Origin of the sequence: Pleomorphochaeta sp. (genome assembly GCF_050031695.1) — a bacterium.
In the GTDB taxonomy this organism is placed as follows: Bacteria; Spirochaetota; Spirochaetia; order Sphaerochaetales; family Sphaerochaetaceae; genus Pleomorphochaeta.
Genome location: NZ_JBNAIC010000015.1, coordinates 1 through 57671 on the forward strand (window position 1 = coordinate 1; position 57671 = coordinate 57671).

The following is a 57671-nucleotide window of genomic DNA, read 5'->3' on the forward strand; positions in this document are numbered from 1 at the left end:
ATATTACCTTTAGTGTTTGCTTTATAACTTAAATATCCTACAAATGAAGAAATTAAGAAAAGAGATAACATTTTAACTAAAGGTAGTTTTATTTTCATTTTACATCTAATCCAACACATTCTAACAATAGCTGTTGTTAAAAAGCCGCTTAAATTTGCAACTCCAGCACCAATAAGACCAAATCTTGCTATTAATGGATCTATTAATAGTAGATAAAATATAGCACCTATTCCAATTGAAAGCATTATTGGTTTACTATTTGCAGAATTTCCTATTGTGCTAGCTAGCATTAAACTGAGCATATCAATACTGAGAGAACCTGTAGTTAAAAACAAAATACTTAATAATTCTTTATATGCATCACCTAAATAATAAGGGACAATTAATGTAGCAGCTGGAACAAAAAGCATATAAACTAAACTTAATATTACAACTATATTAATTATAGAGTTTTTAAAGAATTTGTTTTTTTCTTCAATTATTTCTTTATTAGAATATGCAACTTCTTGCCAAGCAATAATTAATCCAAAAGATAAAGTAGGTATAGTTCTAGATACATTTAAGGCGAGTGCATAAATTCCATTTTCATAACTTCCCATGGCATGTAATAATTTAATATTAGTATAGTGTTGAAGAATCCAATTACCTAATGCTGCAAAAGCTAAAGGGAGTGCAAAACGCATTATATTTTTAAGTAAGCTAAATTTGATGAACTTAAATTTAAAATTCCTTAATAGTTTAATTTTTTTTTCTAAATAAATTATTTGTATTCCATAACCTATGCACATAGACCAAAGTATTGCTGGTGAATTAAATTTTAAGATTAATATTAAGATAAAAATAGATATAAGGTAAAATGTATGATAAAGGGAGAATCCGATGGTATAACTGATTTCTTTATCTTGACCTCTAGCAACATTTAAGTAGAATAAACTTGTAGAGTAGAATATACCATATATTAATCCAGATTTATAAAAAGGGATATGCATGAAATAATTTATTATTGCAACAGTTATAAATAATGTCAAAGTACAAATAAATTGGATTAAGAAAGAAGAATATATAGCATTCCTTTTATAATCTTGGTCTTCTTGATCAATTCCGTACATAAATCTAAGCATTGCATTAGGAATGTCAAGAAAACCGAATGTGGAAATTAAAAACATAATTGAAATAGTATATTCATAATTTCCAAAATCTTCTGGTGTAATATAATTTGTAATTATAGGAGCGGCTAATAGAGCTGCTAACACCGAAGCGATAGTTCCAAAAGAATATATTAAAGTTTTTTTTGATAAATCACGTTTTTTGGGAATTCTTTTTGGTAATATCTTTTTTTTTGCACTTTCCATAAATAATATTAACCCTCATTAAATAAATATTTAAATCAATGAAATTATTTTTATACTACTAATAGATAAGCAATTTATTTAAAGATTAGTTACATGTGTAAAGAATAATCGTATAATTTAGTTAAATTATTTCTTTAAAAATATTATTTAAAATTTTATTTTTATCTTCTCCAACATAATTTAATACATTAATACCAATGGCCGCGGCACTTGCCACATTTTCAGCCATATCATCAATAAAATAAGTATTTTCAGCTTTCATGTTCTCACATCTCAATATATATCTAAAGAAAGATGGATTAGGTTTGTAATGATGCATTTCATTACTTACATATATTTCATCAAAAAGATCAAATAATCCCATTTCCTTCATTTTTTTAGTATGAGGTGCATATGTATTAGATCCTAATACAACGCGCTTTCCTTTCTTTCTTAAGCTTTTAATTAGATTAACAATTACTTCATTAAATTCAGGTTTAAAGTAATCATAGAAGGGATCTCCCTCTATATTTAGATCCATTGTTTCATTTATATGATTAATATAAAAATCAGTAGTAATATTACCATCCATTAACGGTGCGTTATAATTAGCATAATCATTAATAAATTCATTTCTCTGAATTGAATCTAAATTATAATGATCAAAAATATCATTAAATATATGAATATTATTGATAACAACATTTCCAGCATCAAAAATAAATAATTCACAATTATCACTTTCATCATATAAATCTCTATATAATCCTCTATAACATAAAGAATCTTCTAAAGTTTTTACTTGACGATTTGCTATTTTATTAGAATAAGTAAAGGTTGTATTACTAAAATCAATATTAACTGCAATAGAATACATTCCACAATTATTAGCAGCTTCTATGCCACTAATGGCATCTTCATAAACTACACAGTCACTAGGTTTTACACAAAGGGCTGAAGCAGCATCTAAGAATATTGCTGGATTAGGTTTTCCTTTACCAATTGTTTTAACATCTACAACATAATCAAAATAATGATCAATGCCAGTTAATCTTATAACATATTTGGCATTAGAAGATGCACTAGCTAAAGCTAATTTAACATTCTTATCTTTTAAGCGTTTTAGAAGTTGTTTAGCTCCAGGTTTAAGAAGAGAGTCTTTATTTTTTTCTATAGTTTTTAAATATAATTCATTTTTTAAAGATGAAACATATTTAATGTTTTCTTCATTAGGTTCAATATTAACAGCCTTACAAAATGTAATAGCTCCTTCATATCTTAATACACCTTTTAATTTATCATTAATAGATTTATCTAATTTAATACCATAATAGTCTTTTGCTATATCATTATAACAAGATTGATGATATTTTTGAGTATCAACTAATACTCCATCCATATCAAAGAGAGCAGCTTTCAAAACAATTCCTCCAATTAGTTTTTATTTAGCATATAATAGTAATTTTTATAAAACAAGTTATAACATGAAACGTGTAAATTAATTACACTTTTTGTAAAAATTGTTAACTTTTTTCTTCTTGTTTTTTTGCTTTGTTCATCAGTTTATATTCTTTTTTATTTTTAGGTGGTTTTGAATACGATTTTTTACTAGGGGTAAGAAGTTGATCTGGCTTATTTATTAAATCTTGTAAAATATTTAAAGACTTAATGAAATAATAACCATCAGAAATTCTCTCATCTATTGTAAAACCTACTTCTAGTTTATTCTCACGTCTAACTAATCCTTCTTCTGAAATAATTCTTTTTCTTTTTAAAGAGCCAATTGTCATAAAGATACTAGTTGTACCCCATTGATATAGGTGATGTTGAACTTTCCCGTTTCTAAGTCCAATGCTTCCTAAGTTACTTAAATATGCACTACAGTGAAGTCCATCTTCTTCTGTTATAGATAATGGAGCAATACCTTTTATATCTAAGAATTTAATTATTGAAACAAAAAAGGATGTAATAAATGGTGGAAAAGAAGTAAAAAAGTCAATTAGTTTATCAGCTTTATTATTATTATCATCATCTGTAATAGATCTAGTTTCTTCAATTTTTTTATCTACATAGTTAGCAATTTCATCAAGAGTCATATTAGGATCAAATTTTAATATAACACTGTGCTCAGGGGAATCATCACTATAGTCTCTCTTAACTACAAAGTTTAATGAAATATCATTTCGTTGCCATAACTTTTTATTCATCAAAAATCTATTTAATTCAGGTCTTAATACAAAAAGTCTAATTAATGCCGCTATCATTATTTCAAAAACTCTATATTTTCTATTTAAGGTAGGGGACGGATTATTCTTAATAAATAATAAAGTTTCTGATAAATCTAGATCACAATTTAAGTAAACTAAAGAATCACATTTTCTAGGCATTAAATAAGGGAATATCTTTTTAAATGGCTGAATATCGTATACATAAGTTGCATCATTTCTTTTTGGCATATTACCACCTTATATCTGTTTTGTTATTATTTTATATCTAGTTGTTATAATTTGTATATCTTTTTTTAAAATTAATAGAAAAATATGTATTTTTATTATCAAATTAGAAGAAAAATAGATATATATTACAAAAAAGTTAGCATAATCTAATTTTTGTGAAAAAATATTACTATGTGCAATAAATAATTAAATACTTGTAATACAAGAAAATGGTTTCCGAATTATGTCATAATTGAATAAAATATTAAAAAAAAAAGTTCATTTAGTGAGTGACAAAATGGAAAATATTGTATATATTATAGTTATGAATAAATCAGGTGAAGACTATTTAGAAGCTGTTCTCAATATTGAGAATGAAAAAGGCGTTGTAAGAACAACAGATATTGCTACAAAACTTAATGTTTCTAAACCTAGCGTAAATAGAGCTATGAAAGTATTAAGTTCAGAAGGATATATTAACCATGAAACTTATGGTAAAATCTCTTTAACAGAGAAGGGTAAAGTATATGCTTCAATGGTTTATAAACGACACACTACTTTAGTAAGATTTTTACGCGATATTTTAAATGTTAGTGAAGAAGTTAGTAATAGAGATGCATGTTTAATTGAACATGATGTATCAAGCGAAACTATGGAAAAAATCGCAAGTTATTTAGATGGTCACATGGCATCAATAACAAAAAAAGAAGAAGTTTAATTTTAATTAAACTGTTTAGAGAGACCTAATTTTTTATTATCCTCCTCCTGAGAAAGCATTGCTTTTGATGGAGGGCTTTTTTATTTTATTTTTTATTATAATTAATATAAGAATCTCTATATTTATTAGGGGTAACTTTTAACAAATTTTTAAATATTTTAGAATAATAACTTGGATTATGTATACCAACAGCATTACATATTTGATTAATACTTAAAGAGGAATCATGCATTAAGTGAATACTTTCATTAATTCTAAATGAATTTAAGTATTTTACAAAATTTATTTTTGTATCATTTTTAAAAACTCTAGATAAATGTGCTTCACTAACTCCTAAAAACGCAGCAGTTTCCTGTAGTCCAATATTTTTCGAATAATTTTGTTCAATGAAGTTAATAGCAGAATTAGTTAATTGATTATCAGTTGATGTTTTTAGTTGAATTACGGTATTTTTTGTTGAACATTCAGATTCAATTAAATTCTGTTTATCCTTTGCAATTCTTTTTTTCATATCAAATAATAGATAGTTTATTTTTTGATAAATAATTGGTTTTTGGTGATACTGAAAAACACCTAGTCCGAAAGCTTTGTGTGTACTGTTCATTTCTTTTTCACTATTTCCAAATATAATAGTATGGTAGATTGGACAAGATTGTAACATGGAATAAATTCCTCTTACTGAAAATTCTGTTATTACAATATCGGGTTTTAATATTTCTATAACTTTTTGAGCAATAATACCTTCACTCAATGATGCTATTAACTCAATTCCTAATTGTTTCCAATCTATACTAGTCATTAAATCTAACCTAGTATGATTATCCTTAATGACAATAATTAATGAATAATTCAAAATACTTCCTTAAAATAATTATAAATTTATAATACAAATATATTATAAAAAATATATTATAATAGCTTTACACTATTATTCAATATGTAGACTAAAAAAAACAGATAACAAAATGTTTTATTTTTATATACAAAATTTAATATATTTATTAAATCATCATAACAACCTTAAACATAACTATACACAATAAGTGCGACTTTGTGAATAACTGTTTATAAAAAACGTTATAATATCTTTAAATAATATAAGGTTGTAACAAAAAATATTAGTTATATTAAATTACTAACAAATATATTAATAAAAAAACTTTTTTGTTTTATTTTAATATGTTATATTACAAATGTATTTTATTTTTAGGGAGCTTATTATCTATTTTTAATAGAAATTGTAGTGAAATAGCTCAGAATATCTTATATTTTATGTTTTTTATATATTTGTGTATAAAACAAGTATATATATGCAAAAAAATGTATAAAATTTTTTGATTTTCTATTGACCTATTTCTTTAAATAAAATAGATTATAGCTATTAAAACTTAAAGCATAAGGAATATTTTAAGATGAAAAATTATTTTTCTTTATTATTAGATGTCATCTTAGTCCACATTATTGATGTGCTCTTATTACCTGTCGCTTTATTAGTTCTTATTTTAACAAGCCTACTTATTATTATGTAGCCACGGCGCTTATACAGCTTAAGCATATGACCGTGGTAAAGACCTCCCAAAGTAAAAATATATAGGGAGTGATTTACTATACCCATTTTGGAAAGGAGTAAACATTATGGAAGGAATAAAAGAGATGAGATTTACATTATCATTATTGGTAAAAAACCATTCAGGTGTCTTGCAAAGAGTAGTGGGCCTTTTCTCAAGGAGAGGCTATAACATAGATAGTTTAAGTGTTGGAAGAACAAATGATAATGGCATTAGTAGAATTACTATAGTTATATTAGGTGATATTTCAATTGTTAAACAAATAAAAAATCAAGTTGAAAAACTAGTTGATGTTTATAGAGTTGCAATTATAACAGATGATAATGGAATTCAAAGTGAATTAATTCTTGTTAAAATTTCTACTGAAAATGGAAATAGATCTAATGTAATTGAACTTAGCGAATTATTTAAAGCTAAAGTTGTTGATGTTACACATTCAACTATAACTTTACAATTAACAGGTAGTAATAAAAAGATAAAATCTTTCTTAGATTTAGCTAATCCATACGGAGTAGTTGAATTAACTAGAACAGGTATTACAGCAATTGGTCGTGGAGAACTTGCTTTAAAAGATGCTCCATATGAAGTGCTATAAAACAAAAAACATAAAAATAAATTAATTATATCGGCGAAGCCAAAGGATGAAGAAAAATGAGTAAAATGTATTATGACAGTGATGCAGATTTTAAGTACCTAGAAGGTAAAACAGTAGCAATTATTGGTTATGGTAGCCAAGGACATGCACATGCACTTAACTTAAAAGAAAGTGGTGTTGATGTTGTTGTAGGTCTTTATAAAGGCTCTAAGAGTTGGAGCATAGCTGAAGAAGCTGGTTTGAAAGTAATGGAAGCTAGTGAAGCTGCTAAAGCTGCTCAAGTTATTATGATGCTTGTACCAGATGAAAAACAATCATCTCTTTATGATAGTGCAATTAAAGATGGACTTGAAAAAGGTGACTATTTAGCATTTGCTCATGGTTTTAATATTCATTTTGGTCAAATTACTCCTCCAAGTGATGTTAATGTAATTATGATTGCTCCAAAAGGACCTGGTCACACAGTTAGATCACAATTTGAAGAAGGAAAAGGTGTACCATCTTTAGTTTGTGTAAACCAAGACCCAAGCGGAGACAGTATGGAAGTTGCTAAAGCTTATGCTAAAGGTTTAGGAGCAGGTAGAGCTGGTATTTTTGAAACAACTTTCAAAGAAGAAACAGAAACTGATCTTTTCGGTGAACAAGCTGTTCTTTGTGGTGGTGTTTCAGCTCTTATCAAAGCAGGTTTCGATACACTTGTAGAAGCTGGTTATCAACCAGAAATGGCATATTTCGAATGTTGTCATGAAATGAAATTAATTGTTGACTTAATTAACCAAGGTGGACTTTCTTACATGAGATATTCAATCTCTGATACTGCTGAATATGGAGATTATATCACAGGAGATAAGATTATCACTGATGAATCAAAGCAAGCTATGAAAAATGTACTAAAAGATATCCAAGAAGGTGAATTTGCTCGTAACTGGTTATTAGAAAACCAAGTAAAAAGACCTTATTTCAATGCTAAGAGAAGAATTGAAAGTGAAAGTCTTTTAGAAAAAACAGGTAAAAAGCTTAGATCATTAATGAGCTGGTTAAAAAAATAGTATTTTATTTTTCCCTCTATTCATATTTTTGGATAGAGGGAATAAAAATACTTACTTTAAGTAAATTAGTTAAAAGATATAACTAATTTTCTCGAACTAATTATTTTTGGAGGCAAGAATGCAAGATCAAATTATTATTTTTGATACTACATTGAGAGACGGAGAACAAGCTCCTGGCTATAGTATGAATTTAGAAGAAAAATTAAAGATGGCTAATAGACTTGAAAAACTCGGCGTTAACGTAATTGAAGCTGGGTTTGCAATTGCAAGTCCTGGGGATTTTGAAGCAGTAAAAGAAATCGCGGATAATGCTGGTGATTTAATAATTGCATCTCTCTCTAGAGCCCTGGAAAAAGATATTGATGCTAGTTATAACGCAATTAAAAATGCAAGAAGACCTAGAATTCACACTTTTTTAGCGACAAGTGATTTGCATTTAGAATATAAATTGAAAATGAGTAGAGAAGAAGCATTAGAGAGATCAATTAAGATGGTTAAATATGCTAGAAATCTTTGTGAAGATGTTGAATTTTCCCTTGAAGATGCAACACGCACCGATTTAGATTATATGTGTCAAGTTGTTGAAGCTGTTATTGAAGCTGGAGCTACTACAATTAATCTTCCTGATACTGTTGGTTATTCTACTCCTATTGATATTGAAACCATGTTTAGCACAGTTGTAAATAAAGTTCCTAATGTTGATAAAGCTATTTTAAGTGCTCACTGTCATAATGACTTAGGACTAGGACTTGCAAATTCATTAGCAGCTGTAAGAGCAGGGGCAAGACAAGTAGAAGGAACAGTTTGTGGAATTGGAGAGAGAGCTGGCAATACTGCCCTTGAAGAATTTGCTATGACTCTTAAAACAAGAGGGGATATATATCCATATTCAATAGATTTAAATACAAAAGAAATCTATAAAACAGCAAGAACTTTATCTTCAATAACAAATATTAAGCCTTTCCCTTCAAAAGCTATTGTAGGTGCAAATGCTTTTGCACATGAATCAGGGATACATCAACATGGAATTATGGCTAATGCAAAAACTTATGAAATAATGACACCAGAAAGTGTTGGTATGGTAAAAACTGAATTTGTATTAGGTAAGCACTCAGGACAACATGCTTTTGTAAAGAGAATGGAAGATTTAGGTTATATCTTAGATAAAGATGAAGCTAAGAGACTATTTAAAGAATTTAAAGCTCTATGTGATAGAAAGAAAACAATTAGTAATAGAGACTTACTTGCATTAGTTGAATCTAGTGAAAAATGGGGTGAAAACGACTGGACTCTTGATAGATTTGTTGTTAACAGTGGAAATATGATGACTAGTACTGCATGTGTAACACTTCTTCACAAAGGTAAAAAATATGAAGAGGTTGCTGTTGGATCTGGTCCTGTTTATGCTGCAATTAGAGCTGTAGAAAAAATAGTTAAACATCCATTTGGTCTTTGTGATTATAGTTTACAAGCTGTAACAGAACATAGAGATGCACAAGGTGAAGTTGTTGTTAAAATTACAGATGGAAAAGAGTTCTATAGAGGTCGTGGTATATCAACAGACGTTATAGAAGCATCTATTCTTTCAACCCTAGCAGCAGTTAATCATATGTTAAATACAAGTGAATTAGCTCTTGGCTCCTCTATTCCAGCTCAACAGCTAGATTTAAATGATGATATGTTGGTAGGTCACAGCGATAAATAAAAGGTAGGAAATATGGGAAAAGTTGAAATATTCGATTCAACTCTTAGAGATGGATCTCAAGCTGAAGGCATAAGTTTTTCAGTAGCTGATAAACTAAAACTAGTTAATTTATTAGATGAACTACATATAGATTATATTGAAGCTGGAAATCCAGGTTCAAATCCTAAAGATATTTTACTTTTTAATGAATTGAAAAAGATTGAGTTAAAAAACTCAAAACTTGTAGCTTTTGGTTCTACTAGAAGATATGACACAAAAAGTGAAGATGATATCAATCTAAAAGCATTAATAGATTGTGGAGTTGATACTATTTGCATATTTGGTAAATCTTGGGATTTTCATGTTACAGATATTATTCATACAACTCTTGATGCTAATTTAGAGATGATAAGAGATACTATTAGTTTTTTATCAAAAAATAATAAAGAAGTATTTTTTGATGCAGAACATTTCTTTGATGGATATAAGTCTAATAAAGAATATGCACTTAAAACTTTAGATGCTGCAATAGAAGGTGGAGCAACAAAATTAATTTTATGTGAAACTAGAGGTGGAGCTCTTCCAAGTGAGATTAAAACTATTACAGAAGATGTAGTAAATAGATATGGTGATATTACTATTGGTATACATACTCACAATGATGGAGGAGTTGCAGTTGCCTCTTCTCTTTTAGCATATGAAGCTGGAGCTAGACAAATTCAAGGTACAATGCTCGGCTTTGGAGAGAGATGTGGTAATGCTAATTTGGTTGAGACAGTTTGTAATTTGAAATTCAAAATGGGTGTTGATTGTTTAGAAGATTCAGTTTTTGAAAACTTAACAACAATAGCACATGAAATTTCAGAAATTTCAAATGTGAGAATCCCAAAATTATCTCCTTTTGTTGGAAGAAGTGCTTTCGCTCATAAAGGCGGAATGCACATAGATGGGGTTAAAAAGAATCCAATCTCTTTTGAACATATGGAACCTACATTGATAGGAAATAGTAGAAGATTGTTAACAAGTGAAGTTGCAGGAAAGGCTTTATTACTTCAAAAGATTAAAAAACATTATCCAAATTTTGATAGTAAAGATAAAAGAGTATATGATCTTGTTAACAAGTTAAAAGAATTAGAAGCTTGTGGTTATCAATTTGAAGGAGCTGAAGCCTCCTTTGATTTACTAATAAAAAGATGTATAGAAAGCAAAAAATCATATTTTGAGCTTGCTCATTATCAAACTATTGGTAAAGAATATAATGAAGTTGAACCACATGCAGCTATGATAAAAGTTGAAGTTGCAGGAGAAAGTGCAATAACAGCTGCTGAAGGAGCAGGTCCTGTTAATGCTTTGGACAAAGCACTTAGAAAAGTATTAGATCCTTTTTATCCAATATTAAAGGATGTATATTTAAGTGATTATAAAGTTCGGGTATTAGATTCACTTGATCAAGCTACAGCTTCAGTTGTAAGGGTATTAATAGAATCTACTGATGGGAAAAAAACATGGTCCACAGTAGGTGTCGATCACGATATAATCGCAGCAAGCTGGCAAGCTTTAAGCGATAGTATAGCATGGTACTTAGAAGAATCTGGTGTTGAGCCAGCAAAATAGGAGATAAAAGTTATGGGAATGACAATGTCACAAAAGTTACTAGCAAAAAAAGCAGGATTAGATTCTGTTAGAGCTGGTCAATTAATTATGGCTGATTTGGACTTAGTATTAGGTAATGATATTACTGCTCCAGTAGCTATAAATGAATTTGATAAATTTGGTAAGAAAGATGTATTTGATAAAGATAAAATTGCATTAGTACCTGACCATTTTGCACCAAATAAAGACATTAAAGCAGCAGAACAATGTAATTGCATGAGACAATTTGCAAAGAAAAACGAAATTACTAATTATTTCGAAGTAGGGCAGATGGGTGTTGAACATGCACTTCTTCCAGAACAAGGTTTAGTAACTGCAGGGGACTTAGTTATTGGAGCTGATTCTCATACTTGTACTTATGGAGCTTTAGGAGCTTTCTCAACTGGTGTTGGTTCTACTGATATGGCTTGTGGTATGGCAACAGGACAAGCTTGGTTTAAAGTTCCTTCAGCAATTAAATTTAACTTAACTGGTAAATTTAATAAAAATGTTGGTGGTAAAGATTTAATCTTACATATTATTGGAATGATTGGTGTTGATGGGGCATTATATCAAAGTATGGAATTCAGTGGTGACGGTGTAAAAAACTTAACTATTGATGATAGATTTACAGTTGCAAATATGGCAATTGAAGCAGGTGGTAAAAATGGTATTTTCCCTGTTGATGAAATTACTCTTAAATATTTAATTGATCATAATGCACAAGTACCTACAATTTTTGAAGCTGATAGTGATGCTGAATATGTAAAAACATATGATATTGATTTATCAACAATAAAATGTACTGTAGCTTATCCTCATCTACCTGAAAATACAAAAACTTTTGATGAAATTGAAGAAGTAAGAATTGATCAAGTAGTAATTGGTTCATGTACAAATGGCCGTTTATCAGACTTACAAAAAGCTGCAAAGATACTAAAAGGTCATAAAATTAGTGATCATGTTAGATGTATAGTTCTCCCTGCAACTCAACAAATTTGGAAAGATGCAATGCACGATGGTTTATTTGATATCTTTATTGATAGTGGTTGTGCTGTATCAACCCCTACTTGTGGACCTTGTTTAGGTGGTCATATGGGTATATTAGCAGAAGGAGAGAGAGCTGTATCAACAACAAATAGAAACTTTGTTGGTAGAATGGGACATGTAAAATCTGAAGTATATTTAGCAGGACCAGAGGTTGCAGCAGCATCAGCAATCACAGGATTTATAACAGATCCTAACACAATTGAGGAGAAATAATAATTATGGAAAGTAAAGGTAAAGTTTTTAGATATGGTGATAATGTAGATACAGATGTAATAATCCCAGCAAGATACTTAAATACATCAGTTCATAGTGAACTTGCAAAGCACTGTATGGAAGATATAGATGCTGATTTCGCATCAAATGTACAAGATGGAGATATAATTGTAGGAGATAAGAACTTTGGTTGTGGATCTTCTAGAGAACATGCTCCTATTGCTATTAAAGCAAGTGGCATATCTTGTGTTATTGCAAAGTCATTTGCAAGGATTTTCTATAGAAATTCATTAAATATTGGTCTTCCTATTCTAGAATGTGCTGAGGCATGTGAAAATATTGAAAAAGGTGATGAAGTAGAAGTTAACTTTGATACTGGTAAAATTAAAAATATTACAAAAAACAAAGAATTCCAAGCAGAACCATTCCCTCCTTTTATGCAAGAATTGATTAAAGCAGGTGGACTTGCTGCATATATAAAAAATAGAGAGGAGAATAAATAAATTATGGATATGAAAATTGCTCTAGTTAAAGGTGATGGTATTGGACCTGATATTATAGATGAAGCTGTAAAAGTTTTAGATAAAGTAGCAGAAAAATTTAATCATAAAGTAGAATATAAAGATGCTATAGCAGGTGGTGCTGCAATTGATAAAGTTGGACATCCTTTACCTCAAGAAAGCTTAGATATTTGTAATTCTTGTGATTCAGTTCTTCTAGGTGCTGTTGGTGGCCCAAAATGGGATAATGTCGCATCTGAATTAAGACCTGAAAAAGCTCTTTTAGGGCTTAGAAGTGGAATGAATTTATTCTGTAATTTAAGACCTGCTGTAATGTATCCACAATTAAAAGATGCATGTCCATTAAAAGATGAAATTATCGGTGATGGATTAGATATCATGGTAGTTAGAGAATTAACAGGTGGTATTTATTTTGGAGAAAGAGGTAGTGATGAAAACAGTGCTTTTGATACTTTAAGTTATAGAAGAGATGAAATTGAAAGAATTGTTAAAAAAGCTTTTGAAATTTCAATGATTAGAAATAAAAAATTAACAAGTATTGATAAAGCTAATATATTAAATTCATCACAACTTTGGAGAAGCATCGTTGAAGATATGGCTAAAGATTACCCTGAGGTTGAAGTAAATCATCAATATGTTGATAATGCTGCAATGCAATTAGTTAGAAATCCAAAGCAATTTGATACTATTGTTACAACTAATATGTTTGGTGATATATTAAGTGATGAAGCTTCTCAAATTACAGGTAGTATTGGAATGCTTCCAAGTGCATCTCTTGGATACGGTACTTTAGGTATGTATGAACCAATTCATGGTAGTGCTCCTGATATTGCTGGTATGGATATTGCAAATCCAATTGCAACTATTTTATCAGTTGCAATGATGTTAAGATATTCATTTAAATTAGAAGATGAAGCAAAAGCAATAGAAGATGGTGTTTTTGACGTATTAGAAAAAGGTTATAGAACCGCAGATATTTACAGTGATGGTACAACTAAAGTTGGTACTAAAGAAATGGGTAATTTAATCTGTGATGCTATCTAATCTTTGTAAACAATGTTATTCTAAATAACAATAAAACTAACAAAGAGAAGGTAAAAAGATGAGTAAAGATATTAAAAGTAGATCAAGTCAAATGACTGAAGGCTTAGATAGAGCTCCACATAGATCATTAATGAAAGCAATGGGTTGGAGTGATAGTGAAATTCATTCTCCAATTATTGGTATTGTTAATGCTAAGAATGAAATAATTCCAGGTCATGTGCATTTAGATAGAGTAGTTGATGCAGTAAAAGCTGGGGTTAGAGAAGCAGGTGGTACTCCTGTAGTTTTTCCAACAATTGGCGTCTGTGATGGTATTGCAATGGGACATACAGGAATGAAATATTCCCTAGCATCTAGAGAATTAATTGCTGATTCTATTGAAGTTATGGCAATGGCACATCCTTTTGATGCAATAGTATTTGTTCCAAACTGTGATAAGATTGTACCAGGTATGATGATGGCAGCTTTACGTCTTAATGTTCCATCTATTATAGTATCAGGTGGTGCAATGTTAGCTGGTAGAGTCCCAGGGGTTAAAGAAGGTAAAGATTTAGCTTCTATGTTTGAAGCAATTGGTAGCTATAATAATAATACAATGGATGATGAAACTTTCTTAAATTATGAAAATAATGTTTGTCCAACTTGTGGTTCTTGCTCAGGAATGTTTACAGCTAATTCAATGAACTGTTTAACGGAAGTTTTAGGTTTAGCTCTTCCTGGAAATGGAACAATCCCTGCAGTTTATGCTGATAGAGATAGAATAGCTAAAGCTAGTGGTAGAAAAATAATGGAACTATTAGCTAAAGATATAAGACCTCAAGATATTGTTAATGAAGATTCATTTAGAAATGCTTTAACAGTTGATATGGCTTTAGGTTGTAGTACAAATACCATGTTACACTTACCTGCAATTGCTCATAATGCAAATATTGATTTTGATATCTTTAGTGCTAATGATATATCTCAAAATGTACCAAATTTATGTCATTTAGCTCCAGCTGGTCCTCATCATATTGAAGATTTATATTTTGCTGGTGGAATAATGGCTGTAATGAAAGAACTTGATAAAAAAGGTTTAATTAAAAAAGATTTAATGACAGTAAGTGGTAAAACTATAGGTGAATCTTTCAAAAATGCTGTAAATTTCGATAATTCAGTAATTAGAGAAATTGATAATCCTTATTCACCAACTGGTGGTATTGCCGTACTAAGTGGTAATTTAGCACCTATGGGATCTGTTGTTAAGAGAAGTGCAGTTGATGAAAAAATGCTAGTACATAAAGGACCTGCAAGAGTTTTTGAAAGTGAAGAAGAATGTATTAATGCAATCTATAATTCAAAAATTAAATCAGGTGATGTTATTGTAATAAGATATGAAGGACCAAAAGGTGGCCCTGGAATGAGAGAAATGTTATCTCCTACTAGTGCTATTGCCGGTATGGGTCTTGATAAAGAAGTTGCTTTATTAACTGATGGTAGATTCAGTGGTGCTACCCGTGGTGCTTCAATTGGACATGTTTGTCCTGAAGCAGCTCAAGGTGGAATTATTGGATTAGTAGAAGATGGTGATATTATTTCAATTGATATTCCAAATTATAAACTTGAATTATTAGTTGATGATGAAACCCTTAGTAAAAGACGTGATAGTTGGGTTATGAAAGAACCTACTATCAAGAGCGGTTACTTAGCCCGATATGCAAGCTTAGTAAGTGATGCATCGAAAGGCGCAGTATACAAAGAATAGGAGAAATTATGGAATTAACAGGTGCAAAAATTATAGTTGAATGTTTATTAGAGCAGAGTGTTGATACTGTCTTTGGTTATCCTGGTGGCGCAGTTCTTCCCCTTTATGATGCTTTGTATGATAAGAGTGACGAAATTACTCATGTATTAACAGCGCATGAACAAGGTGCATCTCATGCTGCAGATGGATATGCTAGATCAACTGGAAAAGTTGGTGTTTGTATTGCAACTAGTGGTCCTGGAGCTACAAATTTAGTAACAGGTATTGCAACAGCTCAAATGGATAGTGTGCCTTTAGTTGCAATTACAGGTAATGTTCCTGTATCACTTTTAGGTAAAGATAGCTTCCAAGAAGTTGATATCTCTGGGGTTACTATGCCAATTACTAAGCATAATTATATTGTAAAAGATGTAAGAGAATTAGCATATATTATTAGAGAAGCTTTTGAAATTGCACAAAGTGGAAGACCTGGTCCTGTTTTAATAGATATCCCAAAAGATGTTCAAACTAATATTTGTGAATATCAAAAATATGTTCCAAAAAATTGTGAATATGTTTGTGAAAGACTTTCTCAAGAAAGTATGGATGAAGCAATTTCATTATTAGAAAAAAGTGAAAATCCAATGTGTTATGTTGGTGGTGGTGTAATCATTGCTGATGCAAGTGAGAAAGTTAGACAATTTATTGATAAAATTGATGCTCCATCTTGTGTATCATTAATGGGTTGTGGTGCAATTCGCTCTGATAGCCATAGATATACAGGCCTTGTTGGTATGCATGGATCAAAAGTTTCTAATGTTAGTGTAAACAACTGTGACTTACTTATAGTAATTGGAGCAAGATTCTCTGATAGAGTAGTAAGTAAAGCTAGCAGTTTTGCAAGAAATGCTAAAATTATTCAAATTGATGTAGATCCTGCTGAAATTGATAAGAATATAGCAACTACTTGTCACTTATTAGGTGATATAAATGTAGTACTTGATCAATTAATGGCAAAAATTAAAAAACCATTAGTTCATAAAGATTGGATGGATACCGTAGCTCAATATAAGAAGCGATTCCCATTGTTAACTAATCAAGAAAGTAAAAGAGCTAGTGAAGTTATTCATTTAATGAGTGATATTTTGGGTGAAGATGATATTGTAACAACAGAAGTTGGACAACATCAAATTTGGGCAGCTCAATTTGTAAATCATAAAAAACCAAGAAGATTTTTAACTTCAGGTGGTTTAGGAACTATGGGTTATGGAACAGGAGCATCCATAGGTGCTCAAATGGGAAATAAAAATTCAAGAGTTGTTAATATTGCTGGTGATGGTTGTTTTAGAATGAATAGTAATGAATTAACTACTATAAAAAGATACAATTTACCAATTATTATTTTAGTTATGAATAATCATACTTTAGGTATGGTTAGACAATGGCAAACTCTTTTTTATAAGGGGCATTATAGCCAAACTACACTTGATACACCTATTGATTGGCTATTATTAGCACAGGCTTATGGAATTGAGGGTAGACGCATCTTGCCACAAGACGATGCAAAAGCTATACTAGAAGAAGCATTCAGTCTAAATAAACCTGTTGTGATTGATTTAGAGATTCCAATTGACGATAAGGTATTCCCTATTGTCCCTCCTGGAAATTCTATTAAAGATATGCAAGGTGTTGTTGAAGTAACTGATGTAATTTAGTATTTATATTTCTAATAAATACTTCTTCTGTCTTTCCTCTTTGGTTTGGGGAAAGACATTTTTGTTTAAATAAATTAATTTGAAGAAGTGTTTTCATCTAAAGAAGGAACAATTACTTCATTATCTCTAATATATAAATATCTAACATATATCATTAATGCTACACAAATAAGAATAATTACTGAGATAAAATATAAAGATTCTTTATAGCTAAAATAATCTAAAAGGATACCACCAACTAAAGGTCCTAGTGCAAAACCTGCACCTTGTAAAATAGAGATAACAGTTGAAAATCTAGCTCTATGTCCTAATGGTGTATGATTTGCAATAAAATAATCATTATTAGTAGCATTTACAGATTCACCTAAACTAAATACTATAACTCCAAGAGCAAATAAAAAGACATAAGTACCTATAGCTAAAATATTAAATCCAAGTAGATAAATTAAAAATGAAATGATAATTACTGTTAAAGTGTTTTTCTTTTTAGTAAGTTTAACAATAAAAGGCGTTGCAATAACTACAGTTATAGCATTAGAACTCATTAAAAAGCCATAAATAGTTGGGCCTTTTTCTCCAAAAGTTGAAGAGGAAAAAAGAGGTAAGATGAATAAAACTGCACTAACACATAAAAAGAAAAAGCCATTAATGCCAATATATGATATAAGTTTTGGTCTTGAAAATAATGCTTTAAATACACTCCCTTCAACGGCTTTATCAGTTTGATTATTTTTAATACTATCTTCAATCATTTTATCATCAGGCATTTTATCTTCAATAGTTAAAGCAACTATTAATGTTGCAAATAAACTAATAATACCAGAACCTAAAAACATTAATCTAGGATAAGAATTAAATAATAACCCTGCAATAGCTGGACCAAAGCCAAACCCAATATTATATGCTAAATAAAATAGAGAAAATGATTCTTGTCTATTATCAAAATTAGTATGATCTGTGTGTAGAGCTTGTCTTGCAGGATCAGTTGCACCATCAAAAAATAATCCAACAAGTAATATATATGGAATTAATTCTTTAGATTCGTAAATTAGCCCACAAATCAAAAATGATAAAGAAAAAAAGGTTTGAGTAATTAGCATTATTTTTTTTCTTGAATATTTATCAGCTAGCTTGCTAGTAATTAAAGATCCTGGAACGTACATTGTCATACAAACCATCATATATCTTCCAGCCTCAGAAGCTGTATATCCTAATTTCAAAGTTAAAAATAATGTTAAAAAAAGGAAAACAAAGTTTCCAAATCCATTAATAAAATTTACAATTGCTAAAGAGTATATACTCTTTGGTAAGTTTCTATACATATTTGTAACTTATAGTGTTTTATTCTTTATAGCAAGAACTTTATTTATATAGTTTTTGATTACATTAAAAAATTAGATTATAATTATTTATACAATGATAAAAATAGGAGAACAAATTGGATACTATATATGATTATTTATATTGGAGAGGTGATTTAAGTTTTAAACAAGCTAAAATTAATGAAATAGATTTAGGCCTTTTTGCAACTCTGTCTTATTTAGATTTTTTACCAGAATTAGAATTAAAAAAAGACTTTGAGAGTTATTTATTAGGAGATTTGTTAAATCTAATGATTGAAAAAGGGTTGTTAACACCTGATAATAATTGTCCCTTTTTTAAAAAACAATGTTTTGAAATATTACCAATAATTGCAAGTAAAAAAAGATTCAGTGATATAAAAGTCTTTGCTTTTTCTTGTAATTTTGAAAAAGATAATGATTTACAATTTGCTGCTATATCTTTTGAGTTACCAACAGGTGAAGTAGTTGTCTCTTTTAGAGGAACTGACTCAACTCTATTAGGTTGGAAAGAAGATTTTATGATGAGTTTTAAAAAAAGTGTAGCAGCTCAAGAATATAGTTTAGAATATTTATTAAATATATTAGAAATTTGTAATAATGATTTAATTATTGTAGGGCATTCTAAAGGTGGTAACTTAGCTCTTTATTCTGCACTAAAAGCTCCACAAATATATCATGATAGAATTTTAAGTGTTTATAGTTTTGATGGTCCAGGTTTTAATGAAAAAACATTAAGTGATATAGAGCATTCAGATATAAAAACAAAGATGAAAACTTTAGTACCTCAAGGATCTGTTATTGGTATTTTAATGCAACATGAAGAGCCTATTGAAATTGTTTATTCTAATAAGGGTAATGGGGCAACACAGCATATGATATTCTCTTGGGAAGTAGAAATTGATAGATTTAAAAAAATGGATCAAAGAAATGCCACATCATTAATGTTTGATAAAAGTGTAAGAAACTGGTTAGAAAAATTAGATGAAGAAGATATAGAAAAATTTATTGAATCAATTTTTGATACAACAGATTCTATTGGAATAGAACACGTTACTGATTTGAAGATAAGACCACTTAAGACTATATATACTTTATTAAATACTTATGCAATAAATAATGTTGAGAATAGAAAATTGATGGAAAAAATAATTGGATCATTAATGTCTTCGATGAAAGAAGTTACTAGTGAAGAGTATAAAAATAAAAAAGATTCACTATTAGCTCAAATAAAAAGACCACGAAAAAAATAAAAAAAATGGAGTGGTTTAAACCACTCCAAGTGTCGAAATAAGAGGTACTAATTGTTTTCATTCCATTTTCTACCGTAGAAACAATCAAGATATAGTTGCTTGATTTGACTAATTAATGGGTAGCGTGGATTAGCACTAGTACATTGGTCATCAAAAGCGTTTATAGCAAGTTCATCGACAGCACTTAAGAATTCTTCTTCTTCGATTCCCCAATCCTTAATAGATGCAGGTACACCTAATTCAGTTTTTAGAGATTCAATTGCTTCGATTAATGCTTCAACTTTTTCTTCTTGAGTTGCATTTGGTTTAATATGTAGGTATTCAGTGTTAGCTTGTTGGTTAGCCTCCATATTAATATAATCTGCAAGTCTTGCATAACGGCTTATTGCTGTAGGGTGTGTATATTGAGGGAAAGCCGCTTGCTTAGTTGGGTTATCAGTTGCATTGAAACGGATAACGTTAGTTAAAAGTAGAGCATTAGCCATACCGTGTGGGATATGGAACTTTGCACCAAGTTTGTGAGCCATTGAGTGACAAATACCTAAGAATGCATTTGCAAAAGCCATACCAGCAATAGCAGAAGCATTGTGTACTTTTTCTCTTGCGTGGATATTATCACCATGATGATAAGCTGTAGGTAAGTACTTAAAGATTATTCTAGAAGCTTCTAAAGATAAGCTATTTGTATAATCAGTACTCATACAAGATACTAAAGATTCAATTGCGTGAGTTAATACATCAATACCACATGAAGCTGTTAAACCTTTTGGCATGCCTACTGCTAATCTACTATCAACAATAGCCATTGTAGGAGTTAATGCATAGTCTGCAATTGCATATTTAGAACCTGTGTTTTCATCTGTGATAATAGCAAAAGGAGTTACTTCAGCACCTGTACCACTAGTTGTTGAAACACAAACTAGGTCTGCTTTTTTACCCATATTAGGGAACGCATATATTCTCTTTTCGATGTCCATAAATCTTAGAGCTAAGCCTTCAAATTGTACATCTGGATTTTCATATAATAACCACATGATTTTAGCAGCATCCATTGGTGAACCACCACCTAGAGCAATAATTACATCTGGTTGGAAATGTTTAATTTTTTCCATTGCTATTGTAATAGTACCTAGAGTTGGATCTGGTTTTACTTGATGGAAGATTTCACAATCTACGCCCATTTGGTTTAATTCATCAGTAATAGTATCAGTCATACCACTGTTGTAAAGATAACTATCTGTTACAATAAAAGCTCTCTTCTTATCTTTTAATTCTTGTAAAGCTACTGGTAAACAACCATATTTGAAGTAAATTTTAGATGGAACTTTGAACCATAACATGTTTTCTCTCCTTGCTGCTACTGTTTTAACATTAAGTAAATGTTTAGGACCTACATTTTCACTTACACTGTTATTACCCCATGATCCACAACCAAGTGTTAATGAAGGTTCTAGTTTAAAGTTGTAGATATCACCAATAGCACCTTGAGATGTTGGCATATTAACTAATACACGACTAGTTTTTAATACTTGACCAAAATGATCAATTTTAGCTTGGTCTTTTTCACTTACATATAATACACTTGTATGACCAAATCCACCTAAAGCAACTAATTCTTCAGCCATGTCAGCACCTTCTTCAAAAGTGTTACATTTGAACATACCAAGAATTGGAGATAACTTTTCGTGTGCGAAAGGTTCTTTAATATCTATTTTTGAGCATTCACCAACTAATACTTTAGTTTTAGGATCTACACTGAAACCAGCGATTTCAGCAATTTTAGCAGCAGGTTGACCAACAATTAGAGGGTTAACTGTACCACGTTTAGGGTCTAAAATTACTTTTCTAATTTTATCTGTTTCTTCTTTCTTTAAGAAATAAGCACCACGGCTTAACATTTCATCTTTAAAAGCTTTATAAACATCTTTATGACAAACAATAGCTTGTTCTGATGCACAAACAACACCGTTATCAAATGTTTTACTCATTAAGATTGAGCTTACAGCCATTTTGATATCTGCAGTATTGTCAATTAATGCAGGAGTGTTACCAGCTCCAACACCAATAGCAGGTTTACCTGAAGAATAAGCAGCTTTTACCATTCCAGGGCCACCAGTTGCAAGGATAATATTGATTAAATCATTTTTCATTAAATAATCTGTTTTTTCAATGCTAGGTTCTTCAATATAAGCAATAATTCCTTCAGGAGCTCCTGCAGCAACAGCAGCATCTAAAATAATTTTTGCAGCATGGTTAGTACAATTTTTTGCTCTTGGGTGTGGACTAAAGATAATAGCATTACGAGTTTTTAATGATATTAAACTTTTGAAAATAGCAGTACTTGTTGGGTTAGTTGTTGGAATGATACCACAAACAACGCCGATTGGTTCAGCAACTTTTTGAACACCAAAACCACCATCTCTTTCAATAATACCACATGTGATATCATCTTTGTATTTATTAAAAATGTATTCAGAAGCAAAGTGATTTTTAATTACTTTATCTTCTACGATACCCATCTTTGTTTCTTCAACAGCTTCTGAAGCTAGAGATATACGAGCATTATTAGCAGCAATAGCAGCAGCTCTAAATATTTTATCAACTTGTTCTTGTGAATAAGTTGCAAATTTCTCTTGAGCTTTTGCAGTTTTCTCAATTAAGCTTTGTAGCTCAAGTTGACCATCGAAAAGTTCTTTAATTTCTTTTTCTTTTGTTGCCATTTTGTTTCTCCAATGTATTATTTGTCTTTATCTTTAAGACAATTGCAATATATAAATATTTATCGATTGGGTCAATGGGAAATTTAAAAAAGTGAAAAATATATTGAATTTTGTTAAAAATTTATAAAAATGCTTAATTTAATATGATTATAATGTATATAAAAATACAATAATGGCCTATATTTAAAGAATAATATTCTAATTAGCATATTAACTGAGATTTATAAAAATTAATTTTGACTGTTTAGAAGGGCATTATCGATTCTAGTTATAAAAGATCCTGAAGTTTTAGAAAAGTTGTTTAGAAATCTAGAAGATAGGTAAAACACTTTTTGAACCCAATCAAACTTAAACAATGAAGTTGAAACTAGAGACTGGGATACAGCTATAAAAATTAAAATTCTAAGAGCTTTTGTTAAATAAATTATTAAAGAATCTTCTGTAATAATTATAGAATAGAAACTAAATAGTACTTTTCCTTGTTTATCGAATAAAGATAGTAACAGCATTGAAAAAAGTAGAACTATAGGATATATGAATTTTATTTTTCTTTTACTATATTTTTGTAGTATGTAACTTAAAATTAGTAACAAAGTTAAATATATTAAATTATCTAAAAATAGAGTAAGAATTATAAATAGAAAAGAAAAACTGCTAATTATTATATTTTTCATTTTACTTTGAGAATCAATATTTTTATCATAATTAATCTCATCGAAATCGAGATTTTTAGCTTTTTGAATAAATATACTTTTCTCATCAAGAATATTAGCAAAAACTCCTAAAACAATAGAAGTTATTATACCTAGAGATAAAATAAGAGGTAAAGCAATAAAGATTGAAGAGCCATAAATAAAAAGTGCTGAAAGTGATATTTGAACAAGATTGTTAATAATAGCACCTATTACTGATATTCCAATAAATGTGGCTCTTTTTATAAGTTTATAAGAAATAAACATAAAAATAGATGCACTTAGAGTAGATAACAATGTAATAATAAAGAAGGGGGAGAGAATAGTACCACTTATTATATTTTGTACTATAGATTTTGATAGTGATAAAATTATTATTTCATGAAAAGGTAAAAAACTAGCTCCTAATAGAAGAGGTAAATTAGCTAAACCAATTTTCAAGAATGGAAGTGGTTTAGGTATTAGATATTCTATACTACTTAAAAGGAGAGCAAAAGCGGTTAGATAAATAAGTCTATTTTTACTATTTTGCGATATCATCTACTACTACCTCATCTATAGCTTCAACAGTTATTAATATTTCATTAGGAATACATGCTATAAAACCACCATTCTTATCAATGGGATTCATTTTCAAACATACTTTATTTTCACAAGCACTTTCTTCCATCCAAACTTTAGAATTTTTAATAATAATATGGGATTCACCAATTGCACCTGTTAAATAAATATCTCTATCTGTATCTAAATCATATAAGTATTCATCATCCATACATTGAATTTTTACAGTGTTATTATTTGAAGAGTTTGTTTGAGTATATAAAAATATAAGTAATAGGATAGCTATTACTATAATTAATATATCTGTTAAACTTATCTTTTTGTTCAAAGCGTACTCCTAAGATAAAATAACAATATAATAAAATAGATAGTAAGTAAATAACTGAAAAAACTTAAGAAAGAGCTAAAGTATATCCAATTGATAACTCTTCGGTTTTAGGGTTGTAATTTGCTTTAAGTTTTAATGCTCTCTTTAATCTTGCATTATATATTGTCGGATAAAGTAATGCATCAATTGCTTGAATACAATGTGTAACAGCTAATGCTTCTAAACAATATAAAGAAATAGGTAATGCTATATTCGATTGTCCTAAAGTAAGTATTGCTTCAGGAAGGGCCAAAACAAGAGAAACTATTCCTGTAGTTACAATTGCACCATCAATTATACTAAAAGCAACAGCTGTTCTAGGCTTTCCTTGGTCTTCAGATCCAAGACCAAAACCGAGAACTAAGTTTTTTAATAAAGGCATTAACGTTGGAATTTTATTCTCTTTATAAAAAAGATTTAAATCAACTTCATTCGGATCTATTTCATTTATAGTTAGTTTTAATTTTCTAAAGCTAGGATATTTTGGATTTTCTATGGATTCTGTAGCTTCATGAACTCCTTCTACAACTCCAATAGTTAAATTAGCAATATCTACTAAATCCGATGACATAATTATATTAGAGACAAATATAAGTGAAACAATTAAAATAAGTAATTTTTTCATAAGAGACCTCAAATAGTTATTATAACATATACTTTTTATAAGTAAATAATTGTATACTAATTTTTATTTATGAAATATTGTGTGTTTTGTGTGAGACTAATTGTAATTGTTTTGTATTTTCGTATGATATATAATATAATTTATTAAACAATAGTTTAGAAAAGGGTTTATTAATGGAAACTAATAAGAAAAAATTGATTTATGTTATAGAAGATCAACAAGTTATTGCAAATGGTGTTAAACAATATTTAGAATTCAGCGATTTTGATTGCCAAGTTTTTTATAATTTAGAATCAGCAAAAAAAGTGTTTAAAGATAAACTTCCTGATTTATTAATTCAAGATGTAATGCTACCTGATGGTGATGGTTTTGATTTTATAAAGAAAATTAGAGAAGAGTATACTTTCCCAGTAATTTTCATGACTGCGAGAGCTGAAGAATCTGATAGAATATTAGGTTTTGAAATTGGTGCTGATGATTATATTACAAAACCTTTTTCTCCAAAAGAATTAGTATTAAGAGTTAAAGCCGTTTTAAGAAGAACTTTACCAAATGAAGGTGACGCTTCTAATGAAATTAATGTTTATAATAAAGAAGATGCAACCCTTAACATTGATAGAAATGCACATAGTTTAAAAGTTAATGACACTGAAGTTATACTAACAGCAGCAGAATGGCGTGTTTTATTATGTTTAATTGATAATGCACACTTATTAGTTTCAAGAGGCAAGATTCTAGATGAATGTTTTAATTATTCTAGCGAATCATACGAGAGAATTGTTGATACCCATATAAAAAATATTAGATCTAAATTATTTAAAGGTAATTGGATTGAAACTGTCAGAGGTTATGGATATCGTTTTGTAGGAGTTGAAGAAGTATAAAAATATACTTTGAGAATTAGATTATATGAATAAATTATTTACTAGATTATTTCTTTCTTTTTTAAGCATATCAATATTTATATTGTTTTTTGTACTGTTTTTTATATCAGTATTTTTTATGCGTTCTTCGAGAGACTGGTCAAATATCGCATTTGAGGAATATTGTAATCGACTTTCTTCAGTTTTATCTAATGAAATAGATCAAGTTGAAATTCAAGATTTAGTACATATTTCATTAATGACTGCAACTGAAGATAATCGAATTAGTGGTCTTATATTCCGTGATGAAGAGGGGAAAGTAATTTATTCTTTTGGAAAAACTCCTTTAGGCGAGGAATTAACTCAAAGAAAAAGTGTTAATGAATTTAATATAGGTCCTCCTCCGATGATGCTAGAAGAAGGAATAATTGATGATTCTTCATATAAAAATATTAAAACAAATAGTCCAATTAATTTAATAGAAGTAAGTTCTTTAGATAATAAAACTCTAGTTGATTTAATAGTAATCAATGAAGGTAATGGCCTTTTTGATAAAAGAGAAATTGAAGTACCATTAGGTGTAAATAAAGATGCTCTTACAGGTTCTATTATAGTTAAAGATGATTGCGGTTTAGTTTATGGTATAGATGTTTTAGTTTTCTCTCCAACTAATTATAAATATAGTAAAGATATATTTAGACAAGGTTATATTTGGATTATTTCTGCATTATTAATTGCAATAATAATTTCATTAATACTAAGTTTTTATTTTTCAAAGCAATTAGAAAATTATGCTAAAGGCTTAAAAAAAGCATTAAATAAACTTTCTAATGGGGAAGAAAATGTAACTTTACCTTATTATAATGTTGAAGAATATAATGAAATAAATAAATCTGTAAAACTTCTTGATGATAATCTAAGTCAAAACCGAAAGAACAGAAAAGCTTGGCTTAGAAATATAACGCACGATTTAAATACACCAATTGCTTCTATGCAAATATTATTAGATGGAATAAAGGATAAAATATTTCCTTTAAATGATGATACTATTTCACTAATAAAGAAAGAACAAACTAATTTGTCTAATAGAGTAAATAGGGTTGTGTTATTCGCATCTCTTCAATCTCCTGATAAAGAAATATATATATCTCATTGTAATACTGAGGATATTATTAGCTCTCTAAATAAAACAAAAATGGATTTTGAAAGAGTTAAATTTGTTGAGAATGATAAAGAAATTATTGCTGATTTCACAACTATTGTATTAGCTTTAAAATGTTTAATTGAAAATGCACTTGCCTATAGTAAAGATGAAATTATAGTTGAATTATCTAAAAATGAAATTAAAGTAATAAATACAGGTTCTATTGAAAGCAATGATTCTATATTTGAACCATGGGAACGTGGGGACAGTAGCAGAACAGATGGTGGAAATGGTTTAGGCCTTCCAATAGTATATGAAGTTATGAAATTGCATAATGGTTCTATAAATTTAATTAGTGAGAACTATAAAGTTTATGCCATAATGAAATGGAATAGAGATGTAGATTAAATATTACATAATTGTAATTTAGTTATAAAAAAAATATAAATATAGTTAGCTTATCTCAAGATAGGCTAATTTTTTTTACCTGTAGTAAATATTTTATAATACATTTTATTTGACAACTAACTTTAAGATTAATATACTAAGAGTAATTATTGATTTAAAGCAATTATTTATTATTGGAGGTTAGTTGTGATTAAAAGAAAAAAAATATTGTTTTATAGTTTATTATCAAGTCTTTTGATAATAAGTTTATTTAGTTGTAGTAATAACTCTTTACCAAATAGTTCAATCCATAGATATGTAACTGTTGGAGATTCTTCTTTACCTACTTTTGATACGGATGGTTATACTTCAGGGATAACAGATGATTTTGATGCTGAAGATTTTATTGATAAAAATTATGGTGTTTATATTGAAACATTTATATCTTCATATCTTACTTTGGCTCAAACTATAAAAAGTTTAGATACTGAAGGTTATACTATTTCTTCATCAAAAGATATCAGTGCAGAACTATTTTTCCAAATAGAAGATGATAATATTACTATAACAGATGATAGTGATGATACAATTTTAGTTGATTTAGATATAGATTGGTTAGATTTATATCTTTCTGGTGCTTCTACTGATTCTTTAGTTGATATTTATTGTGATAATCCCTTTGAAACAGATTTAGATTTTGATTTAATTTTATCAGCAGAGTTTAGTGAAACTCTAAGTGAAAATATTGATTTGATTTCTAGTACATTTATAAGATTACAATTTGAAGATAATTCTTCAGTTAGTGGAGAAATTGATTTAAGTTATGCTTTTAGATTATTAAATGTTTCTGATAATGTATATTATAATTTATCAGGTGAATTATTAGTTGATGAATTTAACGATTTAGATGAAGATGATTTTGACTCGATTGAAGATATATTAAATTCATCAGAAAGTGATGCAGATAAAGCAAGTGATATACAAAATGTAATTTGGGGTGATGATGAAGAGCATATTTCTTGTACTTTATATGTTGGTGATAACAGTGGTATAGATGGTAGTGTTACATATTATTTTGAAGATATACTTCCTGTCTTAATCATATTATTATCCTAAGATTTATACTTTAGAAATTAAAAAAGATAGCCTAACTTCTTGTTGTACAAGATTTGTTAGGCTGTTTTTTTTTTATAGGGTTTAGACTCTTATAGAGTGTTTAAACTTGATTGTTATTTTATTTAATAGATATTTCTAATATCTTAAAATTACTTAAGTTTCTTAAAAAGTAAAGAACAATGATGTTACCCATAATTAAATAGGATGGCATCATTTTTTTTATTATAGAGTTTTAGTTAATATAATATTTTGATCAAAATCTACAACTTTAAATTGGTTGTTTTCATAAATCATATAACTATTATTAAACCCACCTTTAGCTAAAGAGACTGAGCCTGGATTAAAATGATGGACATTGTTATTTAATTTTTCGTACAGTGGAATATGTGTATGTCCAGTTAATAGTATATCATTATTAGTTAAAGTTGGATAAGGATGATGTCCATGAGCTAAAATAAAGAGATGATTATCTATATATAGTTTTGCACTTTCATTTAGGATTTCAAAGTTTAAAACCATTTGATCAACTTCAGCATCACAATTACCTCTAACTGCGATAATTTCTGAAGATAAGTTATTTAATAAAGTAATAACTTTTTTTGGATTATAGTCTTTCGGTAAATCGTTTCTAGGTCCATGATATAAAATATCACCTAATATAAGGATTTTATTAAAATCATTTTGTTCATAAATGTCAATAAGTTTTTTAGCCCAGTAATAACTACCGTGTATATCTGATGCGATTAATATTTTCATACCCTCAGTTTATATCAATTAATACTCATTCTTTCAAGTAATTTTTACTAGTGTATTGAACTTTATTTAGCTTTGTGGTATAAAATCATACGTTCTTAATAACGAAAAAATGGGGCCGTAACTCAGTGGGAGAGTATCACGTTGACATCGTGGGAGTCGTTGGTTCAAATCCAATCGGCCCCAAATTTTTTTCTTTTCACGTTTTTGAATAAAAATCTAAAATAAAACATCATATTTTTGTATATATAGTGAAAAAATGTATAAATATTTAATTTATATTCTTCACAAAAGTTCAAATAATCTTTATCTTTATAACAGTAAAAAAGTTTTGGAGGAACAATTTTGGACAAAATCAAAATGACTACACCCTTAGTTGAAATAGATGGGGATGAAATGACAAGAATCCTTTGGAAGATGATTAAAGATGAATTAATACTTCCATTCGTTGACTTAAATTCTGAATATTATGATTTAGGTTTAGTTTATAGAGAAGAGACTAAAGATGCAGTCACAGTTGATGCTGCTAATGCAATCGCAAAATATGGGGTTGGTGTTAAATGTGCAACTATTACTCCTAATGAACAAAGAATGAGTGAATATAATTTAAGTGAAAAATACAAAAGCCCTAATGGTACTTTAAGAGCAATGTTAGATGGAACTGTATTTAGAACACCTATTTGTATTGATTCAATTAAACCTGTTGTAAAGAATTGGAAAAAGCCAATTACAATAGCTCGTCATGCTTATGGTGATGTATATAAAGCAACAGAATATAGAGTACCTGAAGAAGGAAAAGCTGAATTAGTATTTACAGATAAAAATGGAGATATTAAATTTAAAGAAACAATATATGATTTTGAATGTCCAGGTGTTATTCAAGGTATGTATAATAAAGATTCTTCTATGAAGAGTTTTGCAAGATCTTGTTTTGAATATGCATTAGATGCTAAAGAAGACTTATGGTTCAGTACTAAAGATACAATTAGTAAAAGTTATGATCATCAGTTTAGAGAAGTATTTGAAACTATTTATGAAAATGAATATAAAGATAAATATGAAGAAGCTGGAATAACATATTTCTATACATTAATTGATGATGCTATTGCACGTGTAGTAAGAAGTGAAGGTGGATTTGTATGGGCTTGTAAAAACTATGATGGTGATGTTATGAGCGATATGATTTCAACAGCTTTTGGTTCTTTAGCTATGATGACAAGTGTATTAGTATCACCTGATGGGAAGTATGAATTTGAAGCAGCTCATGGTACAGTAACAAGACACTATTATAGATATTTAGAAGGTGAAGATACTTCAACTAATCCAATGGCTACAATTTTTGCATGGTCAGGGGCTTTTAGAAAACGTGGTGAATTAGATAATAATGAATTATTAGTAAAATATGCTGATGCTCTTGAAAAAGCTTGTTTTGATACTTTAAATAGTGGAGTAATGACAAAAGATTTAGTTCACTTAGCTGAAGGTATTGAAACAAAAGCTGTAAATTCATCTGACTTTATAAAAGAAATTAGAAATAACTTAGCAGCTATACTAGGTTAATAAATTATAAAAAATATTAATTATTGGGATGTTAAAAATAAGTTTAAAAAACTAAAAATTTTAGCATCCCATTTTATTTAATATTCTATAATATCAATATTTCCATAATCTCCAATTATATAAAATTCCTTATTATTATTAAGAGGTTCATGTTTTAAGATAAATTCATTTATATGAATATTATCTAATTCGCTTAATTGGTTAGGGAAATAGCTTAAAGATAAAATAGGGGACTGATAAACGTCAAGATAATAAGAAAGACCTTGATGCATTTCGATATAAGATAGAAGGGCTTTTTTTAGATGATGTACATTATTTTCATTAATCATATATTTAATAAATTCATCTTGAAGCATAAAAATATCTTCACTATCAATTTCCTCTATATTTGAATTTAAATTCAAATAATCATAAAAAGATTCAAAAAGTGTAGATGGGGTTATATTGAAAGCATCACAGATTACTTTTATAAACATAACTGATTCACCTTTTGTATAGAATAAATCACAACCTCTTTTTATATTTAAAGCCTTTTCTATATCTTCTTTTGAGTATGTAGGTGATTCAATTAAAGTATATGGTGAGTTTTTATGATAATTTAACTTATATTTTGTAGCTTCATCATATAATTTTGTTCCAGGAAGAAGAGATAATAAGAAAATATCAATATTAGATGGTTTACAAAACGCTGTAAAATCTAAACTTTCTTTAAAAAGTTCAATGTTATCATTTGGAAGCCCTATAATTAAATCAAGGCCATATACTAAATTTTGTTTTTCTAATAAAGTGACTTTTTCTTTGAAAAGATCTTTATTAAAATTCCTATTTACCGATTTTAGAACAGATGGGTGAATACTTTGTAATCCAATTTGAAGAGAGCAGAATATTTCGCTAAAAGCTTTTGCAATATCTTCATCAATTAATTCAGCTCGAATTTCAAAAGTAAAATGAATATGAGGAGCTTTATCGCGAATTAAATGTAAGATTTTGATAGTTCTATTTTTATCAATATTAAAAGTTGGGTCTAATACAAAAATATCTCTAACACCTTTTTCAATTATATAATCAAGTTCTTTTTCAATTCTTTCAAAAGAGTAATTTCTTACACTCCTAAGTCCTTTTGATTCAAAACAGAACCCACATTTAAAAGGGCATCCTCTTGTCATTTCCCAAAGAATTGAACAACCTTCTTCTATAAAAGGATCGCCTGTGTGAGTTAATAGAGGAGACGATAATGTAGATAAATCAACGTTATTTGATAAGCTAAAGAAAGGATTATCTTTAGAAATAATACCAAGGCCAGAGATTTTTTCTTTATTAATTAATTGTTTTAATGCTGTAATTGTAGATATTTCACCTTCTCCTGCTATTAAGAAAGCATATTTATTTAAGTCAAAACTCTGTGAATTAGCACTAACTTCGCTACCCCCACCAAATATAATAATATTCGGATTTAGGCTTTTAATTTTTTCAACAAAGCTATCAAACCAATCTCTATTCCATAGATAAATAGAGAGACCAATTATATCAATATTTGATTTAGAAATATTAATTGCTTCAATTTCAGGATCATCTTCTAAATCAAAGAGCAAAGTATTTACTTTACAAATTGGATTTAAAATATCATCATTTTTTATAGATGATTCAATACATAATGCACCTAAAGGAAAAGATAGGTTGCTTTTTTCAATAGCTGTTGATAATAATAATATATTCACAAGCCAACATTAACAAAAATAAGGGATGAAATAAAGACAAAACTCTATTATTTTAGTAATGTTTTGTTATATTGATTTATAAAATTTTGATAAGCTAAATATATAATAATAAAAAAGAGAGATAATAATAAATTGAATAGAGAATTATTTATTCCTACAACTCATGAAGATATGATTAATAGAGGTTGGGATTCAGTTGATATAGTAATGATAAGCGGTGATGCTTATGTTGATCATCCGTCTTTTGGAGTACCTTTATTAGCTCGATTATTAGAGAGTGAAGGATATAGAGTTGGTCTAATTGCTCAACCAGATATTAATAATAAGGAAGATTTTTTACGATTTGGTAATCCAAGACTTTGTGTAATGATAGGAAGTGGAAATATAGATTCTATGGTATCTCATTATACAAGCGCCAATAAAAAAAGAAGTAATGATTTTTATACTCCTGGTGGTAAATCAGGTAAAAGACCTGATAGAGCTACTATTGTTTATACAAATAGAGCAAAAGCAGCATTTAATAAAAATATTCCAATAATTATTGGCGGTATTGAAGCTTCTCTTAGAAAATTTGCACATTTTGACATATGGAGTGAAAAAGTAAGGCATTCTGTTTTACTTGATTCAAAGGCAGATATATTAATTTATGGAATGGGAGAATTAACTACATTAGAGTTAATTAGAAGATTAAATAATGGAGAGACTAAAGAAACTCTATATGATGTTAGAGGGACTGTTGTTTCTTTTTCTAATAAAAGATTTGAAGAAATAAAAGATACTTTTAAACATCCTATTTTTGAAATACCTTCATTTGAAGAAGTTAGTGAAAGAGATAAAAAAAGCAATCAACCAACAGAAAATGGTAAATTAAATTATGCAAAAGCCTTTCAAATTGGTATGCTTCATGAAAATCCTATAAGAGAAGAGTGCTTATTTCAAAGATCAGAAAATAGAATAGTATTTAGAAATCCAATTCAAAGACCATTAACAACGAAAGAAATGGATAGAGTATATGAATTGCCTTTTACTAGAGTTTCACATGTTGATTATGATAAATTTGGTGGAATCCCTGCATTAAAAGAAGTTCAATTCTCAATTACAAGTAACAGAGGATGTTATGGTGCCTGTTCTTTTTGTGCAATAACCTCACATCAAGGTAGAATGATTCAAGTTAGAAGTAAAGAATCCTTAGTAAGGGAAGCTACATTATTAACAAAATTGCCTAATTTTAAAGGATATATACATGATTTAGGTGGTCCTACTGCAAACTTTCAAGCTACAGCTTGTGATAAACAATTAAAATATGGTCCTTGTGATACAAAGCAATGTTTATTTCCTACTCCTTGTAATAATTTAAAAGATTCACATGAAAGATATTTAGATATTTTAGAAGCTATTGAAAATATAAAAGGTGTAAAAAAAGTATTTATTAGATCCGGCATTAGATTTGATTATCTAATGAGAGTTGCTAAACCTAAAACTCGTGATAAATTCTTAAAACATTTAGTACTACATAATGTTAGTGGTCAATTAAAAATAGCTCCTGAACATGTAGATCCTTCAGTTTTAGATATAATGGGAAAACCTACTGTAGATATCTATGAAGAATTTATTGTTTCTTTTAAAGAAACTAATGAAAAGTTAAATATGAAACAATATACTATTCCATATTTTATAGCAGCTCATCCTGGCTCTACTTTACAAAGTGCTATTAATTTAGCTCTTCATACCAAAAAGAGTGGGTTCGTTCCAGATCAAGGTCAAGAATTTTATCCAACACCTTCTACAGTTTCAACATGTATGTATTATACAGGTTTGGATCCTAGACCTAATAGAGATTTTCAAGAAGTATATGTCCCTAAGGGAAGAGAGAAAAAGTTACAAAGAGCTATTTTACAATTCGATAAAGTAGAAAATAGAGCTTTGGTAATAGAAGCTTTAAAGAAAGCTCATAGAATGGATTTGATTAATGTATTGCTTCCTTCTAACAATAATCATAATTTGCATAAAAATAGAAAAAATATGCAAAAAAATGGTTATAATAGGTATAAAAAACGCTAAACCAAATTGACAGTTTATTCTTAAGTGATTAATATTCTAGAAAAGATATTTTTTTAATGCTTAGGAGCAATTATGGAAAACAAAGAAATTGATTGGAGTAATTTGGGTTTTAATTATACTAAAACAGATAAAAGATACGTTGCGCATTGTGTAAATGGTGAATGGAGCAAAGGTACATTAATCGAAGATGAAACTATAACCCTTAATGAAAGTGCTGGTGTTTTTCAATATGCACAAACATGTTTTGAAGGCTTAAAAGCTTATACAGCAAAGAATGGAAAAATTGTTGTTTTTAGACCTGAGTTAAATGCTAAGAGAATGTCAGATACATGTAAGAGATTATGTATCCCTCAAATCCCTGAAGATTTATTTATAGAAGCTGTTGAAGAAGTTGTAAAGGCAAATGCTAAATATGTACCACCATATGGTTCATCTGCATCATTATACTTAAGACCATTTATTATTGGTTCATCTCCTGTAATAGGTGTTAGTGCATGTAGTGAATATCAATTTAGATTATTTGCAATGCCAGTAGGTGCTTATTTTAAAGGTGGATTATCACCAATTAAAATTATGGTAAGTGATTATGATAGAGCTGCTCCTAATGGAACTGGTAATATTAAAGCTGGTTTAAATTACGCAATGAGTTTATATCCTGGAAAATTAGCAAAATCAAAAGGTTATGCTGAAAATATGTATTTAGATTCTAAAACTAGAACATTCGTAGAAGAAACAGGTGGGGCTAATTTTATTTTCATAACTAAAGACAATAAGGTTATTACACCAAAGAGTGATACTATTTTACCATCTATTACAAGGCGTTCATTATTAATCGTTGCAAAAGATATTTTAAAGATGGAAGTTGAAGAGAGACCAATAAAATTTGAAGAAGTTGAAAACTTTAGTGAATGTGGTCTTTGTGGAACTGCTGCTGTTATATCTCCTGTTGGATTAATTCATACAGATGAAAAGGATATTATATTTAATGGTGATGAAACTGTTGTAGGTCCTGTTACAAGAAAATTATATGAAACACTAATTGGTATTCAATTAGGTGAAATTGAAGCTCCTAAGGGGTGGATAAAAGAGATATTATAATCTTTGATTATTATATATATATTTTGCTTTGGAGTACGAAAGTACTCCTTTTTTATTTCTCTACTTAATATAAATAGAAAATCAAAAATAATATGAATTTAAGTGGCAAGTTTCTTTTGGTCTCATATTATAAACTAAGAAAGTGTATTCTATGATTTTGTAATAGGCTTAGTAATAATAGTTAAGTAGATATAATTCAAATAAAAAAACCCTAGCTAATAAAAGCTAGGGTATAAATTAATTAAGTATAAAATTAACCAGCAACAACGCTTAGTAAAATCTTAATTAAGAATAATGCAGTTACAACCCAAGTCATTCCTGAAATATCTTTTGTTTTGCCTGTAACAAGTTTTAATACAGTGTAACTTAAGATACCGAACATAATACCGTCTGAGATTGAGTAAGCTACAATCATCATAATGATACATAAGAAAGCAGGAACTGCTTCTGTGATATCTTCAAAATCAATGTCTCTAACAGGAGTAATCATTAATACACCAACGATAATAAGAGCTGGAGAAGTAGCAGCTGATGGAATTGATCCGAAAATAGGTTCTAAGAATAATGAAACTAAGAATAATACAGCAACTGTAACTGAAGTTAAACCAGTTCTACCACCAGCAACAACACCTGAAGAAGATTCTACGAATGTTGTGATAGTTGAAGTACCTAAGATAGCACCAACAGTAGTACCAACAGCATCAGCAAATAAAGCTTCTTTACAATTAGGGATAGATCCATCTTCTTGAATCATATCAGCTTTAGTAGCACAACCAATTAAAGTACCAACAGTATCAAACATATCAACGAATAAGAATGTGAAACAAACTACAACGAAGTCTAATGATAACATGTTAGAGAATTCAAATGGGAAGAAATAAGGAGCTGCAGGAAGGTAAGAACCACCAGAATAAGTTGTAACACCAAATGGGATACCAATTAAAGTTGTGATTAAGATACCATAAAGCATAGCGCCTTTAACGCCTTTTGCCATCATGAAAGCAATAATGATTAAACCAATGAAAGCAACTAGAGGAGCACCTGAAGTCCAAGCTGGATTTAAGTGTACTAGTGTTGCACCATCATCTACGATAATACCTGCATTTTGGAAACCAATAAATGCGATAAATAAACCAATACCAACAGAAATAGCATTTTTCAAATTCTTTGGAATACTATTTACAATAGCTTCACGAACATTGAATGCTGTTAATAAGATAAAGATAATACCTTCAACAAATACAGCAGATAAAGCGAATTGCCAAGATTTTCCCATACCTAATACAACAGTAAAAGCTAAGAAAGCGTTAAGTCCCATACCTGGAGCTAAAGCGAAAGGTAAATTAGCAACTAAACCCATGATTAAAGTTGCGAAAGCACCAGCAATAGCAGTTGCAGCGAAAACGCGAGAGAATTCCATACCAGCAGCTGATAGGATACCTGGATTAACAGCTAAGATGTAAGCCATTGTTAAGAATGTTGTTACACCAGCCATTATTTCTGTACGTACATTTGATTTTCTTTCTGAAATTTTAAAGAAATTGTCCATTAATGCACTCCTTATATTTAGTGATTGTCTGTATTATTATATGTCATAATTAGTTAAAAGTACAGAAATATTTTAAAAAATGTTGCATCTTGTTGTTTCGTAAAGAATTATACTTATACAATGTATATTATTTTTTATTTTAGTAATACATCAAAAAGTAAAAAAAAATTTAGGTAAAAAGTAAAAAAAATTAAATAAAATTTAGCTTTAAAAACAATAAAATTTACAAAAATTCAACTTTTAACTTGTTTTATTTGATAAACAAGTGTTAAAATATATGACAATTTAAAGAAATAAAATTTTAAAAGGCATATGGAGTATTATAGATGAAAAAAGAAGAATTGAACAATTTAATAGATGTTGCAGCACACAGAGTTAAAGCTGATCTGTGTATAAAAAATGCTAAAGTTATAGATGTGTTTAATAGAAAAATATTTGAAAGTGATGTTTTAATTTCAAAAAATAGGATTGCAGGATTTGCAAAATGTGGAAAAGGAAGTGCAAAAGAAGTTATAGATATAAATTTTTCTTATATCCTTCCAGGATTTATTGATTCACATGTTCACATTGAATCTTCTCATTGTACGCCTGAAGTTTTTTCTAATTTATTAGTGCCTAATGGGGTAACAACAGTAATTGCAGATCCACATGAGATATGTAACTGTCATGGTTTAGATGGTTTAGATTATATGTTAGAAGCAAGTGAGAATTTACCACTAAAAGCATATTTTATGGTACCAAGTTGTGTTCCTGCTACTACTTTTGAACATAGTGGTGCAACTTTAGATGCAAAAGAAATAGAGAAAAGAATTAATTATGATAGAGTATTAGGGCTTGGCGAGATGATGGATTATCCAGGAGTTATTAATAATAGTGACTTAGTTATAGATAAAATTCAACTTGCTCATGATAATAATAAAATTATTGATGGTCACTCTCCTAATGTATATAATGAAGATTTAGATGCTTATGCAGCTTCTGGTATAAAAAATGATCATGAGTGTGCAACAAAAGAAGATCTAGAAGACAGAATAAGACGTGGAATGTATGTTATGTTAAGAGAAGGTACAGTTTGTAGAGATGAGGTGAATCTATTAAAAGGTGTAACTAATGAAAACTATAAAAGATGTTTATTTTGCACAGATGATAGACAAGTAGAATCTTTATTAGATCAAGGTAGTATAAACAATAATGTTAGATTAGCTGTTGCAAATGGGATAGATCCATTAATGGCAATTTGTATGGCATCTATAAATAGTGCTGAATGTTATAATTTAAAAGATGTAGGAGCCATTGCACCAAGGTATTTAGCAAACTTTTCTATAACTAAAGATTTAATAAATTTTAATATGGATTATGTTTTTGTTGAAGGTAAGATGGTAGCTAAAAACGGTAAAATGATTAAAGAATCTTTAGTTAAAGAAATACCTAATAAAGTAAAAACAAAGATGAATGTAAGTAATTTTTCTTTAAGTTCACTTAATCTAAAATTAAAATCTAATAAAGTTAGAACCATAAAAATAGTACCTGGTGGGGTTGTTACTAAAAAGGGAGAAGCTGTAGTTAAAGTTGAAAATGGTTTATACAAATATGAAAAAGAAAAAGATATTTGTAAAATTGTAGTAATAGAAAGACATAAATCAACAGGTAATTGTGCTATAGCTTTATTAGAAGGTTATGGATTAACTAAGGGTGCTATTGCAACATCAGTTGCCCATGATTCTCACAACATTATAGCTGCTGGTAAAAATGATGAAGATATATATTTAGCTGTTAATGAGCTAATTAAAATAGGAGGAGGAATGGCTGTTACATTAAATGGTGAAGTAGTTGATTCTTTCTCTCATCCAGTAGCTGGATTAATGAGTAATGAAGAGGCTTCAACTGTATCAAAAAGATTATCAGAACTTGTTAATATTGCTTATGATAACCTAGATATTGATAGAAATTTAGATCCATTTATGACTCTTTGTTTTATGTCTCTTCCTGTTATTCCTGAATATAAAATTACAGATATGGGACTTTTTGATGTTACACAATTTAAATTTGTTGATTTAGAATTATAGTAAAAACAATAAAAAAATATAAAGCTATCCTAAAAACGGGGTAGCTTTATTTATATATAACTAAATTTATATGTATGTATATTTACCTTTATATAAAAATATACATAATGGAATAAATAATAACTAAATAAGAGATAAAAAGGCTTTATTAATTTGTAAATCTATGATAATATCAAGCAAGTTGTTTTTAAAAACAACTCGAGTGAAAAAAATATGAAGATACCAAAAACATTAAAAAATAACAGTGATATAGAAATTAGAGTAAGATTTAGCTGTGATAATATCTATTTTGGACCTGGTGCTGCTCAACTTCTTGAATTAATAGAAAAGGGAGAAAGTGTTAGAGAAGCTTGTAAATTAATGAAAATGTCATATTCTAAAGGATGGAAGATTTTAAATATGATAAAAGATGAGACAGGATATGACGCTGTAATTAGACATCAAGGTGGCGCAAATGGTGGAAAGACTGAATTAAGTGAAGAAGGTATTGCTTTATTAAACTCTTTTAGAACAATAGAAAAAGAAATTAAAGAATATGCTAAAGAAAGATATTCTTTTTATATAGGATGTGATAATGACTAAGAAAAATTTTAAAATCCACTATAAACATCCTTCAATAATAATATTAGCTTTTTTACTATTATTTCTTGTTGTTTTTTTTGTATCCTTTTTTATTGGACGTTATCCTATTAAACCAAGTGAATTAGTATTAGTTCTTTTATCAAGAATATTTAATATTCAACAAACTTGGTCACCTACAGTTGAGTCTATTATATTAAATGTAAGACTTCCAAGAATATTAAGTTCAGCATTAATTGGTGCCGCTCTCTCTATTTCCGGATTATCATATCAAGGAATGTTTAAAAACCCTATGGTATCTCCTGATGTTTTAGGAACAAGCGCAGGTGCAGGTTTTGGTGCATCGATTGCGATTCTTATGGGCTTTTCATATATAAGTATCAGCTTAGTTAGTTTTGCTTTTGGCTTATTAGCTGTAGTTTTAGTTGCTTTTGTATCATCTAAAATAGTTAATCAAAAAACATTAGCTTTAATTTTAGGTGGGATTATGATTAGTTCTTTATTTAATTCAGCGACTTCTTTTGTAAAACTAGTTGCAGATACTAATGATACTCTTCCAGCAATAACATATTGGTTAATGGGATCTTTAGCTTCGGTTAGAAAAAGTGATGTCTATTTTTTACTTGTTGTAATAATTATCGGATTAATTCCATTAGTATTATTAAGGTGGAAATTAAATCTTTTAACCTTAGATGAAGATGAGGCTATGAGTTTAGGAATTAATACGATCTTACTTAGGAAAATTGTAATAGTATGTGCAACACTCGTTACAAGTGCTTCAATTTGTGTTGGTGGACATATAGGTTGGATTGGATTAGTAATACCACATTTTTCAAGAATGATAGTTGGCTGTGATTATAGGATTTCCCTTCCTGTATCAATTTTGATGGGTTCTTCCTTTTTGATGTTAGTAGATACAATTAGCAGAAGCTTATTAACTAGTGAGATTCCAATTGGTATATTAACTTCTTTTATAGGTGCACCATTTTTCTTATACCTTATGATGAGGGAGGCAAAAAAAGCATGAGTTTAAAAGTTAATAATTTAAGTTTTGGTTATACAAAAGAAAAAATATTAGAAAATGTTTCCTTCGAAATAAAACCAGGTGATTTTGTATGTGTACTTGGTAAAAATGGAGTTGGAAAGTCTACATTATTTAAATTACTTTTAGGTTTTTTACATAAAAGTGAAGGTGAAATATTAATTGATGAGAAACCTCTTGAATCATTTAATAGAAAAGAATTAGCAAGACAAGTTGCATATATTCCTCAATATAGTACTAGTGCATTTACTTTTAGTGTTTTTGATACAGTATTGATGGGTACAACTTGTAGAATAGATACATTAGGCTCTCCTAAAGATAAAGAAAAACAGATTGCATATGATGCATTAAAAAAATTCAATATAGAACATCTAGCACATAAAAATAGCTCTTTAATCAGTGGCGGTGAGAGACAACTTGTTGTTTTAGCTAGAGCAATTGCTCAAGGTTCAAAGATATTAATATTAGATGAACCTACAGCTAATTTAGATTATGGTAATCAATTTAGAGTGATGCAAACTATTTCTAAATTAAAAGAACAAGGTTATTCTATAATTTTATCAACACATAATCCTGAGCAAGCAATGTGGTTCAGTGATAAAATCATGTTTTTAGATGGGAAAAAAGTATTAGCCTATGGTAATACACAAGAGATAATGTCTTCTAAATTATTAAAGCAAATTTATTCAATAGATATAGATTTAATCGAAAAAGATGGAAGAATGATATGTTTTCCAAAGGTGAATATATAATATGTTTTATTGGGATAAAAAGAGTATAGCTTGGTTTGAAAATAGTGCTACTCAAAGTGATTTTCATAAAAATATAGCAAATGAAATTAGAAAATTTGTTAAAAAAGATTGTTCTTTATTATCACTTGGAAGTGGTTTAGGTTTTTTAGAGAGAGAGTTATCTCCATATTTTAAAGATATGGTATTAGTAGATAACAATAAATTTGCAACAGATTATTTGAATCAACATAAATTATGTAATCAAAAGGTTATTAACTTAGATAGCAAAGATATAGAAATAAAAAGTGATTATTTATTATTATCATTTTTTTCTAGAATGTATATTAATGATGATTTAGATGATTATTTAAACTTAACTAATAAAAAAATTTTTTATTTAGTTAATGAAAGACATACAGATTTGAAAGAATTAATTAGTTATTTAATTAGTAAAGGTAATACCTTTAGTATGAAAAGTTTTAGGATTAATTTTGATCAGATTTTAGATAAAAATGAAATTGAAGATTTCTTAAATCACTATTATTCACAAGAAGATGAAAATAGAAAAAAAGAATTAAGAAATCAATTTGAAGAATTAGATGATAATAGAGTTATTTTTAAAAATAAAAAGAAAATAATATTATTCATTATATTTAAAGGAGAAATTAACTAATGAAAAAATTTTTAGTATTTTCACTTGTTACAATAATGTTTGTTACAAATATTTATGCTCAAGGTCAAAAAGAAACTTCCTCGACTCAAGTTAATGTTGAGACAAGAATTTTTGTTGACTCTTTAGGTCGTGAAGTTGAACTTCCCTCAACAATAGATAGAGTTGCACCTTCAGGAAATTTATCTCAACAAATAATATATTCAATTGTACCAGATAAAATGGTAGGTTGGGGAACAAGACCAACTGATGAAATGGCAAAATATTTCGATCCTGAAGTATTAAATAAACCCGTTTATGGTGCTTTTTATGGGAAAAAAGCAAATTTGAATATGGAAGCTTTATTAGTAGCAGACCCTCAAGTTGTTGTTGATATCGGAGAAATAAAAGGTTCTAAAGAAGAAATGATTAAAGATCTTGATGATTTACAAGCTAAATTAAATATTCCAGTTGTTTTTGTTGCATCATATCTTGATGATATGGGAGAAACTTATAGAAATTTAGGTGAGTTGTTAAATGAAGAAGAAAAAGCTGAAGAAAGAGCACTATACTGTGATGACACCATTAGTTTAACAAAAGATATTTTATCTACTATAAACGAAGATGATAAAGTTTCTATTTATTATGGTTTAACTCCTGATGGTCTAACATCTTTTGCTAAAGGGAATTTTCATACTCAAGTTTTCCCATTAGTTGGAATCAATAATGTAGTTGAAGGAAATGGTAACTGGATAAAAGTAAGTCCTGAGCAAATTATCATATGGGATCCTGATTATATTATCTTAAGTGATAGAGAAGCTTATGACTCTTTCTTAAATTCAGATAGTCCATATATGGATGTAACAGCTATTAAGAATAATAATATATATATGATTCCAGAAGGTCCTTTTGATTGGATTGATAGCCCACCTGCAATGAATAGAATATTAGGTTTGAAATGGTTAGGTAAATTAATATATCCAAACAAATATGATATTAATATTTATGATGAAGCTAAAACTTTTTATAGTTTATTTTATAACTATGAATTAAGTGATGAAGAATTAGAAAAATTGTTAGAAAATGCACTAAATTAATAATATAAATGTATTAATTAATATTAAAAGGTCTATTTTATATATTAAATATAGAATAGACCTTATCTTTTTATTATTATATATTGAAATCATAATTAATTCATTGTATTTTTTTAATACGTAGGAGAAAAATCATGTGTGAAAATAATAGCTTAGCAAATCAAATCGTTGAATTGAGAGAAAATATAGTAAGATTATCTAGTAGTACATTAGAGGTAAGAAATGCTGCTTTAAATTTAATAAAAGAAGGTTTGATTCGCGATAAGAATATGATTTTTAGTGCAAATGAAAAAGATTTACTCCTTGCAAAAGAGGCTAAAATTTCTAATGCTATTATTTCACGATTGAAATTTAATGAAAAAAAATTAGAATCATCTATTTCTGGCATCGATATGATAATTGAACAAAAAGATACAATAGGTGAAGTTATTGAAAAAAGACAACTTGATGATGATTTAGTTTTAGAAAAGGTTAGTTTTCCTCTAGGTGTTATTGCTATGATTTTTGAATCTCGTCCTGATGCGTTAATTCAAATAGTATCTCTTGCCTTAAAGAGTGGAAACGGTATTATTTTAAAGGGGGGAAAAGAATCTAATAATACCAATAGAGCTTTAATTAATAGTATTAATAAATCTTTAGAAAAATCTGTATTAAAATCTTTTTGGGTTATTTTAGTAGAAAGCCACAGTGATGTTAATACCATACTAAAAATGGATGGTTATATAGATTTAATTATTCCACGTGGATCTAATGCTTTTGTTTCATATGTTATGGAAAATTCTAAAATACCTGTAATGGGCCATTCTGATGGTATATGTTCAATTTATGTTGATGATAGTGCAGATTTAGAAAAAGCTGCATTAGTTTGTTTAGATTCTAAAACTCAATACCCTTCAGCATGTAATGCTGTTGAAACAATTTTAGTAAGTAAGAATGTATATAAAGAATTTTTACCAATACTAAAGAGGGAACTTGATAAAAAATCAGTAATTATTCATGGGTGTAAATTAGTAGAGAGTGTAATAGATTGTGTAAGTGCTAGTGAAGATGATTGGGACATGGAATATTTAGATTATGAAGTTGCAATAAAAATTGTTGATAATGTTGATGATGCTATTTCACACATTGCTAAACACGGTTCTCATCACACGGATGCAATTCTTTCTAAAAACGAAGAAAATATATTGAAATTTTTCAATAGTGTAGATAGTGCAGACGTATTTAGTAATTGTAGTACACGCTTTGCAGATGGATATAGATTTGGACTAGGAGCTGAGGTTGGTATCTCTACTTCAAAATTACATGCTAGAGGTCCCGTAGGGGTTAAAGGATTAATGAGCACAAAGTATTTATTAAGAGGTAATAATCAAATAGTCGAAGACTATAGTTCAAAAAAGAAAACATTTAAACATGTTGAATTAATTTAAATCCTAAATGGTGGTATGTAATGTCTAGAGATTTCTCTAATGTTAAAAGAATAGTAATAAAGGTTGGTACAAACCTTTTATCAAGTAAAACAAAAATTGATGAAAATAGAATAAAAATAATAGTAAACCAAATATCAAAATTAAAAGATGATGGTTATCAAATAGTACTTGTAACATCTGGTGCAATTGGAATGGGTGCTAAAGAGTTAAATATTAAACAGAGTGTAAAAGATATTGCATTAAGACAAGCTTTAGCGTCTATTGGGCAACCTGTATTAATGAGTACTTATAGAAAGTATTTTAAAGAGAAAGATATAATATGCTCTCAAGTATTAATTACGAGAAAAGAATTAGATAATAGAAAAACTTATGTAAATTTAAGAAATAGCATCTTTTCTTTATTGGATTTAGGGATTGTTCCAATTCTTAATGAAAATGATTCAATTAGTACTGCAGAAATTGGTTCTGCCTTCGGTGATAATGATAGAATGAGTGCATTAGTTGCATCTAAGATTGATGCTCAATTATTAGTAATTTTAACTGATATAGATGGTTTATATAATGATAATCCTAATAATAATAGTAATGCAAAATTAATTCATGAACTAGATACAATAGATGATAAAATAATGAGTTATGCAAAAGGAGCTGGTTCTACTTTTGCAACAGGTGGTATGAAAACTAAATTATTAGCAGCTAAAATAGCAGCAATTGCGGGGTGTGATTGTGTTATTGCTAGTGGAAAAGATAATTTAGCATTAAATAAAATAATTGAGAATAAAGATTTTGGGACTTTGATTCATTCTAAGGAAAGGAAAAGTCAAAAAACTAGATGGATAATAAATAGTACCACTAGTGGATCAATTTTAGTTGATGATGGTGCTATAAAAGCTCTAAAAAATAAAAAAAGTTTATTGCCTCGTGGTATATTAGAAATTAAAGGGGCTTTTGAAGCTGGTGATGTAATAGAGATTAGAAATAAAAAAGATATTGTTTTTGCTAAGGCTGTCCCTTATTATGATAGTACAGATATATTAGCTATTAGTGGTCACAACAGTAGTGAGATTGAAGATTTGTTAGGTCCTGGGAAAAAAACTGTTATTTTCAGACCAGAGGATATAGTATTTATAAATGAAAGAAATGAATAATTATCGAATATATCATAGAAAACAAGATTTAGGAAAAAAAATAGAACAATTACATAGAAGTGAACAATTAGCAATTGGTATAATTGATGTAGGTACTTTAGAACAGTTAGAAAAAACTATTAATTGGTATATTGCTAATATGAACTTTTGTCTACATGTAGCGATTAGTTCTGAAAGAGGCGATATTAGTGCTTTTCAAAAAGAATATCCTGATGTTACTTTTTTAGTTTTTCCCGTAATAAATTGTTTTGGAGAATGTGTTAATTCAATAGCAGATGAATGTTTTACTAACTTTTTTATGATTGTTAGAACAGATGTTGAAATAATTCGTTTTGAAGGTGCTTATCTTTTTGATATTTTAAATTCTAAAGAGGCTCCTGTTGCTTTAGTTCCATCTGTAGCTAATTCCAAAAAAGAGATTATTCCATCAATGCGCTCTCCTCGTCTAGTTAACACCTTAATTGATCCTGATTCCTATTTTCCAGATATGTCAACTACAGAAGTTTTTCAAACATTATATCCTTTTAAAGGTTTAGGATTATTTGATAGAGCTTTCTTTCAAAGACTTAGAGGTTATGATATAGATATTAAAAATGATTACTATCAATTATTAGATTTTGGCATTCGTTTAAACGAGTTTGGAAACACAATTGGCTGCACAAGTGCATTTATTATGAGTTTTCCAGATAGATTAAGTATAATTGAAGATAGAACTCCTTCAGATGGATTAAACAAGGTTCATACACGTGCTTTAGGTGTTGAAACAATTAATGGAAAGAATTTTGCACATAAATTTAGAGGCAATTTTGATAAGAAAACCTTTAATGATGAAGTAAAAAAGAGATTAATTACATTAATCAAAAAAGATTTTAATACCTTAATTAAAACTTGGAAATACACACCAAGTGAACTTGAATTTAGAAGTGAGAAATAATTTATTTATGATTTTAAAAAGCTTAATAAATGTTTTTATTAATAAAAAATATATTTTATTTATACTTATTTTAGTTGCTATTAATAGTAATATTTTTTCTTCTGATTTTTTTGATTATCCTATTTCCACAATAGTAATTGATGCAGGTCATGGAGGGGAAGATAGTGGGGCCCTCGCTTCTTATTCTTTTGATGAAAATATATTAGAAAAAGATATTACTTTAAAGGTTGCTTTAGAGGTAGAAAAAAATGTTAAAAAGGCTTTGTCTAATATAAGAATTATTCAAACAAGAGATGAAGATAAATATCTTTCTTTGCAAACGAGAAGTGAAAAAGGATATAATTATGTTTTAAATGATAGAAGTTCTTCATTATATATTTCAATTCATGCAAATTCAGCAGCTAATAAAGATGCAAATGGTATAGAAGTTTTTACAAAATTGGAGAATAAAGTTGTTTCATTATTTGATGAAACAACTCCAATAGAAAATCTTGATTTATTCGTTAATGAAGATTTATATACATTAAATCAAAAACAATATTCATCTAGTATTAATTTTGCTTCTACTATTTTGGACTCAGTTATTAGTTCAATACCTACTATTAATAACAGAGGTGTAAAAAGTGAAGATCTTTATGTATTAAATGTATGTAGAACTACAGCATGTTTAGTTGAAATTGGGTTTTTATCTAATGAAGACGAAGCAAAATTGTTAATTGATGAAGATTACCAAAAAAAAATAGCTAAAGCAATTTCTGATGGTATTGTTTCATATATAAAAAATCGGAGATAAAATATCTCCGACTAATTTTTATAAATCTAATTTTTCTTTTTCTTTTGAAACTAATTCTCGTTTTAAATTTTTCAGTTGTTTAGATAAACTTACTTTATAAATATGAGGATTAATTTGTCTCTTATAAGATTTATGGAACATTTCTAAGTTTTTTTGAGCAAAAGCTTGAAGTTCTTTTAGAGATTTTCTTTCATCAACTCTTATTCCATTTTCCATCTTTTTATTTAATAATGGCTTAATTGAAGTGTATTTATTAGCTTTTAGATTAAAAGAGTCTGTTTCACTAAAAGGATGATAAAAATAATAATCTTTTCCTTCTTCAATTTTTTCAGAATCTAAAGTGATAAGGTCAGCTAAAGCTCCCATTTTATCATCATAAAATCTCCAAACTTGTTTAACTGCTGGATTAGTAGTTTTACTAAATGAATTAGAAATTTTCATAGTTGGTATAAACTTTCCATCTTTACCTTCTTTAGCACATAATTTATATACACCATTAAGTGAAGATTGGAATCCTCCAGTTACTAGATGAGTTCCAATACCCCATAAATCAATAGGGACCTCATCAGCAACTAATGCTTGAATAATTTCTTCAGTGATATCATTAGATACAACTATTGTAGCATCATTTAATCCTGCTTCATCTAATCTATCTCTAATTACTCTAGGAAGATAACTCATGTCGCCTGAGTCAATTCTAACGCCTATTTTTTTACCTTTTGCTTTTTGTTCTAATCCAATTTTAATTGCATTATCAATACCTGATCCTAATGTATCATAAGTATCAATTAGTAGAACACAATTATCGGGATAAATTTCTGCAAATTTCCTAAATGCATCTTCTTCACTATCAAAACTCATAATCCAAGAATGTGCCATAGTTCCGCTTACAGGAATATTAAATAATTTACCAGCTAAAGTGTTACTAGTTACTTTAGTTCCACCAATAAAAGAAGCTCTTGCAGCACTTAATGCACCATCATCGCCTTGTGCTCTTCTAAGTCCAAATTCCATGATACTAGAGCCTTTGCTAGCAATAACCATTCTTGAAGCTTTAGTTGCAATTAATGTTTGAAAGTTAATTGTATTTAATAACATACCTTCAATTAATTGAGCATCAATTAAATTTGTATGAATTCTTATTAAGGGCTCTCCTGCAAATACAACTTGACCTTCATCCATAGAATATAAAGTACCTTCAAATTTATAATCTTTCAAATATTCTAAAAAATCATCATCAAAAGTATTTAAAGTTTTTAAATAATCAATATCATCTTTACTAAATTTAAAGTTTTCAAGCTTTTCTAGTAATTGATCTAATCCTGTGAATAATGCATATCCACCATTGAATGGATTTGTTCTATAAAACATATCAAAAACAACTTTAGGATTATAATTGTTTTTATAAAAACCTTGCATCATTGTTAATTCATAAAAATCTGTAGTTAACGCACTAATTTCCATTTTATTTTCCTTTTATTTAGCACTAATTTTATCAAAATTAGTATAAGGAACTAAAGCTTTTGGTATAGAAATTGAACCATCTTCATTTTGGAAATTTTCCATAATTGCAACGATTGCTCTAGAAAGTGCAACAGCAGTTCCGTTTAACATATGAACATATTTTGTATCATTGTTTTCGTCTTTGTATCTAATTTGTAAAGATCTAGATTGATAATCTGTACAGTTACTTGTAGAGGTTACCTCTCCATATTCACCTTCTTCACCACGGCCTGGCATCCAAGCTTCTATGTCAAATTTTCTATAAGCTGGAGCACCTAAATCGCCAGTACAAGTATCAACAACTCTGTATGGTATTTCTAATGATGAGAATATTTCTTCTTCAATTTCTAACAATTGATCATGGAATGCATCACTATCTTCAGGTAAACAGATAACAAACATTTCTAATTTTGAGAATTGATGAACTCTATATAAACCTTTTGAATATTGACCAGCTCCTCCAGCTTCTCTTCTAAAACAGTGAGAAAGACCAGTCATTTTTATTGGTAAATCTTCTTTATTTAATATTTCATTACTGTAATAACCACCTAGAGTAATTTCAGCTGTACCAACTAAACATGTGTCAGTGTTTTCAATTGTATAAATATTACTTTCAGCACCTCTTGGGTTAAATCCTATACCATTTAAAATTTCTTCTTTAGCAATATCTGGAGTTATAAAAGGAGTAAAACCTTTTTTCATTAAAATGTCTGTTGCAAATCTTTCAAGAGCCATTTGTAGAATAACACCTTGATTCTTTACATAATAAAATTTTGGTCCTGAAACTTTTGTTCCTTTTTCAAAATCTAAAATATCTAATTTTTCACCAAGTTGAACATGGTCTAATGGTTTAAAATCAAATTTAGTAGGTTCTTTAAAGAATTTTATTGCAGTGTTATCTTTGTCTTCTTTCCCAATTGGAGCACTAGGGTGAGCATAGTTAGGAATAGTTCTTGTAACTGAATTATATTTGTCTAAAGTTTCTTTTAACTTTTCTTCAACTTCAGCGATTTCAACTTTTAAAGCTTTTCCTTGTTGAATAAGTTCAGTTCTAACACTAGGATCTAATTTTCCTTTCATTTTAGAAGCATTAGCATTTCTTTGGCTTCTTAAATCTTCACTTTTATGAAGTAATTCAGCTCTTTCTTCTTGTAAAGCAATAATGCCCTCTAAATCTACATTCATAAAACGATTTTCAATGTTTTGTGAAATTTCATCCTTTCGATTTTTAAGTTCTTTTAAATCAATCATGGTAATTTCCTTGTGATTTTTTATTTGTATATAATAATAATGTGTTTAAAATAAATGTACTAGATAATTATTTATTTTTTTTCCAAATCTTGTGATTTTTTAGTAGTGTTTACAACACTGTTTATAACTGCACTTGAAAAATTATAATCACTTAATGTTTTTATTCCTTCAATTGTAGTTCCACCAGCTGAACAAACCTTACTCATTAAGCTAATTGGATTTTCTCTATCAACTTCATATAAAGCTTTTGCACTTTCCATTGTTGCAAAAACAATATCTAAAGCTTTATTGTAAGCAATTCCTTCATGTGTCCCACCTAATGCTAAAGCATGAGCAAATTCTAATACAAAAGCTATTGCAGATCCACTTATTCCAATAAATGCACTAAATAAATTTTCTTCTAAGAAAAAGGCATCACCGAAAGTTTTTGCTATCTCCATAGCTGTTTGAGTATCTTCATCATTAGTTTTAATTCCACCACAAATAGATGTAACTGATTTGTTGCATTTTGCAGCTAAGTTAGGCATAAATCTAACAATTCTATTACTATTTAATTCATTTTCCAAAGTAGAAGTATTTACACCTGCGGCAATAGAAATTATTAGTGAATTATTTATATTGGAGGATTTTATTTCAGAATAAATAGTTGATAATATTTGTGGTTTTACACATAACATTAAAATTTCACAATTTTTAATTAATGATTGATAACTGTTATAAGAAACAATTTTTAATTTATCATTACTTAATTCATCCTTTAATAGTTCAACTTTAAAGGATGCAGTATCAAAAATAGCAATTGAGCTAAATTTATTTGATTTTGCAACAGCTCTTAAGATAGATGAACCCATGTTCCCAAGTCCAATAAATCCTATTTTTTCCATATATAAACTCCTCATATTTGTCTACTAGTTTAGTAGTATAACATTATCTAGTTTTTCCAATGTAATCTATGTAAATCACCTTCTTCTTCTAATCCTACAAAATCAATCTGTCGTAGATATTCATAAGCTGCGATTGCAACAGAATTAGAAAGGTTTAAACTTCTAAGTTCTTTCTTCATAGGTATTCTAACACATTCATTTTCATGATCTACTAGTATTTGTTCTTCAATTCCTTTATCTTCTCTACCAAAAATTAGATAAGTATCACCTTGTGAATCATAATTTGCTTGATGATAAGAAAGTTTAGCTTTTGTTGTGAAAAAATATAGTTTTTCACCTTTTTTTGCTTTTAAGAAAGTTTCAGTATTTTCCCATTCAGTAACGTTTGCTTTATCAAAATAGTCTAACCCAGCTCTTTTTACATGTTTTTCATCGATACTAAAACCTAGAGGATGAACAAGATCAAGATGAGCACCTATTACAGCACATGTTCTAATTATATTTCCTGTATTTTGTGGAATTCTTGGTTCAAAAAGAACTAAATGTAATGCCATTATGTTTTCTCCTAAATATTACTTAAAAAAATATCATTTATATTAGTAGTGTTCAAGCAACATATTGTATATTATTTTGGTATTTTTTTTATATTATAGATTTCTCTTGTGATTTGAACCATTTAAAATTACTATATATATATAATTTGATAAAGGAAAAAGTTTATGAAAAAGAAAATTAATGTTTTTGATTATACAAATCAGATTATGAGAACTTTGTCTAAAGGTGTATTATTAACTACAAAAAGTGGGAATAGAGTAAATTCTATGACAATATCATGGGGAGCTTTTGGAATTGAATGGGCAAAGCCAATATTTAGTGTTTATGTACGTCAGTCAAGGTTTACTAAAAAATTATTAGAAGAAAATCCAGAATTTACTATAAATATTCCACTTAATGATTATGATAAAAAAATTATATCTTTTTGTGGAACTAAATCAGGGAATGATGTAGATAAAATTAAAGAGATGAATTTAACATTAGTTGATAGTGAGTTGATAAGTGTGCCTTCTATTAAAGAATTTCCATTAACTTTGGAATGTAAGGTTATCTATAAACAGTTACAAGATAAAAATCAAATTAGCGAAGAGATGAAAGTTAAATTTTATCCTGAAGAAGTTAGTAGCGATTTCCATGGTGCTAATAAGGACTTTCATACTGTATTTTATGGTGAAATAGTTGATGCTTATATAATTGAGTGATTAATATATTATTTATTTTCTTTATACTTGTCTAAAACTTTTTCAAAATTAAACGATTTATAAAAATCAAGAAATTGAGTAGACTCAAGAGGTTTGCTAAAAAAATAACCTTGTACATAGTCACATTTCAATTTTAATAATTCATTGTATTGGTCTATCTTTTCGACTCCTTCTGCAATTACTGTTTTTCCCATTTCATGTATACTTTTTATTAAATTATTTAAGATAATTTTTGTTGTATTATTATTTAAATTATCGATAAAACTTTTATCTATTTTTATTATATCAAATGGGCAGTTATTTATAACTGTTAAGGAGTTATATCCTGTACCAAAATCATCTATTTCAATTCTATAATCTAAAGTTTGTAAATCAGATAATTTTTGTTGTAATTTTATATTATTAGTGCAACAGCATCTTTCTGTGAGTTCAATCCCCAGTTTATTAAATGGAATATTATTATCTTTAAGTTTTAAGTTCATTTTATTTATGAATTTTTCATTGATAATTTCTATACTAGATAAATTTATTGATTGGTTAATTGATATATTGTTTTTTTCCCAATATCTATAGTTAGAAATAAAATTATCAATAGAATATTTTGTTATTTCATTAATGAATCCAAAATCTTCAGCAATTTTAATAAATTTTGAAGGGCTAATAAACTTTTCTTTTTGTTTCCATCTAATTAAAATTTCACAAGATTCTATTGTTTTTCTTTTTAAGTTAATTATAGGTTGGTAGACAAAAAACAAATCTTTTTGTTTTACAGCCTTTGATAACTCATTTGCTAATTTATAAGTTTCTTCTCTTTTAGTTATTTTATTAATATCATATTCAAATACTCCTGATTCACAAGTATTTCCTTGATCTGATGTTAGTCTAGATAGATATATTAATTCTTCTGGAGTTTTCTCCAATAATCCTTTTACAATTCCAACTTTGATAACTACTTTAATTAATTTTTTGTTAATTAAAGTAGAATTGTTTATATATTCTATATAACTTTTAAATATTTGTTTAAGGTTTATATTTTCTTCTTTATTACGATATAGAACAATAAATTTATTATATGAATAGGAGTAAAACTCACTACCACTTAGATTTCTTTTTATATGCGATATTATATTGTAAGTGTTTCTTTCATATTCTTCTTTTTCAATATAAACTGATATATCTTCATAATTTTTAATATTTACAAAAATTAGTGAATAATCAGTTTTCTTCTTTATTAGTGTTTCCATATGTCTTTTTAAATCTGTTACAGATAAATAATTATTTTCATTATTATTATAATATTTATTTAGTTGTTTATTACAAGAAATAAATCTTGAAAAAATAAATGCTAAAAAAGAAAATACTAAAAATTGGATAAATAGTTGAAAATATGAAACAAAGTGAACATTTATATTTATAAAAGGAAGTTTTACTATAACAACTATGAGAGTAGCTATAATTCCTCCAAAAATTCCCCAAAAATATGTAAAGAAAAAAACGAATATTAAAAATAATGAATCTAAAGGTGTTCCAATATTTCCATAAGTATTGTTAATTATATTAATAAATGTAAATAATATTAATAAAAAAAATAATTTAACAATTATTTTATTTTTGATTTGATTGAAAATTTTAGACAACATATAACACCTTAAACAAACATAACAAAGCAGTTTATAATAAATAAAAATTCATATCTTTAATTATTTTGTTCCTTAATTATTGTTATAACTAAAATTTTATGTGTTGTAAATATTGATTTAATAGAAAACTAACTTTTTTGTATTTTTATAGTTAAATAACTATTTTTTTGATAAGTTAAATATAATTAGATATGTTAAATTTATTATAATAATCTAAAAAATCATTCGTTTCTAAAGGTTTAGAGAATAGGTATCCTTGTATTTTATCACAACCGAGTTCTTTTAAAATGTAATATTGTTCTTTAGTTTCTACACCTTCTGCAACAACAGTACCACCTGTTTTTTGAATGGCAGAAATAATCTTTTTAATAATAATTTGCATTTCTTTGTTATAAATTTTATCAATAAAATATTTATCGATTTTAATCACATCTGTTGGGATTTCTTCTAAGAACATTAGTGAATTATATCCTGTACCAAAATCATCAATTTCTATAATAAATCCTCTTTTTTGTAAATCATTTAAAACTTGTTTTAGCTTTATATTATCTTTTGATAATACTCTTTCTGTTAATTCTAATCCAATACAGTCAAAATCAGTTTTATGATTATTAAATAAGTTATAAGCCCAATCTCTAAGTTCATCATCTAATAATTCACCAGCTGTAATGTTTATTGAGTGTTTTACAACACATCCTTTTGCTATCCATTTATCACAATTGTTTAATGCATGAACTGAAACCCACTTTGTTAATTCTTGTATGATTCCAATATCTTCAGCAACTTTTACAAATATATTAGGACCTACTGGTTGTTTGTTTTCTCTATTCCAACGTACTAATACTTCGCAATCATTTATTTCTTTTGTTCTTAAATCTACTATTGGTTGATATACTAAGTATAATTTATCTTTTTTTATATCATTTAATAATGAACAAGCTATATCATTATATAATTTTCTATTCGTTGCAAAATTTTTATCATAAATAAAAATTCCAGGCTCATAAGGAGACCCTTGATCTGTTGCTATTCTAACTTTATTAAAGATATCTATTGCATTAAAATGATTTTGTTTATCATCTTGTAATAATCCTATTTTTAAAATTAATTTAAAATTATAATCTTCAACTTTTATTGATTGAACAAATTTATTTAAAAAAGAATTAAAATTATTCATAGTGTTTGTTATGTTGTTATCATTTATAGTTACAATAAACTCACTAGCTGAAATTGAATATATTGTATTGATATTATTTATTTCATTTATTATTTTAACTATATATTTAGATATAACATTAATTATATTAAAGTCATAATATTTACTAATTTCTTCAAGGTTTATGATTTTGATACAAACTAATTGATATTTGGTGTTAGTCTCATTTAAATTTTTTAAATCCAGAAATAGTTTGTTTGAATTATATAGTCCGTTAGTGTGATTTTTTAAAAAGTTATCTTTTTTTATCTCTTCATATTTGTTACTTTTATTTAAATAAAAAGATACTATAAATCCTACACTAAAATAAATTATTATTCTAAAAATCCAATTTTGAGGTGTTTGCATAAGATGGTGAGCTGTATCTTGAGGCATATAAGGACCCATTATTATTCCAAGTACTGTAGCTGTAATTAAGGCCCCATGTATCTTAAAAAAAAATGCTGATATTATTATAATTATAAAGTTAAGTTGAGCCCAAGCTGAGGTAGTTCCCCCGTTATTATATACAATAAAATATACTAATAAGCTTAGAATTATCAATATAAGTATTTTTATTAAGTTATGAGTAATTTTTTTGTAAGTGTGCAAGTTCAAAAAAAGCTCCATTAAAAGGATTACATGTTACCATTGATAATATATGTAATAATAATATTGTAATAACCTGTTGTATAAAAAATAACATATGTATTTACTATTGTAAATAAATGGTTTGTGTAAAGTTCTTGTTTTATTTCATTTTATCAAATATTTCATATCTGTTTTTGATATTAAAATAATAATTGTATTTTTTATAATAATAATATAAAGTAACACTATCATGATTGAGATATTAAAATCCATTATATTTGGCATAATTCAAGGTGTAACTGAATGGTTACCTATAAGTAGTACGGGGCATCTATTAATTGTAGATGAATTTTTAAAATTAAATTTAAGCGATGACTTTAAAGAATTATTTATGGTTGTTATACAATTAGGTTCTATTTTAGCTGTTATAGTTTTGTATTTTCATACACTTAATCCTTTTTCGAGAAAGAAAGATAAAATTGAAAGAAATAAAAGTTATATTTTATGGGTAAAAGTAATTATTGCAACTATTCCAGCTATGGTAATTGGGTTACTTTTCGATGATATTATTGATGAAGTTATGTATAGATGGCAAGTTATTGCTTTTGCTCTATTTTTTTATGGGGTTATCTATATCTTTCTTGAAAAAAGACAGCCAAATAAAGAGTTTAGAGTAAAAAATATAGAAGATATTACTTATATTGATGCTTTCAAAATGGGATGTTTTCAAACTCTTGCTTTAATTCCTGGAACTAGTAGATCAGGATCAACTATTTTAGGTGGTCTAATTATCGGAATAAAAAGAACAACTGCTGCTCAATTTTCTTTCTTTATGGCAATTCCAGTTATGTTTGGTGCATCCTTATTAAAGCTAATAAAATTAGGATTTGATTATTCTATTTTAGAGTATTGGGTTTTATTTGTTGGATCTTTAGTTTCTTTTATTGTTTCTTTATTAGTTATAAAAGCATTAATTAACTATGTTAAAGAACATGACTTCTCTGTATTTGGATGGTATAGAGTTGTTTTCTCTATTTTTATTACGATTATATTTTTAGTAAAGTAAGACAGGTTAATTTATTTATTACTCTCTATAGTCTTCTTTTTCTGTTTCTACTTGCTTAATTAGTGTTGCCTTAGTTAATATTTGACCATTCTTTTTTAACTCTAAGGCTACTTTTTCTAATGCTCTTTTTTTCTTGTTATCTTGAGAAAATAAATCTTCTTGGATAGCAAATTCACCTTTGTAGGTTTGATAAAGGCCAACTCCTAATAATCTTATAGGAGTTTTTTTCCATTTTCTATCAAATAATTTCATAGCATAATCAAACACTTGCTCGGCACAGTAAATAGGTTCACTCGGTGTTATTTGAGCACTTATTGTAGTAAAATCGCTATATCTTATTTTTATACCTATAGTTTTTGCCATTTGTTTTTCTTCAATTGATCTGTATAAAATTTCATGACTCATATCTAATAAATATGCTGATAATATATCAATGTTAGATAAATCTATTTGAAAAGTCCTTTCGGTTGAGATAGAATGGCTTTTTGTTTTTTTGCTATAAATTCCGGGGTCTTCACCTCTAGCAACTTTATATAAATATTCTCCCATTGAAGAGCCAAAAGCTTTTTGTAAATAAGATATAGAGTAAGTTCTAAGCTGCTTTGTTGTTTTAATATTTTTCTTCTTTATTAAATCTTGTGTTACTTTTCCAACTCCCCATAGTTTTTTTATTCCAACAGCATCTATAAATTCAATTTTTCTATCTTCATCAACTATACACAACCCATCTGGTT

48 protein-coding genes and 1 tRNA gene (1 of these 49 running past the window's edge) are annotated in these 57671 nt (G+C 28.1%); 30 read left to right on the forward strand and 19 right to left on the reverse strand.

The genetic code is table 11. The features are described from left to right. The 3 genes from ACPKM0_RS02735 to ACPKM0_RS02745 form a co-directional block, all read right to left on the reverse strand. Window positions 1-1352 (reverse strand): lipopolysaccharide biosynthesis protein (locus tag ACPKM0_RS02735; RefSeq protein WP_472473269.1); only part of this gene is annotated, 1352 nt, incomplete at its 3' end. A 121-nt stretch (window positions 1353-1473) separates the two neighbouring features. Beyond that, the gene (locus ACPKM0_RS02740) at window positions 1474-2751 is read right to left on the reverse strand and encodes an HAD family hydrolase (protein ID WP_472473270.1); all 1278 of its coding nucleotides are present in this window, start codon (window positions 2749-2751) and stop codon (window positions 1474-1476) included. 103 nt (window positions 2752-2854) lie between these two features. Continuing rightward, window positions 2855-3787 carry a 2-oxoacid:acceptor oxidoreductase gene (locus tag ACPKM0_RS02745; RefSeq protein ID WP_472473271.1) on the reverse strand — a complete coding sequence of 311 codons (933 nt, stop codon included), beginning with the start codon at window positions 3785-3787 and terminating at the stop codon, window positions 2855-2857. 304 nt (window positions 3788-4091) lie between these two features. On the opposite strand from ACPKM0_RS02745, the gene ACPKM0_RS02750 reads away from it, so the two are divergent. Next, window positions 4092-4484, forward strand: a complete 393-nt coding sequence (locus tag ACPKM0_RS02750; protein ID WP_472473272.1) for a metal-dependent transcriptional regulator — start codon at window positions 4092-4094, stop codon at window positions 4482-4484. A gap of 85 nt (window positions 4485-4569) precedes the next feature. On the opposite strand, the gene ACPKM0_RS02755 is transcribed toward ACPKM0_RS02750, so the two are convergent. Next, window positions 4570-5337 (reverse strand): response regulator transcription factor, encoded by a 768-nt coding sequence (locus ACPKM0_RS02755; protein ID WP_472473273.1) that lies wholly within the window; start codon window positions 5335-5337, stop codon window positions 4570-4572. Between the two features lie 782 nt (window positions 5338-6119). Here ACPKM0_RS02755 and ilvN point away from each other — a divergent pair. From ilvN to ilvB, 9 genes are all read left to right on the forward strand, one after another. Next, complete coding sequence (gene ilvN, locus ACPKM0_RS02760) at window positions 6120-6647, forward strand: acetolactate synthase small subunit (RefSeq protein WP_472473274.1); 528 nt, start codon at window positions 6120-6122, stop codon at window positions 6645-6647. Between the two features lie 56 nt (window positions 6648-6703). Continuing rightward, complete coding sequence (ilvC, locus tag ACPKM0_RS02765; protein WP_472473275.1) at window positions 6704-7696, forward strand: ketol-acid reductoisomerase; 993 nt, start codon at window positions 6704-6706, stop codon at window positions 7694-7696. 118 nt (window positions 7697-7814) lie between these two features. Further along, on the forward strand, window positions 7815-9401 hold the full coding sequence (locus tag ACPKM0_RS02770; RefSeq protein ID WP_472473276.1) for a 2-isopropylmalate synthase: 1587 nt from the start codon (window positions 7815-7817) through the stop codon (window positions 9399-9401). A gap of 12 nt (window positions 9402-9413) precedes the next feature. Beyond that, entirely contained in the window at window positions 9414-10994 is a 1581-nt protein-coding gene (gene cimA, locus ACPKM0_RS02775) for a citramalate synthase (protein ID WP_472473277.1), read from the forward strand. Window positions 10995-11006: 12 nt separating this feature from the next. Then, on the forward strand, window positions 11007-12275 hold the full coding sequence (gene leuC, locus ACPKM0_RS02780) for a 3-isopropylmalate dehydratase large subunit (protein ID WP_472473278.1): 1269 nt from the start codon (window positions 11007-11009) through the stop codon (window positions 12273-12275). 5 nt (window positions 12276-12280) lie between these two features. Continuing rightward, entirely contained in the window at window positions 12281-12778 is a 498-nt protein-coding gene (gene leuD / locus ACPKM0_RS02785) for a 3-isopropylmalate dehydratase small subunit (RefSeq protein ID WP_472473279.1), read from the forward strand. A 3-nt stretch (window positions 12779-12781) separates the two neighbouring features. Further along, window positions 12782-13840 (forward strand): 3-isopropylmalate dehydrogenase, encoded by a 1059-nt coding sequence (leuB, locus tag ACPKM0_RS02790; RefSeq protein WP_472473280.1) that lies wholly within the window; start codon window positions 12782-12784, stop codon window positions 13838-13840. Between the two features lie 58 nt (window positions 13841-13898). Beyond that, complete coding sequence (ilvD, locus tag ACPKM0_RS02795; RefSeq protein ID WP_472473281.1) at window positions 13899-15584, forward strand: dihydroxy-acid dehydratase; 1686 nt, start codon at window positions 13899-13901, stop codon at window positions 15582-15584. Window positions 15585-15592: 8 nt separating this feature from the next. Continuing rightward, the gene (gene ilvB / locus ACPKM0_RS02800; protein ID WP_472473282.1) at window positions 15593-17278 is read left to right on the forward strand and encodes a biosynthetic-type acetolactate synthase large subunit; all 1686 of its coding nucleotides are present in this window, start codon (window positions 15593-15595) and stop codon (window positions 17276-17278) included. A gap of 74 nt (window positions 17279-17352) precedes the next feature. On the opposite strand, the gene ACPKM0_RS02805 is transcribed toward ilvB, so the two are convergent. Further along, window positions 17353-18600: an MFS transporter gene (locus ACPKM0_RS02805; protein ID WP_472473283.1), complete on the reverse strand. Its 1248-nt coding sequence runs from the start codon at window positions 18598-18600 to the stop codon at window positions 17353-17355. A gap of 116 nt (window positions 18601-18716) precedes the next feature. Between ACPKM0_RS02805 and ACPKM0_RS02810 the strand changes: the two genes are divergently transcribed. Further along, the gene (locus tag ACPKM0_RS02810; RefSeq protein WP_472473284.1) at window positions 18717-19871 is read left to right on the forward strand and encodes an Mbeg1-like protein; all 1155 of its coding nucleotides are present in this window, start codon (window positions 18717-18719) and stop codon (window positions 19869-19871) included. Between the two features lie 47 nt (window positions 19872-19918). Here the strand turns inward: ACPKM0_RS02810 and adhE are convergent, their stop codons facing one another. The 4 genes from adhE to ACPKM0_RS02830 form a co-directional block, all read right to left on the reverse strand. Continuing rightward, a complete protein-coding gene (gene adhE, locus ACPKM0_RS02815) occupies window positions 19919-22591 on the reverse strand; it encodes a bifunctional acetaldehyde-CoA/alcohol dehydrogenase (protein WP_472473285.1) in 2673 nt (890 codons plus the stop codon). A gap of 230 nt (window positions 22592-22821) precedes the next feature. Continuing rightward, window positions 22822-23823 (reverse strand): Gx transporter family protein, encoded by a 1002-nt coding sequence (locus ACPKM0_RS02820; RefSeq protein WP_472473286.1) that lies wholly within the window; start codon window positions 23821-23823, stop codon window positions 22822-22824. Next, complete coding sequence (locus ACPKM0_RS02825; RefSeq protein WP_472473287.1) at window positions 23807-24172, reverse strand: NusG domain II-containing protein; 366 nt, start codon at window positions 24170-24172, stop codon at window positions 23807-23809. Before ACPKM0_RS02825 ends, ACPKM0_RS02820 begins: the two co-directional genes overlap by 17 nt. Window positions 24173-24236: 64 nt before the next feature. Continuing rightward, a complete protein-coding gene (locus ACPKM0_RS02830) occupies window positions 24237-24836 on the reverse strand; it encodes a hypothetical protein (RefSeq protein WP_472473288.1) in 600 nt (199 codons plus the stop codon). A gap of 173 nt (window positions 24837-25009) precedes the next feature. Here ACPKM0_RS02830 and ACPKM0_RS02835 point away from each other — a divergent pair, with 173 nt between their 5' ends. The 3 genes from ACPKM0_RS02835 to ACPKM0_RS02845 all read left to right on the forward strand — a co-directional run bounded on the left by ACPKM0_RS02835 (window position 25010) and on the right by ACPKM0_RS02845 (window position 28346). Next, window positions 25010-25720, forward strand: a complete 711-nt coding sequence (locus ACPKM0_RS02835; RefSeq protein ID WP_472473289.1) for a response regulator transcription factor — start codon at window positions 25010-25012, stop codon at window positions 25718-25720. 118 nt (window positions 25721-25838) lie between these two features. Beyond that, entirely contained in the window at window positions 25839-27251 is a 1413-nt protein-coding gene (locus tag ACPKM0_RS02840) for a sensor histidine kinase (RefSeq protein WP_472473290.1), read from the forward strand. A gap of 186 nt (window positions 27252-27437) precedes the next feature. After that, on the forward strand, window positions 27438-28346 hold the full coding sequence (locus ACPKM0_RS02845; RefSeq protein ID WP_472473291.1) for a hypothetical protein: 909 nt from the start codon (window positions 27438-27440) through the stop codon (window positions 28344-28346). 222 nt (window positions 28347-28568) lie between these two features. On the opposite strand, the gene yfcE is transcribed toward ACPKM0_RS02845, so the two are convergent. After that, complete coding sequence (gene yfcE / locus ACPKM0_RS02850; protein WP_472473292.1) at window positions 28569-29102, reverse strand: phosphodiesterase; 534 nt, start codon at window positions 29100-29102, stop codon at window positions 28569-28571. A 111-nt stretch (window positions 29103-29213) separates the two neighbouring features. On the opposite strand from yfcE, the gene ACPKM0_RS02855 reads away from it, so the two are divergent. Next, window positions 29214-29285: transfer RNA gene (locus ACPKM0_RS02855), tRNA-Val, on the forward strand. Between the two features lie 159 nt (window positions 29286-29444). Next, window positions 29445-30659: an NADP-dependent isocitrate dehydrogenase gene (locus ACPKM0_RS02860; RefSeq protein ID WP_472473293.1), complete on the forward strand. Its 1215-nt coding sequence runs from the start codon at window positions 29445-29447 to the stop codon at window positions 30657-30659. A gap of 77 nt (window positions 30660-30736) precedes the next feature. Here ACPKM0_RS02860 and ACPKM0_RS02865 read toward each other — a convergent pair whose 3' ends face one another. Next, the gene (locus ACPKM0_RS02865) at window positions 30737-32377 is read right to left on the reverse strand and encodes a B12-binding domain-containing radical SAM protein (RefSeq protein ID WP_472473294.1); all 1641 of its coding nucleotides are present in this window, start codon (window positions 32375-32377) and stop codon (window positions 30737-30739) included. A 132-nt stretch (window positions 32378-32509) separates the two neighbouring features. Here ACPKM0_RS02865 and ACPKM0_RS02870 point away from each other — a divergent pair, with 132 nt between their 5' ends. Together ACPKM0_RS02870 and ACPKM0_RS02875 are read left to right on the forward strand one after the other, a co-directional pair. Then, window positions 32510-34438 carry a YgiQ family radical SAM protein gene (locus ACPKM0_RS02870; protein WP_472473295.1) on the forward strand — a complete coding sequence of 643 codons (1929 nt, stop codon included), beginning with the start codon at window positions 32510-32512 and terminating at the stop codon, window positions 34436-34438. Window positions 34439-34510: 72 nt separating this feature from the next. Continuing rightward, complete coding sequence (locus ACPKM0_RS02875; protein WP_472473296.1) at window positions 34511-35536, forward strand: branched-chain amino acid aminotransferase; 1026 nt, start codon at window positions 34511-34513, stop codon at window positions 35534-35536. Between the two features lie 253 nt (window positions 35537-35789). On the opposite strand, the gene ACPKM0_RS02880 is transcribed toward ACPKM0_RS02875, so the two are convergent. After that, the gene (locus ACPKM0_RS02880; RefSeq protein WP_472473297.1) at window positions 35790-37085 is read right to left on the reverse strand and encodes an NCS2 family permease; all 1296 of its coding nucleotides are present in this window, start codon (window positions 37083-37085) and stop codon (window positions 35790-35792) included. Between the two features lie 326 nt (window positions 37086-37411). On the opposite strand from ACPKM0_RS02880, the gene ade reads away from it, so the two are divergent. The 10 genes from ade to ACPKM0_RS02930 all read left to right on the forward strand — a co-directional run bounded on the left by ade (window position 37412) and on the right by ACPKM0_RS02930 (window position 47551). Then, window positions 37412-39151, forward strand: coding sequence for an adenine deaminase (gene ade, locus ACPKM0_RS02885; RefSeq protein WP_472473298.1), 1740 nt, complete (start codon window positions 37412-37414; stop codon window positions 39149-39151). Window positions 39152-39364: 213 nt separating this feature from the next. After that, a complete protein-coding gene (locus tag ACPKM0_RS02890; protein WP_472473299.1) occupies window positions 39365-39733 on the forward strand; it encodes a winged helix-turn-helix domain-containing protein in 369 nt (122 codons plus the stop codon). Beyond that, window positions 39726-40757: a FecCD family ABC transporter permease gene (locus ACPKM0_RS02895; RefSeq protein ID WP_472473300.1), complete on the forward strand. Its 1032-nt coding sequence runs from the start codon at window positions 39726-39728 to the stop codon at window positions 40755-40757. The genes ACPKM0_RS02890 and ACPKM0_RS02895 overlap by 8 nt, the downstream gene beginning before the upstream one ends. Further along, the gene (locus ACPKM0_RS02900; protein WP_472473301.1) at window positions 40754-41524 is read left to right on the forward strand and encodes an ABC transporter ATP-binding protein; all 771 of its coding nucleotides are present in this window, start codon (window positions 40754-40756) and stop codon (window positions 41522-41524) included. The genes ACPKM0_RS02895 and ACPKM0_RS02900 overlap by 4 nt, the downstream gene beginning before the upstream one ends. A gap of 1 nt (window position 41525) precedes the next feature. Then, window positions 41526-42176, forward strand: a complete 651-nt coding sequence (locus tag ACPKM0_RS02905; protein ID WP_472473302.1) for a hypothetical protein — start codon at window positions 41526-41528, stop codon at window positions 42174-42176. After that, window positions 42176-43249: an ABC transporter substrate-binding protein gene (locus ACPKM0_RS02910; RefSeq protein WP_472473303.1), complete on the forward strand. Its 1074-nt coding sequence runs from the start codon at window positions 42176-42178 to the stop codon at window positions 43247-43249. The genes ACPKM0_RS02905 and ACPKM0_RS02910 overlap by 1 nt, the downstream gene beginning before the upstream one ends. Before the next feature lie 134 nt (window positions 43250-43383). Continuing rightward, entirely contained in the window at window positions 43384-44676 is a 1293-nt protein-coding gene (locus tag ACPKM0_RS02915) for a glutamate-5-semialdehyde dehydrogenase (RefSeq protein ID WP_472473304.1), read from the forward strand. Between the two features lie 20 nt (window positions 44677-44696). After that, a complete protein-coding gene (gene proB / locus ACPKM0_RS02920; RefSeq protein ID WP_472473305.1) occupies window positions 44697-45824 on the forward strand; it encodes a glutamate 5-kinase in 1128 nt (375 codons plus the stop codon). Continuing rightward, a complete protein-coding gene (locus tag ACPKM0_RS02925; RefSeq protein WP_472473306.1) occupies window positions 45808-46758 on the forward strand; it encodes a hypothetical protein in 951 nt (316 codons plus the stop codon). Before proB ends, ACPKM0_RS02925 begins: the two co-directional genes overlap by 17 nt. Next, a complete protein-coding gene (locus ACPKM0_RS02930) occupies window positions 46748-47551 on the forward strand; it encodes an N-acetylmuramoyl-L-alanine amidase family protein (RefSeq protein WP_472473307.1) in 804 nt (267 codons plus the stop codon). Before ACPKM0_RS02925 ends, ACPKM0_RS02930 begins: the two co-directional genes overlap by 11 nt. 18 nt (window positions 47552-47569) lie before the next feature. Here ACPKM0_RS02930 and ACPKM0_RS02935 read toward each other — a convergent pair whose 3' ends face one another. From ACPKM0_RS02935 to ACPKM0_RS02950, 4 genes are all read right to left on the reverse strand, one after another. Continuing rightward, window positions 47570-49015, reverse strand: a complete 1446-nt coding sequence (locus tag ACPKM0_RS02935; RefSeq protein ID WP_472473308.1) for a nicotinate phosphoribosyltransferase — start codon at window positions 49013-49015, stop codon at window positions 47570-47572. Between the two features lie 12 nt (window positions 49016-49027). Next, entirely contained in the window at window positions 49028-50305 is a 1278-nt protein-coding gene (serS, locus tag ACPKM0_RS02940) for a serine--tRNA ligase (RefSeq protein ID WP_472473309.1), read from the reverse strand. Between the two features lie 71 nt (window positions 50306-50376). Continuing rightward, the gene (gene proC / locus ACPKM0_RS02945) at window positions 50377-51189 is read right to left on the reverse strand and encodes a pyrroline-5-carboxylate reductase (protein WP_472473310.1); all 813 of its coding nucleotides are present in this window, start codon (window positions 51187-51189) and stop codon (window positions 50377-50379) included. A 47-nt stretch (window positions 51190-51236) separates the two neighbouring features. Then, window positions 51237-51743, reverse strand: coding sequence for a tRNA (cytidine(34)-2'-O)-methyltransferase (locus ACPKM0_RS02950; RefSeq protein WP_472473311.1), 507 nt, complete (start codon window positions 51741-51743; stop codon window positions 51237-51239). Between the two features lie 165 nt (window positions 51744-51908). On the opposite strand from ACPKM0_RS02950, the gene ACPKM0_RS02955 reads away from it, so the two are divergent. Continuing rightward, a complete protein-coding gene (locus tag ACPKM0_RS02955) occupies window positions 51909-52445 on the forward strand; it encodes a flavin reductase family protein (protein WP_472473312.1) in 537 nt (178 codons plus the stop codon). An 8-nt stretch (window positions 52446-52453) separates the two neighbouring features. On the opposite strand, the gene ACPKM0_RS02960 is transcribed toward ACPKM0_RS02955, so the two are convergent. Both ACPKM0_RS02960 and ACPKM0_RS02965 read right to left on the reverse strand, forming a co-directional pair. After that, entirely contained in the window at window positions 52454-54085 is a 1632-nt protein-coding gene (locus ACPKM0_RS02960) for an EAL domain-containing protein (RefSeq protein WP_472473313.1), read from the reverse strand. Window positions 54086-54260: 175 nt separating this feature from the next. Next, window positions 54261-55844, reverse strand: a complete 1584-nt coding sequence (locus ACPKM0_RS02965; RefSeq protein WP_472473314.1) for an EAL domain-containing protein — start codon at window positions 55842-55844, stop codon at window positions 54261-54263. A gap of 277 nt (window positions 55845-56121) precedes the next feature. Between ACPKM0_RS02965 and ACPKM0_RS02970 the strand changes: the two genes are divergently transcribed. Then, a complete protein-coding gene (locus ACPKM0_RS02970; protein WP_472473315.1) occupies window positions 56122-56937 on the forward strand; it encodes an undecaprenyl-diphosphate phosphatase in 816 nt (271 codons plus the stop codon). Between the two features lie 18 nt (window positions 56938-56955). On the opposite strand, the gene dinB is transcribed toward ACPKM0_RS02970, so the two are convergent. Beyond that, on the reverse strand, window positions 56956-57671 hold the 3' portion of the coding sequence (dinB, locus tag ACPKM0_RS02975) for a DNA polymerase IV (RefSeq protein WP_472473316.1). The gene runs 472 nt beyond the window's last position; the window shows 716 of its 1188 coding nt (coding positions 473-1188); its start codon lies off the right edge, out of view — the gene reads right to left on this strand; it ends in the stop codon at window positions 56956-56958.

Bases quoted from the DNA above. Each gene is read 5' to 3' on its own strand.
- ACPKM0_RS02745 (WP_472473271.1), bottom strand. From the start codon at position 3,787: ATGCCAAAAAGAAATGATGCAACTTATGTATACGATATTCAGCCATTT.
- ACPKM0_RS02750 (WP_472473272.1), top strand. From the start codon at position 4,092: ATGAATAAATCAGGTGAAGACTATTTAGAAGCTGTTCTCAATATTGAG.
- ilvN (WP_472473274.1), top strand. From the start codon at position 6,120: ATGGAAGGAATAAAAGAGATGAGATTTACATTATCATTATTGGTAAAA.
- ilvC (WP_472473275.1), top strand. From the start codon at position 6,704: ATGAGTAAAATGTATTATGACAGTGATGCAGATTTTAAGTACCTAGAA.
- ACPKM0_RS02770 (WP_472473276.1), top strand. From the start codon at position 7,815: ATGCAAGATCAAATTATTATTTTTGATACTACATTGAGAGACGGAGAA.
- cimA (WP_472473277.1), top strand. From the start codon at position 9,414: ATGGGAAAAGTTGAAATATTCGATTCAACTCTTAGAGATGGATCTCAA.
- leuC (WP_472473278.1), top strand. From the start codon at position 11,007: ATGGGAATGACAATGTCACAAAAGTTACTAGCAAAAAAAGCAGGATTA.
- leuD (WP_472473279.1), top strand. From the start codon at position 12,281: ATGGAAAGTAAAGGTAAAGTTTTTAGATATGGTGATAATGTAGATACA.
- leuB (WP_472473280.1), top strand. From the start codon at position 12,782: ATGGATATGAAAATTGCTCTAGTTAAAGGTGATGGTATTGGACCTGAT.
- ilvD (WP_472473281.1), top strand. From the start codon at position 13,899: ATGAGTAAAGATATTAAAAGTAGATCAAGTCAAATGACTGAAGGCTTA.
- ilvB (WP_472473282.1), top strand. From the start codon at position 15,593: ATGGAATTAACAGGTGCAAAAATTATAGTTGAATGTTTATTAGAGCAG.
- ACPKM0_RS02805 (WP_472473283.1), bottom strand. From the start codon at position 18,600: ATGTATAGAAACTTACCAAAGAGTATATACTCTTTAGCAATTGTAAAT.
- adhE (WP_472473285.1), bottom strand. From the start codon at position 22,591: ATGGCAACAAAAGAAAAAGAAATTAAAGAACTTTTCGATGGTCAACTT.
- ACPKM0_RS02820 (WP_472473286.1), bottom strand. From the start codon at position 23,823: ATGATATCGCAAAATAGTAAAAATAGACTTATTTATCTAACCGCTTTT.
- ACPKM0_RS02830 (WP_472473288.1), bottom strand. From the start codon at position 24,836: ATGAAAAAATTACTTATTTTAATTGTTTCACTTATATTTGTCTCTAAT.
- ACPKM0_RS02835 (WP_472473289.1), top strand. From the start codon at position 25,010: ATGGAAACTAATAAGAAAAAATTGATTTATGTTATAGAAGATCAACAA.
- ACPKM0_RS02840 (WP_472473290.1), top strand. From the start codon at position 25,839: ATGCGTTCTTCGAGAGACTGGTCAAATATCGCATTTGAGGAATATTGT.
- yfcE (WP_472473292.1), bottom strand. From the start codon at position 29,102: ATGAAAATATTAATCGCATCAGATATACACGGTAGTTATTACTGGGCT.
- ACPKM0_RS02875 (WP_472473296.1), top strand. From the start codon at position 34,511: ATGGAAAACAAAGAAATTGATTGGAGTAATTTGGGTTTTAATTATACT.
- ACPKM0_RS02880 (WP_472473297.1), bottom strand. From the start codon at position 37,085: ATGGACAATTTCTTTAAAATTTCAGAAAGAAAATCAAATGTACGTACA.
- ade (WP_472473298.1), top strand. From the start codon at position 37,412: ATGAAAAAAGAAGAATTGAACAATTTAATAGATGTTGCAGCACACAGA.
- ACPKM0_RS02890 (WP_472473299.1), top strand. From the start codon at position 39,365: ATGAAGATACCAAAAACATTAAAAAATAACAGTGATATAGAAATTAGA.
- ACPKM0_RS02895 (WP_472473300.1), top strand. From the start codon at position 39,726: ATGACTAAGAAAAATTTTAAAATCCACTATAAACATCCTTCAATAATA.
- ACPKM0_RS02900 (WP_472473301.1), top strand. From the start codon at position 40,754: ATGAGTTTAAAAGTTAATAATTTAAGTTTTGGTTATACAAAAGAAAAA.
- ACPKM0_RS02905 (WP_472473302.1), top strand. From the start codon at position 41,526: ATGTTTTATTGGGATAAAAAGAGTATAGCTTGGTTTGAAAATAGTGCT.
- ACPKM0_RS02910 (WP_472473303.1), top strand. From the start codon at position 42,176: ATGAAAAAATTTTTAGTATTTTCACTTGTTACAATAATGTTTGTTACA.
- ACPKM0_RS02915 (WP_472473304.1), top strand. From the start codon at position 43,384: ATGTGTGAAAATAATAGCTTAGCAAATCAAATCGTTGAATTGAGAGAA.
- proB (WP_472473305.1), top strand. From the start codon at position 44,697: ATGTCTAGAGATTTCTCTAATGTTAAAAGAATAGTAATAAAGGTTGGT.
- ACPKM0_RS02925 (WP_472473306.1), top strand. From the start codon at position 45,808: ATGAAAGAAATGAATAATTATCGAATATATCATAGAAAACAAGATTTA.
- ACPKM0_RS02935 (WP_472473308.1), bottom strand. From the start codon at position 49,015: ATGGAAATTAGTGCGTTAACTACAGATTTTTATGAATTAACAATGATG.
- serS (WP_472473309.1), bottom strand. From the start codon at position 50,305: ATGATTGATTTAAAAGAACTTAAAAATCGAAAGGATGAAATTTCACAA.
- proC (WP_472473310.1), bottom strand. From the start codon at position 51,189: ATGGAAAAAATAGGATTTATTGGACTTGGGAACATGGGTTCATCTATC.
- ACPKM0_RS02950 (WP_472473311.1), bottom strand. From the start codon at position 51,743: ATGGCATTACATTTAGTTCTTTTTGAACCAAGAATTCCACAAAATACA.
- ACPKM0_RS02955 (WP_472473312.1), top strand. From the start codon at position 51,909: ATGAAAAAGAAAATTAATGTTTTTGATTATACAAATCAGATTATGAGA.
- ACPKM0_RS02960 (WP_472473313.1), bottom strand. From the start codon at position 54,085: ATGTTGTCTAAAATTTTCAATCAAATCAAAAATAAAATAATTGTTAAA.
- ACPKM0_RS02970 (WP_472473315.1), top strand. From the start codon at position 56,122: ATGATTGAGATATTAAAATCCATTATATTTGGCATAATTCAAGGTGTA.